The sequence below is a fragment of the Paenibacillus sp. KACC 21273 genome, assembly GCF_028736095.1.
GTDB classification, from domain to species: Bacteria; Bacillota; Bacilli; order Paenibacillales; family Paenibacillaceae; genus Saccharibacillus; species Saccharibacillus kyungheensis.
Genome location: NZ_CP117876.1, coordinates 5,232,501 through 5,282,500 on the forward strand (window position 1 = coordinate 5,232,501; position 50,000 = coordinate 5,282,500).

Genomic DNA, 50,000 nt, shown 5'->3' on the forward strand with positions numbered 1-50,000 from the left:
CATCTTAATCATTAAAACATCCCGGAAATAATAAAGCAGGTTCTCCATACACTTCTCTGCACTTTTACCTTCTTGCATAAATGACTCTACCATCTGTAATACTTTGGCGATATCACCATGTAACAAAGCAGAAGCAAGTTCAGCAAACTGTTCAGAAGCGATACCACCTGTCATTTGCAACACTTGAGTATATGTTACTTTGCCATCTGTAAAAGCAGATACTTGATCCAGAATACTTACTGCATCACGCATCCCACCATCTGAGAGGCGAGCAATATATTCTAATGCGTCACGATCGGCTTCAATCTGTTCTTCGCCTGCGATCAATGCAAGACGATCGGTCTGCTCAATCAAAGATACACGACGAAAATCAAAACGTTGACAACGCGATATAATCGTAGCTGGCAATCGATGAGGTTCTGTTGTAGCTAAAATAAAAACAACATGAGCGGGTGGTTCTTCAAGCGTCTTAAGCAACGCATTAAATGCTTCTGTTGTTAACATATGAACTTCATCAATAATATATACTTTGCGTCGTACTTCAGTAGGCGCGTATTTAACTTTTTCCCGTAGATCACGAATTTCTTCTACACCACGGTTGGATGCAGCATCAATCTCAAGCACATCCATAATATTGCCTGATGTGATCCTTTTGCAAGTTTCACATTCATTACACGGCTCTATAGCTGGCCCATGTTCACAGTTAATCGCTTTTGCAAAAATTTTGGCAGCAGACGTTTTACCTGTTCCTCTGGGACCACTGAACAGATAGGCATGTGAAATACGCTCTTCCCGAATGGCATTTTGCAGCGTCTGAATAATATGCTGCTGTCCAACCATGTCCTGAAACGACTGTGGTCGCCAAGCACGATAAAGTGCGATATGCTCCACTTGCTTACCCTCTTTCTTCTTTTAATACTTCACTTAATTATACTATAGATTAGAGCCAAGCAAAACAGCAGTAACCTTATTTAACAAACAAAAAACACCTGATGTCCTAAGACAAAAGGTGTTATTACATACAATTATAATATACCGTGCACCTGTCATTGATTATTGCGATCCAAGCGGTTCTTCTGAACCACGACTCAGGATAGGCACTCCTTCGGCACAAGAACAAAACTGCTTATGGCTGCTTTCTTCCGAACCTGACCAGATTCACAGACGTCCTTTGCGAAGGACCCAGCCGTCAACACCGTATTCAGATACCAGCCTCACATCGACAAAACCTAAAACAGGAATTCAACCTCGCTACAGCGGATTGCGAGTTACAGGGCACCGCTACCTCCCCGTCTAGCACGGCATTAAATTATTATAACCGAGAGAAGCTTCTATTGCAATGGACAGATATATTGTTTTCAAAAAATTCATTTTTATCCAATAAAATAGCGTTCCAAATGTAACCCGCTACTAGATTATAATCTGAATATTATTTAGTTGAAGCTGAAGCAGTGGAACGTGTTGGACGTCTTCCAGGACTGCTTGAAGTACTGCTATTTGCTGGCTTTTTAGCACTGCTGCTTTTGCCTTTTGCATTTGTTTCTTCAGCGGTATCGAAAGATGCTAAGAACTCTTTGTTAGTCTCTGTATTGCGCATTTTTTTGAGGAAACCATCCACAAAGTCAGGGGTTTCATTCATATTTTTGCGAATATGCCAGATCGTATCTAATTCTTCTTTACCTAACAAATCTTCTTCACGACGTGTACCGGAACGACGAATATCGATTGCCGGGAAAATACGACGTTCTGCCAATTTGCGATCCAAATGAAGTTCCATATTACCTGTACCTTTAAATTCTTCGTAGATAATATCATCCATACGTGAACCTGTATCGATCAAAGCTGTAGCGAGAATTGTAAGACTACCGCCTTCTTCTACATTACGGGCAGCACCAAAGAAACGCTTCGGACGATGGAAAGCTGCTGGATCTATACCACCGCTTAGTGTACGTCCAGATGGTGGAATAACCAGGTTATACGCGCGTGCCAGACGAGTAATACTATCTAACAAAATAACAACGTCTTTTTTGTGTTCTACAAGACGAAGTGCGCGTTCAAGTACCAATTCAGCTACTTTAATATGATTTTCTGGCAATTCGTCAAATGTAGAAGCAACTACTTCACCTTTGACCGAACGCTGCATATCCGTTACTTCCTCAGGACGCTCATCAATTAATAATACAAACAAATCAATCTCGGGATTGTTGGTGGAGATGCTGTTAGCAATCTCTTTAAGAAGCAATGTTTTACCTGCTTTGGGAGGTGCAACAATTAGACCACGTTGTCCTAGTCCAACCGGTGCAAGAACATCCATAATACGAGTTGATAGTTTGTTTTGAGCGGTTTCTAATACTAATTTTTCCTGTGGATAAAGAGGAGTTAATGCTGGGAAATGAAGACGCTCTGCGGCTTGTTCAGGGCTTGTTCCATTGACTGCATTGACTTGAAGTAATCCAAAGTAACGTTCATTTTCTTTTGGCGCTCTACATTTACCAGATACTAGATCACCTGTACGAAGATCGAACTTACGAATCTGTGAGGCTGAAATATAGATATCTTCATGACTGGGAAGATAATTAATTGGTCGTAAAAATCCGTAACCTTCAGGTAAAATTTCAAGTACACCTTGCATAAACATCAAACCACTTTTTTCAGCTTGTGCGCGCAAGATAGCAAAAATCAATTCTTTTTTCTTGAGCTGTCCATAATAAGGAATCTGATACTGTTTGGCTAGCTTATACAGATCAGTCAGCTTCATTTCTTCCAAATCGGAAATTTGTAAATCCATAAAATAACCACCTATTCAATTTTATCAAGATTGTTGAGACAAATATAAGTAAACTAAAACAAAACTACTATTATTCGGAAGATTGAGAAACTACATGTAAAAGGAGTGGAATTTTTCAAATTTGTTCATAGGATAGCATTACCCATTTTGGGAGGAGATATTCAAGAGGTATGTATTTTATAAAAATACAAAAGAGTTCTCCTCCCCAACAGAGGGATGACTTGAAATATGATGATATAACCTATTTAGACGATTTCTCTCCACACATCTGCGCCTAGATTACGCAAATTCTCGACCAAATGATCATAACCACGGTCGATAAATTCAACACCAGACACTTCTGTAATACCTTCAGGCACGGTTAAGCCGGCAATAACAAGCGCAGCTCCTGCACGCAAGTCCATCGCTTTGACTTTGGCCGCATTAAGTGGTGCGCCTTCAATGATAGCAGAACGACCTTCTACTTTGATCTTAGCGCCCATACGCGCCAGTTCAGGAACATGCTTAAATCGGCTACTATACACAAAATCGCTAAGTACACTGACACCTTGAGCTTGTGTAAGTAGACTTGTCATCGGTGATTGCAAATCAGTAGCAAATCCAGGATACGTTAATGCTTTTACATCAACATGGTTATACGTAGGTCTCCCCATCACGCGGATACCTTCATCTAACTCTTCTACTTGCACGCCCATCTCTAATAATTTGGCAGTAATAGCTTCCAAATGCTTAGGAATAACGTTATCAATTAAAACATTACCACGAGTCGCTGCTGCTGCTACCATATAGGTTCCTGCTTGAATACGGTCAGGAATAATAGAATGTCTACAGCCATGCATTTCAGTGACACCTTCAATACGAATAGTCTCTGTACCTGCACCTTTGATACTTGCACCCATAGCATTTAACAGTGTTGCTACATCTATAATCTCAGGCTCTTTCGCCGCGTTTTCAATAATAGTATGCCCTTTGGCTCTTGCAGCCGCAAGCATAATGTTAATCGTTGCTCCTACACTAGCAACGTCCAAGTAAATCTTAGCTCCACGTAATTCTTTAGCATATAAATGAATCGAACCATGTTCATTTGTTACTGTTGCACCTAACGCTTCAAATCCTTTGATATGTTGATCGATTGGACGAGGTTCAAAATTACATCCTCCCGGTAAACCGATCGTTGCTTCTCCAAAACGTCCAAGTAATGCACCCATCATGTAATACGAAGCTCTTAGCTTTTTGACAGGGCCATTGGGCATTGGAATTGATCGAACGTCACTTGGATCAATGCGCATCTGGTTTTCACTTTCGTGCCAGCTTACACTTGCTCCTAAATTTTCTAAAATTTCTGCATAAACGGCTACATCGCTTAATAGCGGTAAGTTATCCAACACGACTTCCGATTCCGCAAGCAATGCCGCAGGAATAAGCGCAATGGCACTATTTTTTGCACCGCTGATCGTTACAGTTCCCTGCAACGGGCGTCCGCCACTAATCATTAATTTTTCCATAAAGCTTAATGTCCCCCTACGTGTTTTGCATCCGGTAAACGATACGTGATGTTGAATTTTGGTAATGAAAATGGAAAGACACCGACTAGGCGGTGTGCTTCCCACAATCTGTTATTTAAAATGTTTTTGACAAAAACAATATGATTACGCTTTGTTGCTTGTTCCAAACTCACGGATTTTACCGATAACTGTTTGTTTGATAGCGTCGCGACCTGGTGCAATAAATGTACGAGGATCGTAAGCATCTGGTTTAGCAGCAAGTACTTCACGAACTGTTTTTGCAAATACGATTTGGTTCTCAGTATTTACGTTGATTTTGGATGTACCCAAAGAGATTGCTTTGTCGATATCGTGTTTAGGGATACCAGTACCACCGTGCAATACTAATGGAATTTGAACTGCGTCACGCACTTCTTCCATTTCTTTGAATCCTAAGTTAGGCTCGCCGTGGTAAGGACCATGTACAGAACCCAATGCTGGAGCTAATGTATCGATACCTGTTTCTTTAACGATGCGTACACATTCGTTAAGATCAGCATACATGATACCACCGATAACGTCATCTTCTTGTCCGCCTACAGTACCAACTTCAGCTTCAACAGAAACACCTTTAGCATGTGCATAGTCTACTACTTTTTTAGTCATTTCGATATTTTCGTCGATTGAATGGTGAGATCCATCGATCATTACAGATGTAAATCCAGCGTCGATCGCTTCTTTACATTTGTCAAAGCTTGAACCATGATCCAAGTGAATAGCAACTGGAACAGTGATTTTCATGTCATGAAGCAATCCTTCTACCATTCTAACAACAGTAGTGAATCCACCCATATGACGTGCAGCACCTTCAGATACACCAAGGATTACTGGTGATTTTTCTTCTTCCGCTGCTCCCAGAATCGCTTGAGTCCACTCCAGGTTATTGATGTTGTATTGTCCAACTGCATACTTTCCTTCAAGTGCTTTGTTTAACATGTCTGTCATAGATACTAATGGCATAATGATATCCTCCTTGAGAATGATGGTATTTGTAAGCCGATACTCGCATACGTTGCTTATTATAACACAACCCACTTCAAATACTAAACAAGCAATTTAAAAAGGGCTATGCGTCTTTGCATAGCAAAAAACCTATCTTAGAGGATAGGTTTTTATTTTTGCTGATCCACTTGATTACCTCTTAGGTTTTGATCTACTACATTTCTCATTTCATCAATATCAAATGGCTTGGTAAAATGGCTGATTGCCCCTAGATCTTTGGCTTGTTTGATGATGTCCAATTCTCCATAAGCTGTCATCATAATCACTTTAATATGAGGATGGGTAGATTTGATATGCTTCAAAATTTCCAGTCCATCCATACCTGGAATTTTCATATCTAGAAGAACAAGATCCGGGTTATCTTTCTCTACCACTTCAAGCGCTGCTTTACCGTTGGCTGCTTGATACATCTGATATCCTTCATTTCCAAAAAGCTCCATCAGTAAAATTCGAATTCCATTTTGATCGTCTACGATAAGTATTTTCTTTTGTTCCACTTGTCATCCTTCCCTTCATCGCTGCTAAAGTATTATGCTGTGATTTTTTTCTTAATTAGAATGATGACGAACACACAATTCAAACGGTTGTTAGATAGATGTCAAAGTTTATGTTGTATAACATAATATACAAATTCGCTCTGACTTGCGAAATTCCTGCTTATTCTACAAATTTGTCCCAACAAAATTTAGGTTTACTTTCTAATAATAACCATTATTTATAATTACTCTTTTCTTCTATTAATTATAAACGGTGCATCGTATAGAAGAGAATATAAAAATATGTCACTTTGATGTATTGCAAAAAAAAGACGATTTCTTCCTCATATAGTGAGAAAGAAATCGCCTGTTATCGATCTAGTATATATTAACCTTGATGCTTAATAGAAGCTTTGACAAATTCACGGAATAACGGTTGTGGACGGTTTGGACGAGAAGTAAATTCTGGATGGAATTGTACTGCTAAGAACCACGGATGTTCAGGAACTTCTACGATCTCTACCAGTCTACCATCTGGAGAAGTACCAGAGATTTTCATACCCATTTGTTCAATTTGTTCACGGTATTGATTGTTGAACTCATACCGATGACGGTGACGTTCATATACCAATTCTTCTCCGTAACATTCCATCGCTAGTGAACCTGGTTGCAATTTACAAGGATATAAGCCAAGACGCATAGTGCCGCCTAGATCTTCAATATCTTTTTGCTCTGGCAATAAATCGATCACCGGATAAGGAGTAGCTGGATTAATCTCAGAACTATTCGCTCCTTCTAATCCTGCAAAAGCACGAGCATATTCGATCACAGATACTTGCATACCCAAGCAAATACCAAAGTAAGGAATGCTACGTTCGCGTGAATAACGAATTGCACTGATTTTACCTTCAATACCACGATCACCGAATCCACCTGGAACCAGAATACCACCTACACCACCAAGCAATTCGTGTACGTTCTCATCAGTGATTTCTTCTGCATTAACCCAGCGCAATTTCACGTCAGCATTTGCATGATATCCTGCATGTGACAACGATTCAACCACACTCAAGTAAGCATCATGTAAAGCTACATATTTACCAACAATCGCGATCTCAACTGTTTTTTCCAAGTTTTTGATACGATTAAGAAGGCTTTCCCATTCTGTCATATCCGGTTGAGGAGTATCTAGTTTGAGATGATTAACAACGATCTCGTCCAGACCTTCATCACGTAAATTAAGTGGTACTTCATAAAGAGAAGAAGCATCACGACATTCTACAACTGCATTTGCATCAATATCACAGAACAATGCAATTTTAGCTTTCATATCTTCAGATAATTCATATTCTGTACGACATACAATCACGTTAGGTTGAATACCGATACTGCGTAATTCTTTAACGCTATGTTGAGTCGGTTTTGTTTTTACTTCACCTGCTGCTTTGATATAAGGAATCAAGGTAACATGAATATACATTACATTTTCGCGGCCAACATCGCTTTTGATCTGACGAATCGCTTCAAGGAACGGAAGGCTTTCGATATCACCAACAGTACCACCGATTTCGGTAATAACAATATCAGAACCAGATTCGCGACCTGCACGGAATACACGCTCTTTAATTTCATTTGTAATATGTGGGATAACCTGTACTGTTCCACCCAAATATTCACCACGACGTTCTTTGCTAATTACGGAGGAATATACTTTACCTGTTGTTACGTTACTATTTTTGGACAAGTTAATATCGATAAAACGCTCGTAATGTCCAAGATCTAGATCTGTCTCTGCGCCATCATCTGTTACGAATACTTCGCCATGTTGATAAGGGCTCATCGTACCTGGATCGATATTGATGTACGGGTCAAACTTTTGAATCGTTACTTTCAAACCTCTGTTCTTTAACAATCTACCAAGTGATGCTGCTGTAATCCCTTTGCCGAGTGAAGATACAACTCCGCCTGTTACAAAAATATACTTTGCCACTGTATGACCTCCTAATTATTTTCCAGAAATTCCGGCGATATATGGGGGGGTTACACAGCCCCTTTTCCTTATAAAAAACAAAAAAAGTGACACCCGTAGCTACGGGGCACTTTTATTTATTACAGCATTTGAGAAAATGCGTATACGTTTAGTTATAGGTTTAAATGATAAGCCCAAGCAATAGTTTACTCTGTATCTTTGTACCATGTCAAGACATATCCGCAAGAAAAAAAGCCTGCCCAAAACAGGCAGACTTTCATCGTTCTTTGTTCAAGATTACTCTTTATTGTCTTCTTCTACATATTCTTCATCTTCGTCTTCATCGTCGTCATCTTCATCTTCGTCGTCAATAACAAGATCAGCTTTGTCTTCATCGTCATCTTCGCCGTCAACAAAGATATCATCAGAATCTTCGTCTACTGCATCGTAGTTCTCATCTTCTGTTTCATCTGCATCAACAACATCTTCATTGTTGAATTCTTCGTCTTCGATATCATCATCTTCTTCATCGTTGATGATACGAGGGCGCTTCGCATTCGCGATTGGATCTTCTGCACGCTCAAGCGGATACCAACGTTTAAGACCCCATAGGTTAGTACCTACACATGCAAAACGTCCATCTACATTAATTTCAGTATATAGTTGAGCGATATACTCATCAGTTTGTTCTTTAGTAAAGCCACGTAGTTCTGCAACTTCCTTCATAAGGTCACGGTAATATAGAGGCGTATTGATTTTTTTCAAAATAGCAACAGCCAAATCTACCATCGGAATTTCGTGTACCTTTTCCGGATCGATTTTTAATTCTTGCGGTGTACTCACTTACGGACACTTCCTCTCGGATCCATTTTCACGCTTTATTATTCACGTTTTTTCGCACAAAAAATGCAAAATGCTGAGTTAAGTAAAACCTATTTATCAGCAAAAATCAAGTTTTTTACAAAAAATCGGAAGTTTTGCGTGTTTTGAGATATAACGTTCTAGATTTACGACAATATCTGACGATTACATACGTTCTGGAGCAGATACTCCAACAAGGCGAAGTACGTTCACAATAACTGTACGAACGCTGCCTAATAGAGCTAGACGCGCAGCCGTTTGTGCTTCGTTATCTGTCAATGTACGCTCTGCTTTGTAATAGCTATGCATCATAGATGCTAGCTCGTATACATAGCGAATCAAGCGATGTGGCGCATAGTTATCAGCAGCTAAAGCTATTTCTTGAGGCAATTCGCCCATTTTGTGCAATAGATTGTACTCATGCTCACTGGTTAACAAGCTGTAATCAATCTCAGACAATGGAGGTAATTGAATACCTTGCTCTTCTGCTTGACGATAAATACTACAAATACGTGCATGTGCATATTGAACATAAAATACAGGATTTTCATTCGATGTTGAAATCGCTAAGTCCATATCAAAATCAAGATGAGAATCGATACTGCGCATTGTGAAGAAGTAACGAATAGCATCTACGCCTACTTCTGCCATCAAGTCTTCCATCGTTACCGCTTTACCTGTACGCTTGGACATTTTAACTTTTTCGCCATCTTGGAACAGACTTACCATTTGTGCGATCAATACGACTAATTTCTCAGGATCGTTACCTAATCCTTGCATCGCTGCTTTCATCCGTGGAATATATCCATGATGATCGGCACCCCAGATATTGATCATTTTATCGTAACCACGACCGTATTTGTCTTTGTGATAAGCGATATCCGGTGTCAAATACGTGTACGTTCCATCATTTTTGATCAATACACGGTCTTTATCGTCGCCATAGGCAGTTGTACGAAGCCATGTCGCACCATCAAGTTCGTAGACTTCTCCGCGCTCACGTAGCTCGTCTAATGCATCCAGTACTTGACCTGTCTCATAAAGAGATGTCTCACTGAACCAGATATCAAACTTCACACGGAACGCTTCTAGATCACGTTGGATTTTTTGCAATTCTTTTTCCAGACCATATTGACGGAAAAAGGCAGCACGTTCTCCTGGTGATTGGGATAATAAGCGATCGCCTTCTTGCTCTACTAACTCTTTGGCAAATCCTTTGATATCTGCGCCATGATAACCATCTTCTGGCATAGCTGCATCTTGACCTAGTTCTTGCAAATAACGTGCTTCAATAGAGCTACTTAAATTCGATACCTGATTACCTGCATCGTTAATATAATATTCACGGGTTACTTGATAGCCTGCAAAGTCAAAAATATTACACAATGCGTCGCCAAAAGCAGCTCCACGAGCATGTCCTAAATGTAGACTTCCTGTTGGGTTAGCACTGACAAACTCAACTTCTACTTTTTCCCCTTTGCCATGCTCAATACGACCATAATTTTCACCTTGCTCTGCTACCACTTGAATAACTGGATACAGATAACTTTTGTTCAATGTGAAATTGATAAATCCAGGTCCTGCGATCTCTGCATGTTCAATATCGCCTTGTTGAAGATCAAGATTAGCGATAATATCTTCTGCGATCTGACGAGGATTCTTTTTAGCAATTCGAGTTAATTGCATTGCAATATTGGTTGCTAAGTCTCCGTGCGCTTTGTCTTTGGGTACTTCAAGCACCACTTCTGGTACTTCTTCACTGCTTACAATATTCGCTGCGATTACCGCTGCATGCACAGCTTCTTTTACTGCACTGCGACTTTGTTCCAATGGATTACGTGTCATCTTCTACTGCTCCTCCTGTGTTCGCATGGCTCACATTTCTGCTACTTCATGTGTATCCAATGCCTGTATATGTAAACTGATCTTAAATGTCCCTGTAAGCTCTTCGTGCACATACAATTCGTATTCCCAGTTTACACGTCCAAGATGTCCATCTAGCGCTTGTGTCAATTGTGTAGTGTGTGTCAAAAGTGTAAATGTCGTAAACGGTGAACGGTACGAACCCGGCAATCGCTCTTCTTGACGAAAAGTCTGATCCGATTCTACAGCACCACGTCTCATAATTTTCACTTCATGATCATCGATCTTCACGACAGTACGAACTTCCTGCTGAAGAGTATCTGCGGATTCGGTGTAACGAATATATAAACTGCTGCCTTTTTGAAAAGCCTGCCCGATAAATTGAGTTGTGCTTAGCTCTCCATCTTGATCGCTCTGCAATGTCAATTGTACCTGATTGAATTCAGTCATAAGATCCAGCTCCATTTTTGATGATGCGCCATGTTAGCTTGTTGAATATAGAACATTTTCACGATTAATTCAATAAGCTCAATCTTTTCTATTGTACCATTATATTGAACCGTACGTAGAGATTCTGAGCAAAAAAATCCGTTTTTATAGCCAAATGCGTATTTTGTTATCTCAATGAATAGTTTAACAATTAGCGATTGAAATTTAATTTCTTTTGTTATAAACTAATTTTACCTACCGGTAAGTAAAATAAAAGGAGTCATGATATCACTATGGTTAAAAAGTCGACTTATGCAGACATTTTAGAAATTGCGTATCGTTTATTTGCTGAACAGGGTTTTGATAAAACCAGTATGTCTATGATCAGCAAGGAATTGAAAATGACCAAACCTGCTCTTTATTATCATTTCCCCTCTAAAAATTCTATTATTGACGCTTTATTTAATGAAATTTGCCAGAGTATTAGATTTGAATATTTCTTTGATATTACCAGCTATACCAAGCAAAATTTTGAGCAACAGTTTATAAATGATGGATTAAAAATCTTAGCTGCTCAACAGACAGACGAATATTATGCTCGAATTATGAATCAGTACCAAGCACTTGGTTATCGAGAAGTGCATTATGCTCAGACATTGATAAATATTTTGGAAGGATTTCAGACGGGTTTTGAAAAGTTACTGCAATACGGGGCTTCTTGCGAAGTTGTTCATACTCAAGATCTTTCTCTAGCCGCTCAAACGCTCACTATGATTATTGATGGTATGGATAACTTTGTAGGCTATGGATTTCATTACAGATACGAGGATATTTGGACTAAAACGGTTCAGACTATTATCAAAGGAGATTAACCATGAATACTAGGCTTTCTCGTATTGTAGCTCTAGATTATGCAAGAGCACTGGCGATTTTGGGTATGATTATTGTTAACTACAAAATAGCGATGGAAGCCACTCAGAGTCATTTGACATGGCTCAACTTATTTACAGGAATCTTTGAAGGGAGAGCATCTGCGTTATTTGTGATCTTAGCAGGGTTTGGCATTTCTTTAATGACACGTCGAGCTAGAATATCTAAGGAGCCTACACTAATACGTAAAAATCGCCAACAATTGTACTACCGCTCGTTATTTTTATTGATTGCTGGATTCGTATTACTGCTTGTAGGTTGGAATGCAGATATATTGCATTATTATGCTGTATTTATGATTTTGGGTTCGTTACTTATTACGGCTTCAGATCGTCTACTTATGCGATTAACTATTCTGATTTTAGTGAGTTCGCAGTTATTTCTAATCGTATTTAATTACGGTAAAGGCTGGGATTCTTCTTTTCATGAATATGTAGATTTCTGGACGCTCCAAGGATTTTGGCGCAATCTATTTTTAAATGGATTTCATCCTCTTTTTCCATGGTTCAGCTTTTTTCTAATCGGTATGTGGTTGGGACGTAAAGATTGGACTTCTCCGCAGTATCGCAAAAAGATATTCTTGTTATCATTAACAGGTACTTTTATCTTCGAAATCATTTCGTATCTATGTATTCGCTTTTCGTCTCCATGGTTAGATTATGAATCAGCCACTTACTTATTCACCACCAAGCCTATGCCACCTACCACACTATATATTTGTTCTGCCACCTGTTCAGCTTTATGTGTATTAACTGCTTGTTTTTATATTGTTGATAAAACGAGTCATTTCTGGTTAACAAGAAGCTTAATCTCTACAGGGCAACTTTCTCTTACGCATTATATCGGGCATATTTTGATAGGGTTAGAATTTTTGCAATTGATTGGATACTTAGAAAATAAAAATGTAGTGTTTTCTACGTGTTATGCATTTTTGTATTTTGTAGTTGCGCTGATCTTTTCTTCCTTTTGGCGTAAACGAGTAGATCGAGGTCCTATCGAACTCATTATGCGTAAATGTTGTTAAACTTCATCACAATGAAGTAGATAAAAGCCAAAAGCAACCTATCTAAAAAGACAGATTGCTTTTGGTTATATTAATTATTATCTTTTGCTGTAAATTTTAATGTAGCAGACCATGTTTTACCGCCATCTTTGGTCATATAGATTGATGGTGTTAAAGAATCGGTAACAGCAAGATAACCTACATTTTGACTTAAAAATGAAATGTTAGCACTGCTACCGTCGATTGTAGCCGGCATATTTTTCCACGTTTTGCCGCTGTCTAGCGATCTTCCGACAGCTACTTTACCACCTGCTGGTGATCCACCTGCAAGATACGCTATTGTGTTACCTACAAATTGCATATTACCCGGTTGTCCACCTGGCTGAGCAGGGCCTTCACCATTACCTAAAGCGCCTGTACCCGGTGCTTTACCGCCACCTGCTGTCGATTGTCCGAACACTTGACGCCAGCTTGTGCCACTATCTGCACTGGCATAGACCGAATACGATACTTGAGACATTCCTGATCCACTGTATAAGATTGCCCATACTTGCTTGCCACTAGCATAAATTTCGCCGCCAGATACTTCAAGCGAACCTACACTAAGCGAAGTTGTCCATTTGTTTCCGCCATCAATCGTTTGCATAATACGGTATCCACTATTGCTACCGGATACTGTTTTGACTACCCATCCTGTGTTGCTATCCTGAAAATAACCACCGCGTGTATTAGCCGGTGTAGGGATCGCTGTCCATGCGGCTCCACCGTTAATCGTTTTGTATACACCTGATGTGGTATATGCAAATCCAGTACTTCCAGATTTTTTATCGATTTTGGTAAAGCGAAGATTTCCGTTATATGGCTTTTTCCAAGTCGTACCACCATCGGTTGTCGTTAAAAAGACAGGTTTTTGTCCAGAAGCAGCACTTGCCAGAGCCCAACCTTGTGTATTACTTGTAAATTCAATCTGACTAAACTGCCATGTACCTGTATAAATCTTCTGCCAGTGACATCCACCGTCAGAAGTACCGATCAAAAATCCATTGCCTGCTACTCGCCCTGTCGTCTGACTCAAAAAGTCGGTATCGGTAAAATGAATATCTTCTTGAATACTAGATGAACGTCCTTGTTCCAATTGAGATTGTAGCGTAGTTCCATTCACATCGCATACTTTAGACGTTGCCGCAGATGCAGGTGTTCCACTCCATCCAACCATTCCTAACAACAATACAAATGCCATCATAATACTAAGTGATGGATACGATCCATATTGAAAACGATTATCTTTCATCTTCATATATTCAGCCTCCTAGAATATGTTACATACATGGAATATTAGTCTATGTACTATAGTATTAACCTTAATCATACAAAAAGAAGACCTGTCTTCTTCTATATTATATAAAAGAGGATACAGATCTTCTTAATCAACTTATAAATACGTACAATCTATAATCCTTATTTGCAAAGGTCTTCTACAAATTTAGGCAACACAAATGCTGCTTTGTGTAGACGTGGTGTATAATATTTGTTGCTTTCCATTTCAGGGATCGCTGTCTCGTCGACTTGAAGTGGATCATGTACTTTGCTACCCATTGTAAATGTCCATAGACCACTTGGGTATGTTGGAATATTCGCACCATATACATGTACGATCGGGAAGATTTCTTTAACATCTTTGTTTACTTGTTGAATAAGCTCTGCTTTGAACCAAGGGTTGTCAGTTTGCGCTACAAAGATACCATCTTCTTTAAGTGCTTCATAGATACCTTGATAGAATCCACGCTCAAATAGTGGCGCAGCAGGTCCTACAGGTTCAGTAGAATCAACCATAATGACATCATATTTATTTTTGCTTTCGATAATGTGCATATAACCATCATTCACCAATACTTCAACACGCGGGTTGTCGAGTTCTCCAGCGATTTCTGGTAAGTATTTTTTGGAATATTCGATCACTTTACCATCGATTTCAACCAATACCGCTTTTTCCACTTCAGGGTGCTTCAAGACTTCACGAATAACACCACCATCGCCACCACCTACAACTAATACGTGTTTAGGATTAGGGTGTGTGTTTAATGCAGGGTGAGCGACCATTTCATGATAAACGAATTCATCTTTAACTGTAGTCATTACCATGCCGTCTAGTACAAGCATGCGTCCGAATTCTTCCGTATCGATCATCGCTAAATCTTGAAATTCTGTTTTTTCAGTTACCAGTGTCTCACGAATTTTAGCTGTAATGCCGAATACCGGCGTTTGTTTTTCGGTGTACCATAATTCCATATTTATTACCTTCTTTCGCATATATTTATCGGAATTGGAAAGGTCGATGTTACCACATTCATTTCGCATTATACGCGATATAACCCTAGACTGCAAAAGGAACTTTAAACCGATTTGTACAAAAGGATACGTTGCCAAAATATCTTACATTTGAAAAAGGAGTCGATTCGATGAACATCTCAGACATTGTCCAAATGAAGGCACTTGATGCGGCTCCACGTCTACTCGGTCAAATCATTAGCCGGATTACGCCAGCAGGTGAAATACGTTGTCGGATCATCGAGACAGAGAGCTATGGGGGCGCTGAAGATAAAGGCAGTCATGCTTACGGTAATCGGCGTACTGCTCGTACAGAAATGATGTTTAGACAAGGAGGCACTTCGTATGTGTATCTCATTTACGGTATGTATCATTGTGTAAATGTAGTTACTGGTGATGTAGATGATCCGCAAGCGGTACTGATTCGTGCGGTAGAACCTGTATCCACGCGAGACGAACAATTGATGCTGCAATTAAGACCGACCGATTCGCGTCGGATTCGTAATTTATCAAATGGGCCTGGAAAGCTCTGTCAGGCATTAGCGATTGATAAGTCTTTAAATGGTCTGAATCTGTTAGCTAGTGGGGGTCTGCTGCGCTTAGAACAGTCGCCTGATTTGGAGCAACATCCATTTGAAATCGAATGTGGCCCACGTATTAATATTGATTATGCCGAAGAATATGCAAGCAAGCCGTGGCGCTTTTATATCAAAGATCATCTCTATGTCTCTGCCAAAAATTCGACGCCCACTTCACTATTATTAGACTCTTAATACAAAAAAAGATGTCGCTTCATGCAGAATAGTTACTCTGCTAGCGACATCTTTTTGTCTATCGATTGTATCCATTGATCCATCTGTGAAATGGTCATCGGTCGGCCATAATAATACCCTTGTATCACATAACAACCTTTAGATTGTAAAAATTCGACTTGAGCTTGGGTCTCTACCCCTTCTGCCACTAAATCTAAATTGAGATTATCAGCGATTGCTACAATGGTGCTAATAATAGCTTGCTTGGAAGCGATATCGCTTTTGCGAATAAAAATCTGATCGATTTTGAGAATATCTATCGGAAGTTCATCCAAAATACCTAATGATGAATATCCTGTTCCAAAATCATCTAAAGCAATTTTTACTCCAAGTTGTTGAATATACTGCAATTGTTCTACCGTTCCTTCAATACCATCCATCGCAATCGATTCTGTGATCTCTAATTCCAAATAGCGAGCTTCGATACCTGTTTCAGCAATGATTTGTTCTACCCGATTTGCAAATCCAGGACATTCGAACATACGCGCGGACATATTAACTGAAATAGGCACGTAGATATGATGCTGTTTTTGCCAGATCAAGTTCTGTTGACAGGTTTCTTCTAACATCCAATTCGTAATAGGCATAATCAAGCCTGTTTCTTCAGCTACAGGGATAAATTCAGCCGGAGATACCATACCTAATTCTGGATGATTCCAACGTAATAATGCTTCCATTCCTGTCAGACGATTATGCATCGAATCCCATTTAGGTTGATACACAATAAAAAGCTGGTTACTTTCAAAAGCTCGCCGCAGATCATTTTCAAGCTCCATTCTCCGAATCTGACGACGATTCATATCTTCACTAAAGATACTGTATTTGTTTTTGCCTGAATTTTTGGATACATACATCGCTGTATCGGCTGCACGCATTAAAAAAGAACGTTCATATCCATGTTGAGGTACTAGAGCAATGCCTATACTGACAGTTATAAATAATTCAATACCGCCCAATTGATATGGTTTTTTAACAACATCTAGAATATGCTCTGCAAGTTGTTCAATATCTTGAGTAATTCCTTTGTTAGTCGCAATCAAAAATTCATCGCCACCCAAGCGAAACACAATCCCTTGATCCACCATACAAACTTTAAGCCTTTGGGCTACCTGTACTAATAATTCATCCCCAATATCATGCCCGAGTGTATCATTAATCGATTTGAAGCGATCCAAGTCTAGAAATAAAACTGCGCCTTCTTTTTGCAGTTTAAATTCTTTTTCAAAATAACGCTGTAAGCCATGACGATTAGGCAGTCCAGTTAAAGGATCACTGTAAGCCATCCGTTCCAAAATATGACGTTCTACAAAAATCGCTGCCCACGAAATCGCCAAAATCAAAAAAGTCACTACGGCTACTCCTGTAATCAAAAACAGTTGCCCTTTCATTGACTCATCAGTGGAAGCCGTATGAGTATAATGAAATTGCGCTGCCGCCATACCGGTATAATGCATACCTGATATAGCAAAACCCATTACGATCGCGCTATACAATTTCCACAGACTAAAATTAGGTCGACTACGAAAACGCCGAAATAAAAATAAAGCAGCATAAGAAGCTCCCAAAGCTACAAGTACAGATAGCATCAAATAGAAAGGATTATACGTAATATCTGCATCCATCTGCATCGCCGCCATGCCGGTGTAATGCATCGTGACGATTCCTATGCCCATCGCTGCTCCACCGACAGCTATTTTCCATAAGCGCATCACTGAATCTAAAGTTACATAAAAGGCAATCAACGAAGCAGTGATGCTGGCAAAAGCAGATAAAAATGTAGTTCCAACATCATAACGAATATTTACACCTGTATGAAAAGCCAACATGCCTACAAAATGCATAGCCCAGATTCCGCCACCCATCACAAAAGAACCTGAACTCAACCATATAATTTTATGCGTACCTCTCGATTGAGAGACTTTATTTGCCAGATTAAGCGCTAAATAAGAAGCGAATATCGAAATGATTAATGATAGTACTACAATTTCAGTATTATAATGAATATCCATATGTTCCATACTCATCCTCCTTTCAAACGACTCTCTACTTATATAAAACGGTTATTTTCCTTGTTTTAGTTATAGTAAATTATCCCAATTTTTATTTTAAAAAAATAGATGGCAGATTCTGTTACGAATCATACCATCTATTTGTTAATAAAAAGATATCACTCCACTGTAGTTATTCTGTGATGTTGAAGTGTGTTGCCATTTTGTCCATTAAACGTGAAATCGTCATAGCTGCTTCTGCACGTGTTGTATTATCTTTTGGTGCAATCTGTCCATTTGGTCTACCTTGCATAATACCTTCGTTTACAGCTGTAGCAAGGCTGTTTTTAGCCCAATTGGATGTGTTGTTGCGATCTGTAAATGGTGTAAGTGCCTGGTTAGCATCTGCTGCAAATGAAGTAGATGGCTCCAAGTAGCTTAATGTGTTATTAAGAATATTCGACATTTCTTCACGTGTAATCTGTTGATCTGGTTGATATGAATCGTCTGTATATCCTTTAGTGATACCCGTAGCGGATACCGCATTAATCGCATTGTAGTACCATTTATCAGGTGCAACATCTGCATACGTTACATTGTCAGTATTAGACGATACTTGTAATAAGTTACTAATCATCTGTGTGAATTGTGCACGCGTAATCAAGGCATCTGGATTATACTGATTATCGCCTACACCATTTAGAATGGACAAGTCTTGTAGTCTGTTAATCTCTGATTCTGCCCAGTGTCCACTCACATCATTAAAGTTTTGTTTATTTGTCGTTACTAAAGTAACTTTTGTAGTATTATCTAGCTCTACATCTGTCGCTTCTCCACTAGCTGCTTCTACCGCATTGTCAGCTGGTGGTGTTACTGGTTCTTCTACAGCAGGCACTGGTGTATCTACTGTAGCAGCAGTTACTGGTGCCGGTATTCCTAGAACTCCTGGTGTACGATTAGAACCTACATTATCGTCATCATCCGATGTTCCAGGATTGGTTGGCGGCGGTGTTTCTCCTTCACGATAATTAATCGTCTGAAGTACACTTGTATTGCCATTACGATTCAGTGTAATTACCAATTGTCCTTCAGAGGCTGGAAGTTGAATATTAAGATTTCCGTTACCATCTGCTCCAATCGTAATCGTTCCTAGTTGTACTGTACCTTGCTCATACACATCGCTTTGTACAGTAACAATATCCCCGGCTTGTAGACCACTCAATTGAATAGTTCCTTGCGTTCCCTGTACATCAACCAAATTGACAACTGGTGTCGGTGGTGTAGTAGGTGGAACTTCAACTCCATTGTATGGCAATGTTCCTATTTCGGTTTCCGTTCCATTGATCGTTACTCGTACAGACAGTTCACCTTGTGCATTCGGGAAGGTAAACGTTAATACCGCTTCTCCATTTGCATTCGCTGTTCCTGTTGCAAGTACTTCATTCGCATCACTATAAACCGAAACGGTATTGCCTACTGCTACTCCACTTACCGTCACTGTTCCTTGATTTCCATTGATCGTTGTTAGGTCAGCGGCTGGGGTTGGTGTCGTTGGAATATCGATTCCGCTATATGGCAATGTGACAATTTCCGTTTCCGTTCCATTAATCGTTACTCGTACCGACAGTTCGCCTTGTGCATTCGGGAAAGTAAAGGTTAATACCGCTTCTCCATTTGCGTTCGCTGTTCCTGTTGCGAGTACTTCATTCGCATCACTATAGATTGAAATCGTGTTGCCTACTGCTACTCCACTTACCGTTACTGTTCCTTGATCTCCATTGATCGTTGTTAAGTCAGCGGCTGGGGTTGGTGTCGTTGGAATGTCGATTCCACTGTATGGCAATGTCGCAATTTCCGTTTCGGTTCCATTGATGGTTACTCGTACTGACAGCTCGCCTTGTGCATTCGGGAAGGTAAACGTTAATACCGCTTCTCCATTTGCGTTCGCTGTTCCTGTCGCGAGTACTTCATTGGCATCACTATAGATTGAAATCGTGTTGCCTACTGCTACTCCACTTACCGTCACTGTTCCTTGATCTCCATTGATCGTTGTTAGGTCAGCGGCTGGGGTTGGTGTTGTCGGAATATCAATTCCGCTGTATGGCAATGTCGCAATTTCGGTTTCGGTTCCGTTAATGGTTACTCGTACAGATAGTTCACCTTGTACATTCGGGAAGGTAAAGGTTAACACCGCTTCTCCGTTTGCGTTCGCTGTTCCTGTTGCAAGTACTTCATTAGCATCACTATAAATCGAAATCGTGTTGCCTACTGCTACTCCACTTACCGTCACTGTTCCTTGATCTCCATTGATCGTTGTTAGGTCAGCGGCTGGGGTTGGTGTGGTTGGAATATCAATTCCGCTGTATGGCAATGTCGCAATTTCGGTTTCCGTTCCGTTGATGGTTACTCGTACAGATAGTTCACCTTGTGCATTCGGGAAGGTAAAGGTTAACACCGCTTCTCCGTTTGCGTTCGCTGTTCCTGTTGCGAGTACTTCATTCGCATCACTATAAATCGAAATCGTGTTGCCTACTGCTACTCCACTTACCGTCACTGTTCCTTGATCTCCATTGATCGTTGTTAGGTCAGCGGCTGGGGTTGGTGTGGTTGGAATATCGATTCCGCTGTATGGCAATGTCGCAATTTCCGTTTCCGTTCCATTAATCGTTACTCGTACAGACAGCTCGCCTTGTGCATTCGGGAAGGTAAACGTTAATACCGCTTCTCCGTTTGCGTTCGCTGTTCCTGTTGCGAGTACTTCATTGGCATCACTATAGATCGAAATCGTGTTGCCTACTGTTACTCCACTTACTGTTACTGTTCCTTGATCACCTGCAATATCGGTAATCGCAGCACCTGGTGTTGGTGTCGTTGGGATATCAATTCCACTGTATGGCAATGTCGCAATTTCAGTTTCCGTTCCATTAATCGTTACTCGTACGGATAGTTCCCCTTGTGCATTCGGGAAGGTAAATACGATCTGAGCAGATCCATTACTTCCTGCCACTGCTGTTCCTAGAACGTTATTATCTTCGTCATACACTTTGACTACTTCTCCTACAGCTATATCTGTAATGTTCACTGTTCCTTGATCGCCTGTAATATCAGCGATCACAGCACCTGGTGTTGGTGTCGTTGGGATATCAATTCCACTGTATGGTAGTGTAGCAATTTCGGTTTCCGTTCCATTGACCGTTACTCGTACGGATAGTTCTCCTTGTGCGTTCGGGAAAGTAAATACGATCTGAGCAGATCCATTACTTCCTGCTACCGCTGTTCCTAGAACGTTATTATCTTCGTCGTATACTTTGACCACTTCACCTACAGCTACGCCTGTAATATCTACAGTTCCTTGATCACCTGTAATATCGGTGATCACCGCACCTGGTGTTGGTGTCGTTGGAATGTCGATTCCACTGTATGGCAATGCAGCAATTTCGGTTTCAAGTCCATTTACGGTTACTCGTACGGACAGTTCTCCTTGAGCGTTCGGGAATATGAATGTTAATGTTAACTGCCCACTTCCATCTACTGTTCCTGTAGCAAGCACCTCATTAGCATCACTGTAAATAGTAACTGGAGAGTTTGCTGTAACTCCAGTAATATTCACTGTTCCACGACTACCAGTAATATCAGTAATCACAGCATTAGGAGACGGCGTCGTCGGAATATCAATTCCGCTGTACGGTAGTGTAGCAATTTCCGTTTCTGTTCCATTTACTGTTACTCGTATCGACAATTCTCCTTGTGTGTTCGGGAAAGTAAATACGATCTGGGCAGATCCATTACTTCCTGCTACTGCCGTTCCCAACACATTGTTATCTTCGTCGTATACTTTCACGACTTCTCCTACAGCTACTCCGGTAATGTTCACTGTTCCTTGATCACCTGTAATATCGGTAATCACAGCATTAGGAGACGGTGTAGTTGGAATATCGATTCCGCTGTATGGTAGTGTGGTAATTTCTGTTTCCGTTCCATTCACCGTTACTCGTACCGACAATTCTCCTTGTGCATTCGGGAAGGTAAAATCGATCTGGGCAGATCCATTACTTCCTACTACTGCGGTTCCTAAAACATTATTATCTTCGTCGTATACTTTCACGACTTCTCCTACAGCTACGCCTGTAATATCTACAGTTCCTTGATCACCTGTAATATCGGTGATCACAGCATTAGGAGACGGCGTAGTTGGAATATCAATTCCGCTGTATGGTAGTGTAGCAATTTCCGTTTCCGTTCCATTCACTGTTATTCGTACGGATAATTCACCCTGAGCGTTCGGGAAGGTAAATATGATCTGGGCAGATCCATTACTTCCTGCCACTGCTGTTCCTAGAACGTTATTATCTTCGTCGTATACTTTCACGACTTCACCAACAGCTACGTCTGTAATGTTCACTGTTCCTTGATCGCCTGTAATATCGGTAATCACAGCACCCGGTGTTGGTGTCGTTGGAATATCAATTCCACTATAAGGTAATGTGGCAATTTCCGTTTCCGCTCCATTGATAGTTACTCGTACGGACAGTTCACCTTGTGCATTCGGGAAAGTAAAGGTTAAAATAGCTTCTCCGTTTGCATTCGCTGTTCCTGTTGCGAGTACTTCATTGGCATCACTATAGATTGAAACAGTATTGCCTACTGCTACTCCACTTATTCTTACTGTTCCTTGATCACCTGTAATATCAGTAATCGCAGCACCTGGTGTTGGTGTCGTTGGAATATCAATTCCACTATATGGTAGTGTAGTAATTTCCGTTTCCGTTCCATTCACCGTTACTCGTACGGATAGTTCTCCTTGTGCATTCGGGAAAGTAAATACGATCTGGGCAGATCCATTACTTCCTGCTACCGCTGTTCCTAGAACGTTATTGTCTTCGTCGTATACTTTGACTACTTCACCTACAGCTACTCCTGTAATGTTCACTGTTCCTTGATCACCCGTAATATCAGCGATCACAGCAGCTGGTGTTGGCGTTGTTGGAATATCGATTCCGCTATAAGGTAATGTAGCAATTTCAGTTTCCGTTCCATTAATCGTTACTCGTACGGATAGTTCCCCTTGTGCATTCGGGAAGGTAAATACGATCTGAGCAGATCCATTACTTCCTGCCACTGCTGTTCCTAGAACGTTATTATCTTCGTCATACACTTTCACGACTTCGCCTACAGCTACTCCTGTGATATTGATAGTTCCTTGATCACTTGCAATATCAGCGATCACAGCACCTGGTGTTGGCGTTGTTGGAATGACAACTCCACTGTATGGCAATGTAGTAATTTCGGTTTCTGTTCCATTGACCGTTACTCGTACCGACAATTCCCCTTGTGCATTCGGGAAAGTAAATACGATCTGGGCAGATCCATTACTTCCTGCCACTGCTGTTCCTAGAACGTTATTATCTTCGTCGTATACTTTCACGACTTCTCCTACAGCTACGCCTGTAATATCTACAGTTCCTTGATCACCTGTAATGTCGGTAATCGTAGCAGCTGGTGTTGGTGTCGTTGGAATATCGATTCCGCTGTATGGCAATGTAGCAATTTCGGTTTCTGTTCCATTTGTCGTTACTCGAACAGACAGTTCCCCTTGAACATTCGGGAAAGTAAAGTTCAAAATCGCTGTTCCGTCTGATCCAATTGTAGCTGTACCTAATACTTGATCATCATCGCTGTACACTTTTACAATATCGCCTGTTACACCATTAGCAATATCAATTGTTCCTTGTGCACCATCGATATCAGATAATACAGCTGTTGGTGTCGTTGGATTTACTGGAATTGGGATACCTTGATAATCAAATGTGTTTACTGTTGTTTCTACTCCATTTACAACTGTACGAACAAACAATCTACCTTGAGCTTTCAAAAATTTGAAATTAATGATCGCTTGTCCATCGATATTAGCTACTCCTGTACCTAATACTTGATCATCGTCATCGTAGACTTTGGCTGTTTCTCCTTCAGTCATACCGATCACTGTGATTACTCCATCAACACCTTGTACTTGCGTGATCTCTGCTGTAGGTGTATCTGCTGGTGGAGCTACTTCTTCCGCTATATAATTAACATTTACAAGATTACTATTAATTTGATTACGAGATAAAATAACAGATACTTGTCCACCTTCAGGCAACAGAGCAAGTTGGATAGTCACTAATCCACTACCATCGGCTAATCCTGTACCCAAAACAGTATTATTGGCATCTAGAACCCAAATCATATCTCCAGACTGCACATTACTTACTTTGACTGTATCGTTGCTACCAATATTATTAATCACTTGTACATCTGCTGCTAATAAAACTGGACCAGGTTCAGTCAGATACACAACAGGTGTAGGCACACTGTCTATATTGCTATGCGTATTTATCGCTGAAATCGTACCGCCTGTTGGATTTAAAGTAAGATTAATAGTGACATCTCCAGATGACGCTACTGTTCCTGTACCTAAAATTGATCCTGCTTCAGATATAGTGACTTTATTACCTTCTGGTAAGCCAGTAACAGTCACACTATCTGCATTGCCGGCATTATTGAGAACAGTAATCGCTGCGGCTGGGATAGGAGGCACAATTTCTGTTGGATAGTTTACAGAGACTGGCTGACTTTCTAATCCTAAATATTCTAAAGTAGCACTAACAGAGCCACCAGTTGGTATTAATTTCAAGTTGATAACAGTACTACCATTGGCTGGAGCTGTTCCTGTACCGATAAGATCTGAGCCGGAATAGATATTTACTTTTTGGCCTTCGTCCAAACCTTCAATAGTTACGGTATCGTTATCACCATAATTGTTGGCTGGCACTATATCTTCTGAAGGAATAGCTGGTATTAAAACAGCAGCATATCCAACCTGAATCGCTGTACTTTCTATTGTGTTGCGAACCACACTTACACTGATTACACCACCGTTAGGTGCCAAATCTGTATTTACTTTTGCTAATCCATTTGCATCAGCAGGACTTGTACCAATTAGTGTACCGTTAGCATACACATTGATAATATCTCCTGCTTGTAATGCTTTGACAGTGACTGAGGAGTTGCCTGCAATATCATTCACAATAGCTACATTTTCTTGTAAAAGAGCAGCTACTACTTCTGTCGTATAGTTTGCAAGCGTAGGTGCACTTTCGACTCCATTACGAATCAAAGTCACTCCCACCGTACCACCAATCGGCAATAAAGTTGTATTTAATGTAGCTTTGCCATCAGCTTGTACAGTTGCAGTTCCTAATAATGATCCTGCTCCATATACATCAATACTATCGCCTGCTGTTAAGCCACTTACTTGCACAATATCGTTATCGCCCGAATTATTTGTCACTAAAATAGCATTAGCAGAAATAGCAGGAGTGACTTCTGCTCCATAAATCACTGTTGACGCAATACTTTCTACTCCTTGATTTGTAGTCGTTACGCCAATCGTTCCTCCAAGAGGTACCAACGTAACATTTAATAATGCAGTTCCTTGAGCATTAACTACACCTGTTCCAATTACACTTCCATTGCCATATACGGTTACAATATTTCCCGCAGTCTGTCCTGTAATTTGAACAGTATCCGAGTTACCCGAAACATTGTTTACAGTAATATTAGCAACTGGAATAGCAGGTACAACAACGCCACCATATGGAATCGAAGTCGTTACACTATCAATTCCATTTCGTGTAATGCCTACTCCAAGGCTACCACCTAAAGGATTAACCGCGACTGGAATAGCAACAGTTCCTGTCGCTCCAGCGGTTGCAGTTCCCAAAACAGTACCATTTCCATAGACTTTCACAATATCTCCATTGGTCAAACCACTAATTGTTGCTGTTGCGTTCCCTGCAACAATAGGAGAAAGTGAAATCTGATTAGTTAATAGTGGTGTAACCACTTCTGCCAGATAACTGACTGCTGTTGGAGCACTATCTACTCCATTATGATTCAAACCGATATTTACACTCCCACCGATAGGAGTTAATACTACTGGAATTGTCACAGTACCTTGAGCATTGACGGTTCCTGTACCTAACAAACCATCAGCATTGTATACATTAACAGTATCGCCTGCCAATTGACCCGTCACGACAACCGTATCTGAAGTATTACCTGAACGATTGTTCACCTGAATATTAGCTGATCCAATAACAGGAACAGTAATTGAAGGGTAATTGACTGTTGTTGCTGCGCTTTGTAATAATCCTTGCTTGATAGTGACACTTAAACTGCCACCTGTAGGAGCCAAAACAACCGGCAAACTTAGGCTACTTGTTGTTGCTGGAGCAGTAGCTAATACGGTATTCCCTGAAGAAACAGTAACGATATCTCCTACTGTCAAACCACTTACTTTAACCGTAGAAGTACCTCCATACGAATTGGTTACTGTAATATTGCTAGAAACGATAGGTGGAATAACCTGCGCTCCATAACTTACTGTAGTTGGAGTACTTTCAATCGTATTTCGTTTTAAAGTAACACCTACGCTACCCCCATCAGGAGTTAATGTAGTCGTTACAGTAGCAACTCCACTTGCGTTTGCTGTAGCATTGCCAATAGCTGTTGTACCATTATAGACAGTGACTACATCTCCAGCACTTACACCTGTAACGGTCACTGTATCTTGATCACCATATTGATTATCAATAGCAATATTAGCGGCTGGAATAGAATTTAGTACAGCACTACCATACGTAAAAGATGTTTTAGTACTTTCAGCAGTACCTCGAACCGTACTAACATTGATTGTGCCACCACTTGGAACTAGCGTTGCTGCGATAACGGCTGTTCCTTGCGCATTGACGACTCCAGAGCCTAGCAATGTATTGCTAGTGTTATAAACAGAGATAGTATCTCCTTGAGTCTGTCCTGTAACTGTAACCGTTGAAGAACCGACGACTACATTGTTTACACTGATTTGTGCAGAAGAAGGGGCAGTAGGAGCAGGAAGTATAGTAAAGGTTCCTTGCTGTGTTGCACTGCCTATAGAAACATTTAATGTATTTTTAGAAGTTCCGGTAAATTGATAATTACCAGCGGCTGGTAATATTTTATTATTAAGGGTCAACGTTGTAGAAGGTAATAAAAGAAGAGCTGCGGTAGTAATCGTAACTGTTTGTCCATTATTCGTAATTTCACTAGCTACCAAATTTCTACCGTTAATCTGGTCAGCTGTTGTTGCTTTAATTCCGGCAGGTAAAGTATACGTGATACTGCCCAGAAGACTAATTACATCTCCTAAATTATAAGTAACACTCAAATTAGCTGATTGTCCCACAACTTGTACTCCATTAGCAGAAGTAATAGTCATCGAACCTGCAGCTGCACTTGCGTACCGAGGCAAGCCTGTAAAAATCAAAGTTACGATTAAAAATACTATAAAAACCGAGTAACTCCGTTTCTTCATATTTTTCTCCCCTTTTGTTTTAGTTAAATTGCCTGTCGCAACAAATAACACATCTTGTTATAGCTTACAGATTCATTTTCCTAGAAACAGCGGCAGTTATATATAGACTTTATTTCCTATTTTATACATTTTAGGAAATAGGAAAACCCTCCTCTTTCTTTTTTTCGCCTATAAAAAGGAAAAAGATCACCCTTTTTGAAATAAAGGTGATCTTTTTTATTTAACCTATACTTTTGTTAAAAACAGCCGCAATTGCTTGTGCACGGTCGGTTACACTCATCTTATTAAAAATATTCGTTAAGTGATTTTTGACAGTATGTTCACTTATAAATAGAGCCGCCGCAATCTCTTTATTACTGGAAGCTTTGACGACTAGCTCCAATACTTCTTTTTCCCGTGGAGATAATCCAAATTCTTTGACGATCGCTTCCAGACCACGTCCCTCTGCTACTTCGGCAGTTAACGCACGAGGAACAGGTTTTTCTTCCATTAAGCTAATTTCCGTTTGCAAAGTATGACGACTAAGCATGAATAAACGGAACTGACTGATCAAAGCAGGATCAATATTAGTAAATTGGGAATCAGTCATGAGTTGGATATCGTTATCACCTGAAGCAGCCAGAGCAAATACCAATACCATTGTTTGCCCGCCCTTACTATATGGATGGGAGGCTGGACTATTTTGATTCTGTTGAATTTTCCTAAAATCTTCAATCATTTCTGCTTCTTGTTCAAACAAGTGAGGAAAACTACGTAAAGTGGCTGGATCTGAAAACGACATCAGACAAGCACGTGCAATCGTTTCTCCTTCTTCTTTACGTAATCCGCCCCATAATGCAAATTCCATCACGATTTTCTGTGCATCCGTAGCCAGTTGATATTGCGCTACATTCCATTCCCGAATCGATTCATGCAAAATATGAGCAAATCGATTACTGTTTGATAAAAACTGTTGGCGATCATAAAGTAGCTTCATAATGACACTGCCCATCGTTGCCAGAGCAGACAAAATCTCACGACATTCTTCGCCTTCTTGCTCATCTCCTATTGCAACAGCAAGTACAGCTCTAGTTTTGTCTGCATAAACGATAGGATATTCAATCATTAATGATGAAGGCACTGAACGATTCAGATATGAATGTGTTGCCGGTTGATTATTTCCATTTTCCAAATAGCGACGAGCAATATCTCGGGCATACGTTTCTCCGCGCGGGCTTTCCATACCACGAGCGACCATTTGCACTTTTTCGTCTTCACTTGCCCGATGAACAACAATTGATGCAGATGGACTCCATACCAGATTCAGACTCATATCTACCAGCATAAATAGAACCCGCTGAATATCCTGCACAGATACCATTACACTGGCTAGTTCCATTAACGGCTTGAAGCGCTGAATCTGCTTTTCCATACGACCATGAGTAATATGGTTACCAATATACCAACCAATTAAAGAGATCAATGTTTCTTCAAAACGAATATTGGTATTTGTTGATAATTTTTCTTCCAAACCGATGCCAAATAACAACCCGTAATTTTCATCGTCATACCGAATCGGAAAACATTGTACTTCATAGATCGAAGCTAATCCTTTTTGTAGAAAAAAGTGACTGCGTGGATCTCTACCTACATCTTTCCAGTGGCTTAATTGCTCGCTAAGTACTGCTTGACCGAGAAAACCTTCGCCTTCGTGGAAAATAGCTCCTTTTAACTCAGCGGCGGCAGGCCCTGTACTGCTCACAATACGATAAGTACCAGAAGATGTTTTTAAAGCAAATCCGAATACATCTGCCAGATCGCTAGAAGCAAGCACCGCTCGTGTCACTTCTTCTATAGGCATATTGCGACTGGAATCCGACCGCAACGTTTCATTAAGAGTCGTCAGACGTTCTGCGAACTTTTTCTCTTTGTATCCTGATTTCAAGATAAGCGCGATAGCTTTAGATAATTTATTAATCTTATCTTTTTTATATTCTATTTGCGTAACATCGTCTTCTGGTGTACTTTGTATTCGTTCTCTCATGATACGGAAAAGTTCCGCAGGCCCTTTCAAATCCGGGCTATTGTAATTCACATGATCGATAATGTTTTGTCTGGTATTTTCTTGAATAATAATGCCTGCCCAGATATACATCTCAATCGGTTGCTGATCGATACTAACAGGTGAAATAATCCACTTGATTCCAGGTATCCATTGATCAGACAAAGCAGTAACTCGAAGCCTTTTCAACTTATCGATTTCTGCTTTTAACATACTTTCAAGTTCTTTGGGATACGTGATGAACAAATTAGCGATTTCAGCATCTGAAGGTGTACTTAACAAATGCCCTTCATGATTTGTAATAAAAATAAATAAACCTGTAAGTTCTGCATATACATTTTGGAGTTCCTGACAGCTGTCCAAGTTATCATTTATAAAATAGCTTTCAATCATAAGCATTCATGTCCACTTCTGTTTGAATATAAGGCGTTTTATAACGATAAATAGCACGCGTACCCTGACCATTTTTTTCTAAAATTGATAATTCAGTCAAACGATCAAGCGCACGTTCAATTAAATGCGCATTGCGTCCAAGTCGTTTGGACATGCCCGTACTGGTTTCTAATGCATAAGGATTATTTTCAAAAAATAAGGTACATTCCATCTGTAATGTGATTACATCGCTTTCTGATACCATAAAAGCTTAATCCCTCCTTATACCAGCCGGACAAATGGTGTTTCTGAAATATTAGCTACGATGTGTGGTGCTGACACTCTTCCGCTTGGTGATTTAGTTACTTGTAAATACTGATAATTACCATCAACCCATGTTCGGATTACTCCATTACAAGTACGTTCCAAAAATGAAGCTGTCTCTGTTCCAATTTCACTAAAATTACAATGCGCCATTACAGTAATGCCAAGCGCCCGCCAAAGTGAAATTTCTTCTGAGAAGTATTTCACAACAAAATCTTTGCCACGTTCTGAAATAATTGTATTTAGATCATAATAGATGAACCAACGCTTATCACAAAGCTCTTCACATTCAAAAATAGGAGAAAGCTTTTCATTTAGCGTATTAGCATATTCATCATTCTCTACATCATCTACACGAATAAGCGCTTTTTCTAATCCACTGTCTACAGCACGCTTATAATGCTCAATAAAATGAGCTTTTCCTTCATCGACAGCCTGACGCAAAGACACTCCAAACAAATCGATCGTATCGGCAAACATATCTAAAGTAGTATTACCAGACATCATCGTCACTGTACAATCATCGTCTTTGATACGTTGTGCATAAATAGAAGAAAGTAGATATCTATAGTTGGCTTTACTATTTGTATCGATCATAAAGACGCTGCCTTTAGGAATACCACCCATCAACAGATCATCTAATGAATCAATACCTGTGGATAGTACTTCAGTTTCCTGTACCAATATCTTATCTTCTGCCATCGATAACGAAGGAATAATATATACTCCATCTTCGATAAACTTATAAGTATGTTCACCTTCCAAAATTCGGGTACCACGCATTTTAAGTACTTCAATAGTACGCTTACGATACTTTTCCATTAAAGGCTTTAACGAAAGTCTGATAATCCCATCACAGATATAATTCTCGAAAGGAATATTCATCCCTTCTACTTCTGAATATTCTCTTATAAAAAAAGAAGTTAAAGTATGCTTGCGCATAATGTTACGAATGGTATAAACATTTGTCCTGGCTTCTTGTTCACTACTGAGTAAGCGAAATAAACTAATACTATCCATAACTACGCGTTTACAACCAATTTCTTTGATCATATGTTCAAAAAGACCATTGGGTTCAAGCATTTGTTCTAATAAAATCTCGGGTTCTATACAGATCACACGTAATAAGTTACGCCGTTCCAACTCTTTCAAATTCCAACCGAACCGTTGCATATCATCGTAAATTTGTTCAGGAAGTTCTTCAAATGTAATGTATATCCCCGGTTCATTATGTTTAACAGCACCTTCAACCAAAAATTGCATGCCTATTGTAGTTTTTCCTGTGCCTGGTTCACCTTCCAGAATTACGACGCCTCCTGGCGGTATGCCTCCACATAAAATATCATCCAGTCCCGGGATACCTGTACTAATTGGCTGTTTTAATGTACTAATATAAGCAGCTTCACTTTTTTGCATGTAGTGTTCCCTCCATCTGTAGAATATTTTAGTCAAGCAAGGGACAGCTTCTTACGATGATAACTTTATCTTAATTATAACAAGGCTTTATCAATAGAAGAAAGCAAATTTCCAATTTTGGTAAGGACGGAAAAAGACGCATTGTATTCACAACCTTTTTTACCATATTTTACTTGTTATTATATGATATAAATAAAGATAATCCTACTGTTTTGAATCCTGAATAATTACTTTTAAAATATAATTCTTCTATAGAAGCTACATATTTGGAGAATGCTTCAAAACGCTACGAATAATAAAAGACCGACGATCTGAGGGTCGTCGGTCTTTTGCATAAATAGTAGACTATATAAAGTATTATTAACCTTCTAATGCTGTTTTAAACTCTTCAGAAGATTGGTTCCACCATTCTTCATTATGAGCGACTAATAATTTTTTAAGTGCAGCCTTTTCTTCGCTTCCCAAACCTTCTAACATAATGCGACGCTTGATAGCATAATCCAGTTTGTTCACATGCTCTGCGAGGATTTTCCATCCTTTTTTCTCTTCTTCGTTAATCCACATTTCGCAAGCTGTAGCGCCAGCATAATTAACACCTTCAGCTAATTTATCGACTGCTACCCATACTAACCATACTTGACGACCGCCATTTACTTCTTCGCGGTTAGTCGTAAATTTGATCCCTTTTTCTACTTTACTTTTGGCGTGCATTGCACCAACATCGATTTTTGCTTCGCCATGGTCTATAATGATAGGGGACACATTATTGAGGTTAATCGCTCCTGCTCCAAAACCTTTGTGTTTACTGCTTTTTGCACTACTACTTACAATATTAAGTGACATCGACTTTTTACTTGGTTGATTTTCATCCATATCGTTCAAATACTCCTTTGTGGGGTCAGTATAAATAAGGTTATTATACATAGATTTATGGTTCGATTTATTATTCATATTGTATCGAATATTGCCTTAAAAGCCAATAAAGTCGATTATTGTCATCAATTTTCATAAAAAAAGGAAAAAAACGTTCATTATTGGGATCGACGAACCGAATAAAGTATATATAGTGATCACAATTCTTCATCAAACGCCACTATATGAGCAAAAGATTAAAATTTTTTAACTTTTAAAAAGACGATAACCGTAGGGTTTCACAGAGATTTAATACTAAAATACAAAAGTAAATCTTAAAAACAGATGAATAAACGTTTGCCAAAGTAAAAAACCTCTGGTAGAATAAATCCAGTGAGATTTTAGTAACAACTTTGTAAACTTTAAAACTAAATGCTGTAACCTTTATAGCAACTGAAAATTTTGTCGTTTTGTCGTAATGATCCGTGTACGGTACACACCAAGCTTTGAGCCAAATTCCGTGGTACCGGGAAACGGGGGAACCGTTTTGGGTGAATTGATCTTGTTTCGGAGGGATCATAGGGGAATACCTTCTACCGAATCCTTAAGCTAACCTCGTAGGCAATTGGAAGGGGACAATTGATTTTGAACATGAAAAAGAAACTAACAGCCGCAGTAATGGGACTTGCTATTGCATTTACGTCACTTGGAGTAACAAGTGCGCATGCAGATTCTAAAATGGATCAAGTTATCGACGGAGCTATTGGAACACCTTATCGTATTGGTGGAACATCTTTCAGCGGTTTTGACTGCTCGGGATTTACACAATATGTATTCAGCAAAATGAACATTGATCTTCCTCGCCAATCTAGCTCTCAATATCAAGTAGGCGAGCCTGTATCAAAAAGTGATTTAATTGCTGGAGATCTGTTATTTTTCAATACTACTGGGGCTGGCGTTTCACATGTAGCAGTTTATGTAGGAAATGGTAACTTCGCACACGCTTCTACTTCCAAAGGTGTGAGAATTGACAGTTTGAGCATGGATTACTATCAAAATCGTTACGTTGGTGCTAAACGTGTTATGAGCGATTCCACATATAACACCTTCGCAACTGACAATTAATCATCGTATTTACAACTCATATAAATGAACCTATAAACCATTGAAGATTCCCGCCAGAATCTTTAGTGGTTTTTTTATGTTCCTATATAAGTAAGACGTATTAAACATCCAATAGGTTACATAAAATAATAAATTTATATCAATTGTTCTTTATAATTATGTCTACTTATTATTAACCTACTCGTAATTATGGTAAACAGGATATTGCAAATTTTTTAAGTTTTTTTTATGGTATATATAAAGTACAGTCAGAGGAGGTTATGTCATGAGCTCACTGTCACATTCTATTTTTCATACGATTCCTTTGACAGAACAACATGCTGCCCAAGTATGTACATGGATATATGATCCTCCTTATAATATCTACGGCTGGATGCCCTGGGATCAAATGAAAGAATTAGGGATTGAGTTCGGTGATCCTGAGATTCGGCAACAACAGTATGTATCGGTATTGGATCAGACAGAACAGTTAGCCGGATTTGCTCAACTTTTTCCATTAGGAGATACGATACGCTTAGGGATTGGCATGCGTCCTGATCTTTGTGGTCATGGTTATGGAGAAGCTTTTGTAGAAGCTATTGTAAAAACGGCTCAAAACCGTAACGCGACAGCCGAAATCGATCTGGAAGTGTTGACCTGGAATCAGCGGGCTATCCGTACGTATCAAAAAGCAGGCTTTTATATTACAGATATGTATGAGCGTAGAACGCCTGATGGTATGAAGCCTTTTTATTGTATGGTCTATCAAGCACCTACTGATGCACGTTATCTTGATATATAAACAAACAAAAAGCACAGCGTAGATGATCTTCTAGTTCATCTGCTCTGTGCTTTTGCTATATACGTATTTTATTAATCTTTTGTTAGATCAAGGTCACAAATGTCATTTCTTCTTTGCCAATCAAAATATCAATGCGATGTGTGTCTGCATCATAGATGACTACCCCACTACCTACGTGGATCATAGATTGTGAGCCAAGCGCAAAAAATAAGTCTTCTGCCAACGCTTCATTTACTTCATTTCGTTCACCCTCAGCAAGCACTTCCCACTCTTGAGGTTCCATATCAAAAAACAAATAACTGTCTGGAATCATGGCTACTGCTGATGTTAAATCACTCAATATCTCTTCATAATCTCTTCCATGCTTAACGCCCATACTCAACCTCCCGATCTGTCGATATTGTTACAATTCCCAACTTATTTACATTATAACGCAAATATACACTAAAAAACTCTTAACAATGCAGCATATCTTGTCGATAAAAGAGTATCAGATGTTTTTGGAAAACACATCATTACATGGAAGTGGATGATGAGAGAGATAAACTATATACTCACGGACGAGGTGTATTATGCAAATTTCAACAATTATTGGTCTAATACTTGGTTTGGGTTCACTTATATTCGGTATGCTTCTAAAAGGTGCCCCCCTTATCAATCTGGTTAATAACCCGGCTGCTTATGTCATCATTTTTGTTGGTACAGCAGCAACAATCTTTATGGCTTTTCCAATGAATGAAGTTAAACGTCTTGGCAAATTGTTTAAAGTTGTTTTTGTTCAACAAAAATTAATGGACAAAAAAGATCTAGTAGGTATGTTTATGGAGTGGGCTTCTATTACGCGTCGTGAAGGTCTACTTGCATTGGAATCCAAAGTCGAAGAAATTGATCATCCTTTCCTTCGTAACGGAATGCGTATGATTATTGATGGTAATGATCAAGAGTTTGTACAAGATGTATTGATGGAAGATATTAATGCGACAGAAGAACGTCACCGTTCAGGCGCACTTCTTTTCTCACAAGCAGGTATGTATGCTCCTACACTGGGTGTACTTGGAGCGGTAGTAGGTCTGATTGCTGCGATGGCGGATTTGACTGACTTGGAAAAGCTTTCTCATGCGATTGCAGGGGCTTTTATGGCAACATTGCTCGGTATCTTTAGTGGTTATGTATTATGGCATCCTATTGCAACGAAGCTTAAACGTTTATCCAAAGCTGAAGTAGAAGTTAAATTAATGATGGTAGAAGGCTTACTATCTATTCAATCCGGTGTATCTACTATTGCGATTAGCCAGAAATTAGCTGTGTTCTTAACACCTACTGAAAATGCAAAAATGAACAGCGAAGAAAGTAGCGGTGGGGCTGTAGGGGAGGCGGTAGCCAGTGAGTAAAAAAGGTAGACACGAGCCTCATGAAGAACATCCAGATGAAAGTTGGTTACTTCCTTATTCTGACTTAATGACCCTTTTGCTAGCATTATTTATTACTCTATTTGCTATGAGTTCATTGGATGCATCCAAATTTCAACAAATGGCAGCAGCGATGAATGCAGCGTTCACCGGTGGTACAGGTGTTTTGGATCAAAATGCTATGGAAGAAACCAGCGGACAAACACCTAAATCCGACGATAATGAAACACCTGCTTCTGCGGCTTCACCGGCAGACAATACTCAAAAAAGCAGAGAAAGTTTACGTGAAAAACTCAAACAGCAAGAACAAGAAAATTTAGAAAAATTAAAAAAACAATTAGATAGCTATATCAAAAACAATGGATTGAGCCAGCAGTTAGCTACCAAGCTCAATCAATCTCAATTAAGTATCACAATCAGTGATAATACGTTATTTGCTTCTGGACGAGCTACTGTAAAACCAGAATCTCGTATACTGGCCAAATCAATCTCTAATATTTTGCAACAATTCCCAAATTACGATATTATCGTGTCTGGTCATACAGACAATATTCCAATCTCGAACTCGCAATATGAATCGAACTGGAATCTAAGTTCAGACCGTGCACTCAACTTTATGAAAATTCTATTGTTAAACAACAAATTAGATCCTCGTAAATTCAGTGCAATCGGATACGGACAATATCGACCTGTGGCTAGTAACTCTACTAATCTAGGACGTGCAGAAAATCGCCGGGTAGAAGTATCGATTATTCGTAAGTATGTAGACGAAGATGTGAATCCTACACTTCAATCTATGGCGAACAACGGTAAATAACAATCAAACTAACAAAAGAAACTTTAGAGATCTCTCTAAAGTTTCTTTTTTATTTCAAAATAATAACGATAGATTGAAAATAGACAATAGTTTGCCTAAAATAGAATACGGGCTAATTTTTATCATTTAAATATAGTTATCCACAACTTTTTCCGCTAAAACGGTATCATTTTCGTTTTTCAAGAGTTATCCACAGTTCTATCCACAACGTGTTAACAACGAATATCTGTTCGATGTACAAGTAAAGAAAGTATCCACAGTGAAAGGTTGGGTTTATTATTTCTCAAGAAGTACATGAGTATTGGATGCGAGAAGCAATAGCCGAAGCTCACAAAGCTGAACAGCTCGGTGAAGTACCGATCGGAGCGATTGTAGTTAAAGATAATGTAATCGTTGGCCGGGGTTATAATTTACGTGAAACTTCATTCGATGCTACTGCTCATGCCGAAATTATAGCGATTAGACAGGCAAGTGAAACATTGGGCGCCTGGAGATTATTAGATTGTACCCTGTATGTTACTTTAGAACCTTGCCCGATGTGTGCAGGGGCGATTGTACAGAGTCGTGTACCAACTGTAGTCTACGGAACTGTAGATCCCAAAGCAGGCTGTGCTGGTACATTGATGAATCTGCTACAAGAACCTAGATTTAACCATCGTACAGAGATCATTACAGATATATTGCAACCTGAATGTGCGTTACTATTAACTGACTTTTTCAAACAGCTACGCTTGCGACTCAAAAAGCGCAAACCGTTACAATCATAATTCTGTATAAGGAGGGGTTGTATGTCGCTAGAATTGTCTGATCGTACATTAGGTATTTATATTCGTTTACTTGAGCCAGAGGATGCTTCTGCCCTTCTCCAGTTACGAGTCAATAGTCGTGAAGCCAATCAAGTCTTTGAGCCAAGATATCCTAATGAGTTTTTTACACTTCCTAGTCAATTGGACTTGATCTATCGCAGACAACAAGAAGCATGGGAAGATAAAGCGTATCTGTTTGGCTTATTTTCTTCAGAAGATCATGAGTTACGAGGTACGTTATCTCTAACACATCTAGTACGCGGTGTAGGTCAATTTGCAGACATCGGTTATTCTATGGATTCTAGTTTTCAAGGTAAAGGGTATATGACTGGTGGTGTAAAATTGCTTTTAGCGTACGCTTTTCGCTCTCTAGGGCTTCACCGGGTACAAGCAGGTATTTTGCCTCATAATATTGCTTCAAGGCGTGTACTGGAGAAATGCGGCTTTCAAGCAGAAGGAATTGCACGCAAGCTGGTCAAAATCAACGATCAGTGGGAAGATCATCAGATGTTTTCGATTCTAGAAGAAGAATTTACGCGTCTCTCAACCGATTCTACAGCAGATACTTCTACATTATAAATAAACTGACTGGTATCTATATTGATTTCACGCATAAAAAAAGCTCACTGCGTATAAGCAGTGAGCTTTTTGCTACCAAATGATTAGTTACCACCGTACATGGAACCAACTTGTTTTTGGAATTCATCCATTGTTACAACATCAGCATCTGCTGGGATACCGATAGCAAATGTTTGTTTTTCATTGATTTTGGAATACTGACTGCTACCATCTACAGACAATTTCACATTCTGCTTAGTATCAGGATCAGAGAATACAGCATCCATTACCATTTGTTGATATACAGGGAAATCATCTTTGTTGATTGCTGTATTGATATGGAATTGGTTTAGAGTCAAATATTTATCCAATTCGTTAACAGATTTGCTGAAGCTGTTTTGAGAATCTTCAGATTGAAGTTCTTTTTTCATTTCATCAATATCTGTTTGTTTGATATTCAAAGCATTACGGTATTCTTCTTTAGACAATACATCCAGTACAGCTGGCAATGCTTGTTTTACGAAGATTGTTACTGCTTCTTTAGCATTATCATTTGTTACTGCAAATTGAACTACTTGTTTTGCATCTACACCTTCAGGAAGCGCAGCATCTTTTGTATCTACATCTTTGAAGTATTTAGCTTGGTCATATTTGTCTAACACTGCATTAGACAAGTCTTGAGTTAATTGTTGTGTTGTAGCAGGGCTCAAAGGTTTGTATTCTTGACCTTGTTGAGCAGCCAATTCTTTTAGATCCAATTTCAAGAATTTACCTACTAATGTATCAGGCAAAGCCAACATTGGGATTTGTGGAATTTTGATATACAGAACTTCTTGAGTCATAACCATAGGCACTGTAAATGTCATTGCCATATCGCCGCTCAATTTCAATTCCATCGTCAATTCTGTTTGCATAGGGTCACCTTGATATACCCCTGTTACGTTAAATTCTGCATTTTTAAGTAAACTTGCGATTTGTGCACTTTGAGCATCTGTTGTAGCTTTGCCATCAGCAGTAGTAAAAGATAATTCATTTACTTTCAACTTAGTTGCGATCGCATAAGATGTCATTTTAGCTGCGTTGGTTGTTGCCGCCTTTACCGCTTCTTTCGGTTCAGCTTTCTTTGTACAACCTACAAGTGCAACTGTAAGTATCATGAGCATAACTAACAGCCCAAGTGTCATTCTTTTTTTCATTTTGTTACCCCTCTCTTTTTTTACAGCGATGAAGTTTTACTTCATTTTCAAAATACGACAGGTATAAAGCCAGCATACATAATAACCCATTTTAGCTAATTTTGAAATACAAAAACTCAAAATTGGTTATTAATACTTACTTTTTACGAATATACTGACAATGAAGCTTTTACCAACATACCATACATTCTGGAAAATGAAGTTACACTTTGTTAATGGATATCTTTTTTCTTGAATCTTCCACCTTTAACATCATGGATATTACCAACAGCCATAAATGCGGTTTCATCAAAATGATTCACAATTTCTTTTAACTTGGCTTCTTCTAAGCGGGTGATAACACAGAAAATGACTTTTTTCTCTTCTCCGGAAAATCCACCTTCACCGGACAGATACGTGACTGTTCGTCCCAGACGATGAATAATAGCATCTCCGATATCCTGAATACGATCACTTATAATCCATACGGACTTGGATTGATCCAGACCATCAATTGTAATATCGATCACTTTGGTGGCAATATAATACGCAATAATAGAATACATTGCTCGATCCCAGCCAAATACAAAGCCTGCTCCGCATAGAATAAACACGTTGATAATCATAACAATCTCGCCTACTGAAAAAATAGACCGTCGCGACAATAAGATTGCTACAATCTCTGTACCGTCTAATGATCCGCCAGAACGTAGTACAAGTCCTGTGCCTAATCCGAGAAACATACCTCCAAATACAAAAGCAAGTACGGTTTCTTTTACAAATGCTTCTACAGGGTGCAATAAAAATGTGCCTATCGACATCACAGTTATACCTAACAAAGTAGACAAAGCGAATGTTTTACCTATTTGCTTATAACCAATAATCAAAAACGGAATATTAATTACAAATAGAAACAGACCTAATTGCCACTTTGTGATATAGGACAAAATAATAGATATGCCTGTAATTCCGCCATCTGTAATATTGTTAGGAACCAGAAACAGCTCTAACGCGACAGCTACAATCATAGCACCGAGCACGATAAGCAATGTACGCATCACTGTACTTTTCAAAGACCGTCTACCGTGCTTGATCGGCACGAATGTGGATAAATCGGGAGGTTGATTCATATCTACCATGGTATGTCCTCCTATTCTTATGTACGTAGAGATATAGAGTTTGGTAACATCTTTTTCTTGCAGTAGATGATAATGGGTGAAATGACCACATACCATATGATCAGGAGTCCATAATCTATATATCAGAGTAGTCACTATTTATTATGACATAAAATAGTTGGTTGTCCTACAAAAATCAAATGCAGATAGTATAAAAATACTTATAGCTTATCAATGAACAACAAAAAAGCCGCTCCTGTAAAGGAACGACTTGGATTTAAATATATGGCGGAGAGGGTGGGATTCGAACCCACGTGGAGTTGCCCCCTAACGGTTTTCAAGACCGCCCCGTTATGACCGCTTCGGTACCTCTCCAGAAAAGCTTTATCAATCTTGCACAACATAAATATCATATCATGGATTCTAAGATTTGACAAGCTTTTTATAAAAAAAGATTTAAAAAATTATTTTTTGCTTGTAATTACTTCTGCCCCGCGCATATATGGACGCAATACTTCAGGGATAATGACACTGCCATCTTCCTGTTGATAGTTCTCTAGAATCGCTGCAACCGTACGGCCTACAGCCAATCCTGATCCATTTAACGTATGCAAAAATTCTGGTTTGCTCTTCGTATCTTGACGGAAACGGATATTGGCACGACGTGCCTGGAAATCCTCTACATTCGAGCAAGAAGAGATTTCGCGGTACATATTACTCTCAGGCAACCATACTTCCAAATCATACGTCTTAGCAGCTGTGAAGCTCATATCCCCTGTACATAGAGCAAGTACACGATAAGGTAGACCCAATAACTGCAATACACGCTCTGCATTAGCTGTCATTTTTTCTAATTCATCATAAGATGTCTCTGGTTGTACGATTTTGATCATTTCAACTTTGTTAAATTGATGTTGGCGAATCAAGCCACGAGTATCACGACCTGAAGCACCTGCTTCAGAACGGAAACAAGAGCTATATGCTACGTAATGTTTTGGTAATTGATCGGCTGGCAAAATCTCTTCACGATGATAATTGGTCACCGGTACTTCTGCTGTAGGAATCAAATAATATTCTGTATCATTTAGCTTAAACAAATCTTCTTCAAACTTAGGTAATTGTCCTGTACCTACAAGACTATCTTTGTTTACGATATATGGAGGTAGAATTTCTTCATACCCATGCTCACTGCTATGCAGATCCATCATAAAGTTAATCAATGCGCGTTCTAAACGTGCTCCAAACCCTTTATAAAAAGCAAAACGTGAACCTGTTACTTTAGCAGCCGCTTCAAAATCAATAATATCTAGATCTTGAGCAACATCCCAGTGTGCTTTTGGAGTAAATGCGAACTCACGTGGTTCTCCATGACGACGAATCTCTACATTATCGTCTTCAGAAGCACCAATAGGTACACTGCTATGCGGAATATTAGGAATCGATAACATCATCATATCGATTTGTGCTTCCAATTGACGAATCTCTTCATCTAATCCTTTAATACGATCAGATACTTCACGCATTTCAAGAATTAATTCTTCTGCATCTTCTTTGTTCTTTTTACGTTTAGCTACATCACCTGATACTACATTACGGCGATTTTTAAGTAATTCTGTTTCTTGTAATAATTCACGACGCTTGGAATCAAGTGCAGGAAATTCTGCGATTAAATCTAACGATTTGCCACGGCTTTGTAATGCTTGTTCTACACGTGCATAGTCATTACGTAATATCTTTACGTCTAACATCAATAAACCCCTCCTAATGAAAATAACCTTAACTCCTGGTTCTCTTTTCCGCCGTCAAGCTTCATTCTTTTACAAAAAGAGTGAACGCTTTATACCGGGCAAGTGAGAACTTGCCGCCATCTGTATCAGGAGAAATTCCTAATCACAGAAGCTACCAAGAGTTAAGGTGTAATGTATTTAAACGATCTAGCTAATTACAACATGCGATTACTTATGAGAGACGTACTCTTGCACCATGTCTGCGAAATACTGATGCAAGCGATAATCATCTGTTAACTCTGGATGAAAAGAACAAGCTAACAAATGCCCTTGTCTTGCTGTTACAATCTCATCGTGATACGTAGACAATACTTGTACGCCTTCTCCAACTTCTTGAATAAGAGGAGCGCGTATAAATACTGCACGAATCGGCTCGTCAATTCCAACCACATCCAGATCGGTTTCAAAGCTTTCACGTTGTCTGCCAAAAGCATTACGTGAAACGGTCATATCCATTAAAGAAAGATGAGGTTGATCTTGCCCGGCAATTCGTTCTGATAATACAATCAGTCCTGCACACGTTCCAAACAGTGGCTTTCCTTGCTCCGAAAATTGCTGAATCGCTTCGATAAATCCATACTTACGCATTAATTTACCGATCGTAGTACTTTCCCCACCAGGGATTACTAATCCATCAATCTCTTCTAATTGCTCGATACGCTTAATACTGATCGCTTCTGCACCCGCCAGTTGAAGGCTTTTCAAATGCTCTGCAACAGCACCTTGTAATGCTAATACACCAATCTTCATGGTCTACCTTCTTTCTTACCAGCCACGATCCTGCATACGTTCTGAAGGAGCCAATTTGGAGATTTCGATACCTTTCATAGGAGCACCCAAGTTTTTGGATACTTCTGCAATCAATTTATAATCATCAAAATGTGTAGTTGCTTCAACGATAGCACGTGCGAATTTTTCAGGGCTATCTGATTTGAAAATACCAGAACCAACAAATACTCCGTCTGCTCCCAAATACATCATCAATGCTGCATCTGCTGGAGTTGCAATTCCACCTGCTGCAAAGTTAACTACTGGAAGGCTACCTGCTTCGTGTACACCTACCAATAGATCATAAGAAACACCAAGATTTTTCGCTTCAGCATATAACTCATCTTTAGACATATTCGTTACTTTACGAATTTGGCTATTTATAAAGCGCATATGACGAACAGCTTCTACAATATTACCTGTTCCTGGCTCGCCTTTGGTACGAATCATTGATGCACCTTCACCAATACGACGAAGAGCTTCACCCAAATCTTTAGCACCGCACACAAATGGAACTGTAAATTCATGTTTATCAATATGGAACACTTCATCCGCTGGAGTCAAAACTTCACTCTCATCCAGATAATCTACGCCTAGGGATTCTAATACTTTAGCTTCTACATAATGACCGATACGAGACTTAGCCATTACCGGAATTGATACAACTTTCATAACTTCTTCTACGATCGTTGGATCAGCCATACGAGCTACGCCACCAGCGGCGCGAATATCAGAAGGCACACGTTCAAGAGCCATAACTGCTGTAGCACCAGCAGCTTCTGCAATCTTAGCTTGCTCTGCATTCATAACGTCCATAATGACGCCGCCTTTTTGCATTTCTGCCATACCTCTTTTAACTCTGGATGTACCGGTTTCCATGTTCATGCCCCCTGAATTCGATATATAACATAAGATTATTCTTCGATTACAAAGACTATTTATACTCCATAAGGAATCATAAATAACTGGATGCTTACGTCTCAAATTCATCGTTAAATTTGAGACAGAATCTAACTCATCATTTTACAGTAGAGCTATTGAATATACAATACATTTGATAGGATCATCTATATTGCAGTCAGCCAACTTTTAGGTATTAAAACATATTTTTAGCGGAATCGAATAAATCAACGAACAAATCACCAATAGCCCGGAAAAATAATCGTATCCAGCTACCTTTTTCTACAGGTTCTGCGGCAATCAAGTTTACCGTTTCAACTTGATCTTCTGGCATATTGGAATCTTTATACGTGTACGTAATTGTTCCTAATGCTTTACCTGCTGCTATCGGTGCTGTACGTGTTGCTTCATTTGCCGCTGCTACAGTATACGTAACATTTTTAGGTGTTGTCCCTTTAGGAACAACCACATTAACAGCTGCATCTGTAACAACAGGAACTTCTTTCGCTGTACCTTTTACAACTGGAAGAGAAGCAAGTCCCGATACAGCTGCTTTTGCACCAACTACTTGTTTGACTTCAAAATTATCAAATCCATAATCAAGAATCTTTTTCGTTTGAATAAAGCGTTCAGGTTCAGACGTTGTACCCATTACGACGCTAATTAGACGCATACCATTACGCTCAGCTGTACCTGTAAAACATTGTCCGGCTGCATTCGTATGTCCTGTTTTTAGACCGTCTAATCCTTTATAAGCATAAGCTTTAAAGTTAGTGATCGAAGCATTGGATTCTAACATCCAGTTCCAGTTTACAACCGGATCTTTATCAGTCGGACGGAATTTGAACGATTGAATTTTAGTAACATCGTTAAAATCAGGATGATCATCTACAATATGTTGAGCTAACAACGCAGTATCCATTGCGGACATAATCGTTTCTTGATTTGAATCCGGTCTTGTTGCAGCAGGCATATCTGCAATATCTAAGCCTGTAGAGTTAGCAAAATGAGCAGTTTTCATGCCAAATTCTTTTGCTTTTTCATTCATAATTTTTACAAAGTCTTGTTCTGTTCCACCAATAAATTCTGCTAGCGCTACCGAAGCATCATTTGCTGATCCTATAGCCATCGCTTTATAAAGATCAAGTACTGTATGCTTGTCGCCTTTAGCCAAAAATACTCGTGATCCGATTTGAGCAGCAGCATTTTCAGATACAGTTACTACATCGTCCCATTTAATTTTACCTTGTTTGACATAATCAGATACTAGATATTCTGTCATCATTTTGGACATACTAGCAGGTGGTAATGCTTCATCTGCATTAATAGACAATAAAATCTTACCGGTAGAAGCTTCCATTAAGACAGCCGATTTTACATCCAAACCAAGTGATTCAGCAGTAGGTAATTTGCCTGTAGCATTTGAAGTAGCTGGTGTAGATTTACTGTCTGTAGTAGTGCTCTTCGAATCTGTAGCAGATGCCGCAGCCATAGTAACTGTAGGAATAACCGCCATACAGAACATATTTGCCACCATGATAACTGTAATTCCTTTTGTAACCATTTGACGTTTCGACTTATTCCAAATTCCGTTTTCTAACCATTTGTTGCGTTTCAATGTGCTGATGCTCCCCTCAAATGTTTAAGCATGTGAATATTGTTCAAAGACTACCTACTACTTGATTGCAATTCAATTCAAAATAAACTTGGTATATATGAATGTACCAAGACCTTATTAGGAGTCTATTCCAAATAAGTAGCTTACAGTTATATGAACGGTAAAATTTAACCTAAATTAAATTCAAAAATAGTCATACAATCCAATAAATTCGTATAAATCCCTACAATTTCTTGTTCTTGGTCATTATGTATCACCATATAGAGGTATATACCGAAAATTACCGAATATCACAACGACTTTCTCATTTTAACATACGGTTAAACGCAAAAAAAGACAAGCTTGTCTTAAAATCACAAGCTTGTCTAAACGTCAATTAAAATGTAAAAGAAGAAGCTATAAAATCTTCATTCTTTTGCTTATATTGGCTTATTTATATCTATAATGTAGCTTTAGACAAAGCTACATTATAGAATAAACGCAATTACATCGAATAGTTAGGAGCTTCTTTTGTAATTTGAATATCATGTGGATGACTTTCGCGTAATCCAGCACCTGTAATACGAATAAATTGAGTATCATTACGTAATTCAGTTAGATCCCCTGTACCACAGTAACCCATACCAGAACGAAGACCACCAATCAACTGATGAATCGTCTCAGATAAAGGTCCTTTATAAGCGACACGTCCTTCAATACCTTCAGGAACAAGCTTTTTATCATCATCTTGGAAATAACGATCTTTACTTCCTTGTTTCATTGCCGCCATAGAACCCATACCACGATACACTTTAAAGCGACGACCTTGATAAATTTCAGATTCGCCTGGGCTTTCTTCTGTTCCAGCAAATAGACTTCCTAACATAACAGCATCCGCACCAGCAGCCAAAGCTTTAGTGATTTCACCAGAATACTTGATACCGCCGTCTGCAATGATCGGAATACCATATTCACGAGCTACTGTTGCGCAATCATAGATCGCTGTAATTTGCGGTACACCAATACCTGCAATAACACGTGTTGTACAGATCGAACCTGGGCCAATACCGACTTTGACGACAGAAGCGCCTGCTTGGATCAGATCACGAGTTGCTTCGCCAGTAGCCACATTACCTGCTACAATAGTAAGTTCAGGGAACATCGAGCGTAGTTTGCGTACAGCATCCAAAATATTAATATGATGACCATGAGCCGAATCCACTACTAACAAATCCACGCCTGCATTTACTAATGCTTCCGCACGTACAAACGAATCTTGAGATACGCCAATAGCCGCACCTACTAACAAACGTCCTTGAGCATCTTTAGCTGCATTAGGGAATTGAATAGCTTTTTCAATATCTTTAATCGTAATAAGACCTTTAAGAATATTATTCTCATCCACTAAAGGTAATTTCTCGATTTTGTGTTGTTGCAATAATACTTCTGCTTCTTGTAAAGTAGTTCCTACAGGAGCAGTGACCAATTTCTCGCTAGTCATCACTTCTGTAATATCAATATTGTAATCGTGAATAAAACGAAGATCGCGGTTAGTAATAATACCTACTAATGCATTATTCTCATCTACGATAGGTACACCAGAAATACGATATTTCGCCATTACTGCTTCAGCATCAGATACTTTTTTGTCCGGTGTCAAAGAAAATGGATTAGTGATAACGCCACTTTCGGAACGTTTTACACGGTCTACCTCTTCTGCTTGTTGTTCTACAGACATATTTTTGTGAATAATACCAATACCGCCTTCACGAGCCATAGCGATAGCTAAAGCTGCTTCGGTTACTGTATCCATTCCTGCACTGATCAAAGGAATATTTAATTTCACGTGCTTGCTAAGAACTGTAGCAACACTTACCTCTTTTGGTAAAACTTCAGACTTACGGGGTACCAACAAGACATCATCAAATGTTAGTCCCTCTTTAGCAAATTTTGTTTCCCACACAAGGATGTTCCTCCCTTATTCTTTTTTTATTCTATAATAAAAAAACCTTACACAAATAAGGCGTTAAAATAGCTGAAAATGAGTTTCTGCATTAGTTTCTGAAAATATATTATTGCAATCTTAGCAAAGCGTATTACAGACTGTCAAGAATGTTAAAGTATTATCTACAATTGATTTCTCCTCGCAAACGAATGTCCACCTAGTAGAGACATTCGCCTACGTTCTTCCTTATTTATCAAGGAAAAGAAATATAAGTATGCTGGATAAAATGGATTATTCTAATTGTATTTTTCTATCTGTATATAGGCTATAAAATGATGATATTTTTACATTTATCTTAATGAGTATACATACAGATGATAAGAGATAGCGCAAATAATTATAATCTTCCTCCTTAAATAGCAGAAAGCTGATAGAAATAAATACAATTAGAAAAGCAAAGTAAAAATACTTAAGGAAAGCTATCCAACAAGCCTAAAGTAGAAAAACAGAGAACTCTACTAATATATATGTAATGTACTATCAGGAAATCATAAATGACAGTAGGAGAAGGAAAGAGCAACATTTAGGCAGAGCCGATCAGTAGAGAGAAAAGAACACCAACAGTACATAGAAATGAAGGAAAGTGAGAATGAGTAATGGGAAACGTTTCTTTAGAGGGACAAAGGGATAGACTACTCGAACACGACTCCAAAAAGGTTAGACAAACTCATCAGACGAAGTGACCCAGACACCAGACTTTGTATATTCCTCGCCTACAACAGCAACAGTAAACCATCTCTACCTACACCTTTCCCTCCATCCCATTCACCAGACTTGTTCCCACACCATGGTTTATATCCTTTTACACATAAAAAAAGAGCGACTCCTTCAATCAGGAGTCACTCTTTTGGGTCTTACTCGTTGCTTGGCAACGTCCTACTCTCCCAGGACCCTGCGGTCCAAGTACCATCGGCGCTGGAGGGCTTAACGGTCGTGTTCGGGATGGGTACGTGTGGAACCCCTCCGCCATCATTACCAAACAGGCAGGTGTGTTGCTCCCTGAAAACTGAATCCGAAAACGAAAACCATCGCGTGTTAGCTTATTTGGATAAGCCCTCGACCGATTAGTATTGGTCAGCTCCATGCCTTACGGCACTTCCACCCCCAACCTATTGACCTCGTCGTCTACAAGGGGTCTTACATACTGGGAAATCTCATCTTGAGGGGGGCTTCACGCTTAGATGCTTTCAGCGCTTATCCCTTCCGCACGTAGCTACCCAGCGATGCTCCTGGCGGAACAACTGGTACACCAGCGGTGCGTCCATCCCGGTCCTCTCGTACTAAGGACAGCTCCTCTCAAATTTCCTACGCCCACGACAGATAGGGACCGAACTGTCTCACGACGTTCTGAACCCAGCTCGCGTACCGCTTTAATGGGCGAACAGCCCAACCCTTGGGACCTACTTCAGCCCCAGGATGCGATGAGCCGACATCGAGGTGCCAAACCTCCCCGTCGATGTGGACTCTTGGGGGAGATAAGCCTGTTATCCCCAGGGTAGCTTTTATCCGTTGAGCGATGGCCCTTCCATGCGGTACCACCGGATCACTAAGCCCGACTTTCGTCCCTGCTCGACGTGTCTGTCTCGCAGTCAAGCTCCCTTATGCCTTTACACTCTTCGAATGATTTCCAACCATTCTGAGGGAACCTTAGGGCGCCTCCGTTACACTTTAGGAGGCGACCGCCCCAGTCAAACTGCCCACCTGACACGGTCCCTGTACCGGATCACGGTACGAGGTTAGAACTCAAATGCGATCAGGGTGGTATCCCAACGGCGCCTCAACCGAAGCTTGCGCTCCGATGTCTACGGCTCCCACCTATCCTGTACAAATCGCACCCCAGTTCAATATCAAGTTGCAGTAAAGCTCCATGGGGTCTTTCCGTCTTGTCGCGGGTAACCTGCATCTTCACAGGTATTAAAATTTCACCGGATCTCTCGTTGAGACAGCGCCCAAATCGTTACGCCATTCGTGCGGGTCAGAATTTACCTGACAAGGAATTTCGCTACCTTAGGACCGTTATAGTTACGGCCGCCGTTTACTGGGGCTTCGGTTCATAGCTTCGCTTGCGCTAACCACTCCCCTTAACCTTCCAGCACCGGGCAGGCGTCAGCCCGTATACTTCGCCTTGCGGCTTCGCACAGACCTGTGTTTTTGCTAAACAGTCGCTTGGGCCTTTTCACTGCGGCCCCCTCGTGCTATTCACACTACCGGGGCACCCCTTCTCCCGAAGTTACGGGGTCATTTTGCCGAGTTCCTTAACGAGAGTTCTTCCGCGCGCCTTAGAATTCTCTTCTCACCCACCTGTGTCGGTTTACGGTACGGGCACCTGCTTCCTGGCTAGAGACTTTTCTTGGCAGTGTGAAATCATGACCTTCGCTACTCCAATTTTCGCTCCTCATCACAGCCTGGCCTTGCGGTATGCGGATTTGCCTACATACCAGCCTCACTGCTTGAACGGACATCCATCAGTCCGCGTCACTATCCTCCTGCGTCATCCCATTGCTCATAACGGCTTTCGGTGGTACAGGAATTTCAACCTGTTGTCCGTCGACTACGCCTTTCGGCCTCGCCTTAGGTCCCGACTTACCCTGAGAGGACGAGCCTTCCTCAGGAATCCTTGGGTTTTCGGCGGATCAGATTCTCACTGATCTTTTCGTTACTCATACCGGCATTCTCACTTGAATGAGGTCCAGCGCTCCTTGCGGTACACCTTCAATCTTCATTCAACGCTCCCCTACCCCTGATACAAATGTATCAAGCCA

Annotated in this window: 34 protein-coding genes, 1 tRNA gene, 2 rRNA genes, 1 other RNA gene and 1 riboswitch (2 of these 39 cut by a window edge); of the genes, 9 read left to right on the forward strand and 29 right to left on the reverse strand. The window is 39.8% G+C overall.

What is annotated here, in order from left to right; all coding sequences use genetic code 11:
• The 10 genes from dnaX to PQ460_RS23030 form a co-directional block, all read right to left on the reverse strand.
• Positions 1–891, reverse strand: partial view of a DNA polymerase III subunit gamma/tau gene (gene dnaX, locus PQ460_RS22985; RefSeq protein ID WP_274171300.1) — the 5' portion only. 861 nt of this gene lie to the left of the window's left edge; 891 of the gene's 1,752 nt are visible here — the first part of the coding sequence; its start codon is at positions 889–891; its stop codon lies off the left edge, out of view.
• A 144-nt stretch (positions 892–1,035) separates the two neighbouring features.
• An RNA gene (gene ffs / locus PQ460_RS22990) (signal recognition particle sRNA large type) lies at positions 1,036–1,302 on the reverse strand.
• Between the two features lie 127 nt (positions 1,303–1,429).
• Positions 1,430–2,788: a transcription termination factor Rho gene (rho, locus tag PQ460_RS22995; RefSeq protein WP_273614367.1), complete on the reverse strand. Its 1,359-nt coding sequence runs from the start codon at positions 2,786–2,788 to the stop codon at positions 1,430–1,432.
• A 245-nt stretch (positions 2,789–3,033) separates the two neighbouring features.
• Entirely contained in the window at positions 3,034–4,293 is a 1,260-nt protein-coding gene (locus tag PQ460_RS23000) for a UDP-N-acetylglucosamine 1-carboxyvinyltransferase (protein ID WP_273614366.1), read from the reverse strand.
• Between the two features lie 144 nt (positions 4,294–4,437).
• Positions 4,438–5,292 (reverse strand): class II fructose-1,6-bisphosphate aldolase, encoded by an 855-nt coding sequence (gene fba, locus PQ460_RS23005; protein WP_274171301.1) that lies wholly within the window; start codon positions 5,290–5,292, stop codon positions 4,438–4,440.
• Positions 5,293–5,444: 152 nt separating this feature from the next.
• Positions 5,445–5,831, reverse strand: a complete 387-nt coding sequence (locus PQ460_RS23010) for a response regulator (RefSeq protein WP_273614365.1) — start codon at positions 5,829–5,831, stop codon at positions 5,445–5,447.
• 367 nt (positions 5,832–6,198) lie between these two features.
• Positions 6,199–7,800, reverse strand: coding sequence for a CTP synthase (locus PQ460_RS23015; RefSeq protein ID WP_204827335.1), 1,602 nt, complete (start codon positions 7,798–7,800; stop codon positions 6,199–6,201).
• A 276-nt stretch (positions 7,801–8,076) separates the two neighbouring features.
• Entirely contained in the window at positions 8,077–8,622 is a 546-nt protein-coding gene (gene rpoE / locus PQ460_RS23020) for a DNA-directed RNA polymerase subunit delta (RefSeq protein ID WP_204827336.1), read from the reverse strand.
• 183 nt (positions 8,623–8,805) lie between these two features.
• Positions 8,806–10,485, reverse strand: a complete 1,680-nt coding sequence (argS, locus tag PQ460_RS23025; RefSeq protein ID WP_273614363.1) for an arginine--tRNA ligase — start codon at positions 10,483–10,485, stop codon at positions 8,806–8,808.
• Positions 10,486–10,515: 30 nt separating this feature from the next.
• Entirely contained in the window at positions 10,516–10,953 is a 438-nt protein-coding gene (locus PQ460_RS23030; RefSeq protein ID WP_274171302.1) for a YwiB family protein, read from the reverse strand.
• 272 nt (positions 10,954–11,225) lie between these two features.
• Between PQ460_RS23030 and PQ460_RS23035 the strand changes: the two genes are divergently transcribed.
• Together PQ460_RS23035 and PQ460_RS23040 are read left to right on the forward strand one after the other, a co-directional pair.
• On the forward strand, positions 11,226–11,804 hold the full coding sequence (locus PQ460_RS23035; protein ID WP_274171303.1) for a TetR/AcrR family transcriptional regulator: 579 nt from the start codon (positions 11,226–11,228) through the stop codon (positions 11,802–11,804).
• 2 nt (positions 11,805–11,806) lie between these two features.
• Positions 11,807–12,886: a DUF418 domain-containing protein gene (locus PQ460_RS23040; RefSeq protein WP_274171304.1), complete on the forward strand. Its 1,080-nt coding sequence runs from the start codon at positions 11,807–11,809 to the stop codon at positions 12,884–12,886.
• Positions 12,887–12,956: 70 nt separating this feature from the next.
• On the opposite strand, the gene PQ460_RS23045 is transcribed toward PQ460_RS23040, so the two are convergent.
• Together PQ460_RS23045 and speE are read right to left on the reverse strand one after the other, a co-directional pair.
• The gene (locus PQ460_RS23045) at positions 12,957–14,162 is read right to left on the reverse strand and encodes a WD40/YVTN/BNR-like repeat-containing protein (RefSeq protein WP_274171305.1); all 1,206 of its coding nucleotides are present in this window, start codon (positions 14,160–14,162) and stop codon (positions 12,957–12,959) included.
• Between the two features lie 161 nt (positions 14,163–14,323).
• A complete protein-coding gene (gene speE, locus PQ460_RS23050) occupies positions 14,324–15,154 on the reverse strand; it encodes a polyamine aminopropyltransferase (protein WP_274171306.1) in 831 nt (276 codons plus the stop codon).
• 170 nt (positions 15,155–15,324) lie between these two features.
• Between speE and PQ460_RS23055 the strand changes: the two genes are divergently transcribed.
• Complete coding sequence (locus PQ460_RS23055; RefSeq protein WP_274171307.1) at positions 15,325–15,966, forward strand: DNA-3-methyladenine glycosylase; 642 nt, start codon at positions 15,325–15,327, stop codon at positions 15,964–15,966.
• A gap of 32 nt (positions 15,967–15,998) precedes the next feature.
• Here the strand turns inward: PQ460_RS23055 and PQ460_RS23060 are convergent, their stop codons facing one another.
• From PQ460_RS23060 to PQ460_RS23085, 6 genes are all read right to left on the reverse strand, one after another.
• Positions 15,999–18,023: a putative bifunctional diguanylate cyclase/phosphodiesterase gene (locus PQ460_RS23060; protein WP_274171308.1), complete on the reverse strand. Its 2,025-nt coding sequence runs from the start codon at positions 18,021–18,023 to the stop codon at positions 15,999–16,001.
• 163 nt (positions 18,024–18,186) lie between these two features.
• Complete coding sequence (locus PQ460_RS23065) at positions 18,187–27,387, reverse strand: S-layer homology domain-containing protein (RefSeq protein ID WP_274171309.1); 9,201 nt, start codon at positions 27,385–27,387, stop codon at positions 18,187–18,189.
• A gap of 220 nt (positions 27,388–27,607) precedes the next feature.
• Positions 27,608–29,821: a LuxR C-terminal-related transcriptional regulator gene (locus PQ460_RS23070; protein WP_274171310.1), complete on the reverse strand. Its 2,214-nt coding sequence runs from the start codon at positions 29,819–29,821 to the stop codon at positions 27,608–27,610.
• Positions 29,814–30,065, reverse strand: a complete 252-nt coding sequence (locus tag PQ460_RS23075; protein ID WP_273614353.1) for a hypothetical protein — start codon at positions 30,063–30,065, stop codon at positions 29,814–29,816. The genes PQ460_RS23070 and PQ460_RS23075 overlap by 8 nt, the downstream gene beginning before the upstream one ends.
• A gap of 17 nt (positions 30,066–30,082) precedes the next feature.
• On the reverse strand, positions 30,083–31,540 hold the full coding sequence (locus PQ460_RS23080) for an ATPase domain-containing protein (protein WP_274171311.1): 1,458 nt from the start codon (positions 31,538–31,540) through the stop codon (positions 30,083–30,085).
• A 360-nt stretch (positions 31,541–31,900) separates the two neighbouring features.
• On the reverse strand, positions 31,901–32,413 hold the full coding sequence (locus tag PQ460_RS23085; RefSeq protein ID WP_204827347.1) for a YwhD family protein: 513 nt from the start codon (positions 32,411–32,413) through the stop codon (positions 31,901–31,903).
• Between the two features lie 478 nt (positions 32,414–32,891).
• Positions 32,892–33,031, forward strand: a riboswitch (cyclic di-AMP (ydaO/yuaA leader).
• Positions 33,032–33,043: 12 nt separating this feature from the next.
• Between PQ460_RS23085 and PQ460_RS23090 the strand changes: the two genes are divergently transcribed.
• Complete coding sequence (locus PQ460_RS23090) at positions 33,044–33,517, forward strand: C40 family peptidase (RefSeq protein WP_204827361.1); 474 nt, start codon at positions 33,044–33,046, stop codon at positions 33,515–33,517.
• 265 nt (positions 33,518–33,782) lie between these two features.
• Entirely contained in the window at positions 33,783–34,298 is a 516-nt protein-coding gene (locus PQ460_RS23095; RefSeq protein WP_273614351.1) for a GNAT family N-acetyltransferase, read from the forward strand.
• A gap of 82 nt (positions 34,299–34,380) precedes the next feature.
• Here the strand turns inward: PQ460_RS23095 and PQ460_RS23100 are convergent, their stop codons facing one another.
• Positions 34,381–34,674: a hypothetical protein gene (locus PQ460_RS23100; protein WP_273614350.1), complete on the reverse strand. Its 294-nt coding sequence runs from the start codon at positions 34,672–34,674 to the stop codon at positions 34,381–34,383.
• Positions 34,675–34,870: 196 nt separating this feature from the next.
• Between PQ460_RS23100 and motA the strand changes: the two genes are divergently transcribed.
• The 4 genes from motA to PQ460_RS23120 all read left to right on the forward strand — a co-directional run bounded on the left by motA (position 34,871) and on the right by PQ460_RS23120 (position 37,909).
• Entirely contained in the window at positions 34,871–35,689 is an 819-nt protein-coding gene (gene motA / locus PQ460_RS23105) for a flagellar motor stator protein MotA (protein ID WP_273614349.1), read from the forward strand.
• Entirely contained in the window at positions 35,682–36,524 is an 843-nt protein-coding gene (gene motB, locus PQ460_RS23110; protein WP_273614348.1) for a flagellar motor protein MotB, read from the forward strand. Before motA ends, motB begins: the two co-directional genes overlap by 8 nt.
• Positions 36,525–36,829: 305 nt before the next feature.
• Positions 36,830–37,291 carry a tRNA adenosine(34) deaminase TadA gene (tadA, locus tag PQ460_RS23115; protein WP_443147181.1) on the forward strand — a complete coding sequence of 154 codons (462 nt, stop codon included), beginning with the start codon at positions 36,830–36,832 and terminating at the stop codon, positions 37,289–37,291.
• A 21-nt stretch (positions 37,292–37,312) separates the two neighbouring features.
• Entirely contained in the window at positions 37,313–37,909 is a 597-nt protein-coding gene (locus PQ460_RS23120) for a GNAT family N-acetyltransferase (protein WP_274171312.1), read from the forward strand.
• A gap of 83 nt (positions 37,910–37,992) precedes the next feature.
• Here the strand turns inward: PQ460_RS23120 and PQ460_RS23125 are convergent, their stop codons facing one another.
• The 10 genes from PQ460_RS23125 to PQ460_RS23170 all read right to left on the reverse strand — a co-directional run.
• Positions 37,993–39,084 (reverse strand): hypothetical protein, encoded by a 1,092-nt coding sequence (locus tag PQ460_RS23125; protein ID WP_273614346.1) that lies wholly within the window; start codon positions 39,082–39,084, stop codon positions 37,993–37,995.
• A 212-nt stretch (positions 39,085–39,296) separates the two neighbouring features.
• Positions 39,297–40,121 (reverse strand): YitT family protein, encoded by an 825-nt coding sequence (locus tag PQ460_RS23130; protein ID WP_273616210.1) that lies wholly within the window; start codon positions 40,119–40,121, stop codon positions 39,297–39,299.
• A gap of 346 nt (positions 40,122–40,467) precedes the next feature.
• Positions 40,468–40,556, reverse strand: a tRNA-Ser gene (locus tag PQ460_RS23135).
• 89 nt (positions 40,557–40,645) lie between these two features.
• Positions 40,646–41,929, reverse strand: coding sequence for a serine--tRNA ligase (gene serS, locus PQ460_RS23140; RefSeq protein WP_273614345.1), 1,284 nt, complete (start codon positions 41,927–41,929; stop codon positions 40,646–40,648).
• Between the two features lie 207 nt (positions 41,930–42,136).
• Complete coding sequence (gene pdxT / locus PQ460_RS23145; RefSeq protein WP_273614344.1) at positions 42,137–42,718, reverse strand: pyridoxal 5'-phosphate synthase glutaminase subunit PdxT; 582 nt, start codon at positions 42,716–42,718, stop codon at positions 42,137–42,139.
• Between the two features lie 15 nt (positions 42,719–42,733).
• The gene (pdxS, locus tag PQ460_RS23150; protein WP_273614343.1) at positions 42,734–43,615 is read right to left on the reverse strand and encodes a pyridoxal 5'-phosphate synthase lyase subunit PdxS; all 882 of its coding nucleotides are present in this window, start codon (positions 43,613–43,615) and stop codon (positions 42,734–42,736) included.
• Positions 43,616–43,832: 217 nt separating this feature from the next.
• Positions 43,833–45,254, reverse strand: coding sequence for a D-alanyl-D-alanine carboxypeptidase family protein (locus tag PQ460_RS23155; RefSeq protein WP_443147182.1), 1,422 nt, complete (start codon positions 45,252–45,254; stop codon positions 43,833–43,835).
• 484 nt (positions 45,255–45,738) lie between these two features.
• Positions 45,739–47,196: an IMP dehydrogenase gene (guaB, locus tag PQ460_RS23160; RefSeq protein WP_273614342.1), complete on the reverse strand. Its 1,458-nt coding sequence runs from the start codon at positions 47,194–47,196 to the stop codon at positions 45,739–45,741.
• Positions 47,197–48,101: 905 nt separating this feature from the next.
• Positions 48,102–48,218 (reverse strand): 5S ribosomal RNA (gene rrf / locus PQ460_RS23165).
• 64 nt (positions 48,219–48,282) lie between these two features.
• Positions 48,283–50,000: ribosomal RNA gene (locus PQ460_RS23170) — 23S ribosomal RNA — on the reverse strand; it runs 1,206 nt beyond the window's last position.

What these genes read in the sequence shown, in the direction of transcription:
- rho (WP_273614367.1), bottom strand. Translation starts at nt 2,788, where the DNA reads ATGGATTTACAAATTTCCGATTTGGAAGAAATGAAGCTGACTGATCTG.
- PQ460_RS23000 (WP_273614366.1), bottom strand. Translation starts at nt 4,293, where the DNA reads ATGGAAAAATTAATGATTAGTGGCGGACGCCCGTTGCAGGGAACTGTA.
- fba (WP_274171301.1), bottom strand. Translation starts at nt 5,292, where the DNA reads ATGCCATTAGTATCTATGACAGACATGTTAAACAAAGCACTTGAAGGA.
- argS (WP_273614363.1), bottom strand. Translation starts at nt 10,485, where the DNA reads ATGACACGTAATCCATTGGAACAAAGTCGCAGTGCAGTAAAAGAAGCT.
- PQ460_RS23030 (WP_274171302.1), bottom strand. Translation starts at nt 10,953, where the DNA reads ATGACTGAATTCAATCAGGTACAATTGACATTGCAGAGCGATCAAGAT.
- PQ460_RS23035 (WP_274171303.1), top strand. Translation starts at nt 11,226, where the DNA reads ATGGTTAAAAAGTCGACTTATGCAGACATTTTAGAAATTGCGTATCGT.
- PQ460_RS23040 (WP_274171304.1), top strand. Translation starts at nt 11,807, where the DNA reads ATGAATACTAGGCTTTCTCGTATTGTAGCTCTAGATTATGCAAGAGCA.
- PQ460_RS23045 (WP_274171305.1), bottom strand. Translation starts at nt 14,162, where the DNA reads ATGAAGATGAAAGATAATCGTTTTCAATATGGATCGTATCCATCACTT.
- speE (WP_274171306.1), bottom strand. Translation starts at nt 15,154, where the DNA reads ATGGAATTATGGTACACCGAAAAACAAACGCCGGTATTCGGCATTACA.
- PQ460_RS23055 (WP_274171307.1), top strand. Translation starts at nt 15,325, where the DNA reads ATGAACATCTCAGACATTGTCCAAATGAAGGCACTTGATGCGGCTCCA.
- PQ460_RS23060 (WP_274171308.1), bottom strand. Translation starts at nt 18,023, where the DNA reads ATGGAACATATGGATATTCATTATAATACTGAAATTGTAGTACTATCA.
- PQ460_RS23065 (WP_274171309.1), bottom strand. Translation starts at nt 27,387, where the DNA reads ATGAAGAAACGGAGTTACTCGGTTTTTATAGTATTTTTAATCGTAACT.
- PQ460_RS23070 (WP_274171310.1), bottom strand. Translation starts at nt 29,821, where the DNA reads ATGATTGAAAGCTATTTTATAAATGATAACTTGGACAGCTGTCAGGAA.
- PQ460_RS23075 (WP_273614353.1), bottom strand. Translation starts at nt 30,065, where the DNA reads ATGGTATCAGAAAGCGATGTAATCACATTACAGATGGAATGTACCTTA.
- PQ460_RS23080 (WP_274171311.1), bottom strand. Translation starts at nt 31,540, where the DNA reads ATGCAAAAAAGTGAAGCTGCTTATATTAGTACATTAAAACAGCCAATT.
- PQ460_RS23085 (WP_204827347.1), bottom strand. Translation starts at nt 32,413, where the DNA reads ATGGATGAAAATCAACCAAGTAAAAAGTCGATGTCACTTAATATTGTA.
- PQ460_RS23090 (WP_204827361.1), top strand. Translation starts at nt 33,044, where the DNA reads ATGAAAAAGAAACTAACAGCCGCAGTAATGGGACTTGCTATTGCATTT.
- PQ460_RS23095 (WP_273614351.1), top strand. Translation starts at nt 33,783, where the DNA reads ATGAGCTCACTGTCACATTCTATTTTTCATACGATTCCTTTGACAGAA.
- PQ460_RS23100 (WP_273614350.1), bottom strand. Translation starts at nt 34,674, where the DNA reads ATGGGCGTTAAGCATGGAAGAGATTATGAAGAGATATTGAGTGATTTA.
- motA (WP_273614349.1), top strand. Translation starts at nt 34,871, where the DNA reads ATGCAAATTTCAACAATTATTGGTCTAATACTTGGTTTGGGTTCACTT.
- tadA (WP_443147181.1), top strand. Translation starts at nt 36,830, where the DNA reads ATGCGAGAAGCAATAGCCGAAGCTCACAAAGCTGAACAGCTCGGTGAA.
- PQ460_RS23120 (WP_274171312.1), top strand. Translation starts at nt 37,313, where the DNA reads ATGTCGCTAGAATTGTCTGATCGTACATTAGGTATTTATATTCGTTTA.
- PQ460_RS23125 (WP_273614346.1), bottom strand. Translation starts at nt 39,084, where the DNA reads ATGAAAAAAAGAATGACACTTGGGCTGTTAGTTATGCTCATGATACTT.
- PQ460_RS23130 (WP_273616210.1), bottom strand. Translation starts at nt 40,121, where the DNA reads ATGCGTACATTGCTTATCGTGCTCGGTGCTATGATTGTAGCTGTCGCG.
- serS (WP_273614345.1), bottom strand. Translation starts at nt 41,929, where the DNA reads ATGTTAGACGTAAAGATATTACGTAATGACTATGCACGTGTAGAACAA.
- pdxT (WP_273614344.1), bottom strand. Translation starts at nt 42,718, where the DNA reads ATGAAGATTGGTGTATTAGCATTACAAGGTGCTGTTGCAGAGCATTTG.
- pdxS (WP_273614343.1), bottom strand. Translation starts at nt 43,615, where the DNA reads ATGGAAACCGGTACATCCAGAGTTAAAAGAGGTATGGCAGAAATGCAA.